General features: G+C 64.1%; 52 protein-coding genes and 1 pseudogene (1 of these 53 running past the window's edge). 44 read left to right on the forward strand and 9 right to left on the reverse strand.

Features of this window, described 5'->3' with window-relative positions:
- From Q358_RS0110860 to Q358_RS17225, 9 genes are all read left to right on the forward strand, one after another.
- Positions 1–341 (forward strand): ISAs1 family transposase (locus Q358_RS0110860; RefSeq protein ID WP_156940894.1); only part of this gene is annotated, 341 nt, incomplete at its 5' end.
- Between the two features lie 8 nt (positions 342–349).
- Positions 350–646, forward strand: a complete 297-nt coding sequence (locus Q358_RS17220; protein ID WP_051530325.1) for a PIN domain-containing protein — start codon at positions 350–352, stop codon at positions 644–646.
- A gap of 156 nt (positions 647–802) precedes the next feature.
- The gene (gene galE, locus Q358_RS0110870) at positions 803–1,828 is read left to right on the forward strand and encodes a UDP-glucose 4-epimerase GalE (RefSeq protein ID WP_027962050.1); all 1,026 of its coding nucleotides are present in this window, start codon (positions 803–805) and stop codon (positions 1,826–1,828) included.
- A gap of 29 nt (positions 1,829–1,857) precedes the next feature.
- Positions 1,858–2,190 (forward strand): hypothetical protein, encoded by a 333-nt coding sequence (locus Q358_RS18595; protein ID WP_156940895.1) that lies wholly within the window; start codon positions 1,858–1,860, stop codon positions 2,188–2,190.
- Between the two features lie 93 nt (positions 2,191–2,283).
- Positions 2,284–3,324: an NAD-dependent epimerase/dehydratase family protein gene (locus Q358_RS0110875; protein WP_027962051.1), complete on the forward strand. Its 1,041-nt coding sequence runs from the start codon at positions 2,284–2,286 to the stop codon at positions 3,322–3,324.
- A gap of 133 nt (positions 3,325–3,457) precedes the next feature.
- Positions 3,458–4,735, forward strand: coding sequence for a Vi polysaccharide biosynthesis UDP-N-acetylglucosamine C-6 dehydrogenase TviB (gene tviB, locus Q358_RS0110880; RefSeq protein ID WP_169735516.1), 1,278 nt, complete (start codon positions 3,458–3,460; stop codon positions 4,733–4,735).
- 199 nt (positions 4,736–4,934) lie between these two features.
- The gene (locus Q358_RS19055) at positions 4,935–5,693 is read left to right on the forward strand and encodes an ElyC/SanA/YdcF family protein (RefSeq protein ID WP_027962053.1); all 759 of its coding nucleotides are present in this window, start codon (positions 4,935–4,937) and stop codon (positions 5,691–5,693) included.
- 281 nt (positions 5,694–5,974) lie between these two features.
- Positions 5,975–6,724, forward strand: coding sequence for a glucosamine-6-phosphate deaminase (gene nagB / locus Q358_RS0110890; RefSeq protein ID WP_027962054.1), 750 nt, complete (start codon positions 5,975–5,977; stop codon positions 6,722–6,724).
- Between the two features lie 67 nt (positions 6,725–6,791).
- Positions 6,792–7,376, forward strand: coding sequence for a plasmid pRiA4b ORF-3 family protein (locus tag Q358_RS17225; RefSeq protein ID WP_043488149.1), 585 nt, complete (start codon positions 6,792–6,794; stop codon positions 7,374–7,376).
- 85 nt (positions 7,377–7,461) lie between these two features.
- Here the strand turns inward: Q358_RS17225 and Q358_RS17230 are convergent, their stop codons facing one another.
- Entirely contained in the window at positions 7,462–8,094 is a 633-nt protein-coding gene (locus Q358_RS17230) for a transposase (RefSeq protein ID WP_043488162.1), read from the reverse strand.
- Between the two features lie 527 nt (positions 8,095–8,621).
- On the opposite strand from Q358_RS17230, the gene Q358_RS17235 reads away from it, so the two are divergent.
- From Q358_RS17235 to Q358_RS18940, 15 genes and pseudogenes are all read left to right on the forward strand, one after another.
- On the forward strand, positions 8,622–10,685 hold the full coding sequence (locus Q358_RS17235; RefSeq protein ID WP_084286524.1) for a polysaccharide biosynthesis protein: 2,064 nt from the start codon (positions 8,622–8,624) through the stop codon (positions 10,683–10,685).
- A gap of 242 nt (positions 10,686–10,927) precedes the next feature.
- Positions 10,928–12,250: a lipopolysaccharide biosynthesis protein gene (locus Q358_RS17240; RefSeq protein WP_169735517.1), complete on the forward strand. Its 1,323-nt coding sequence runs from the start codon at positions 10,928–10,930 to the stop codon at positions 12,248–12,250.
- Entirely contained in the window at positions 12,240–13,319 is a 1,080-nt protein-coding gene (locus tag Q358_RS0110915) for a polysaccharide pyruvyl transferase family protein (protein WP_027962055.1), read from the forward strand. Before Q358_RS17240 ends, Q358_RS0110915 begins: the two co-directional genes overlap by 11 nt.
- A gap of 8 nt (positions 13,320–13,327) precedes the next feature.
- Entirely contained in the window at positions 13,328–15,508 is a 2,181-nt protein-coding gene (locus Q358_RS17970; RefSeq protein WP_051530327.1) for a glycosyltransferase, read from the forward strand.
- A gap of 12 nt (positions 15,509–15,520) precedes the next feature.
- A complete protein-coding gene (asnB, locus tag Q358_RS0110925; protein WP_027962056.1) occupies positions 15,521–17,467 on the forward strand; it encodes an asparagine synthase (glutamine-hydrolyzing) in 1,947 nt (648 codons plus the stop codon).
- Between the two features lie 83 nt (positions 17,468–17,550).
- Complete coding sequence (locus Q358_RS0110930; protein ID WP_027962057.1) at positions 17,551–18,615, forward strand: EpsG family protein; 1,065 nt, start codon at positions 17,551–17,553, stop codon at positions 18,613–18,615.
- Positions 18,612–19,508 carry a glycosyltransferase family 2 protein gene (locus Q358_RS18245; protein WP_084286528.1) on the forward strand — a complete coding sequence of 299 codons (897 nt, stop codon included), beginning with the start codon at positions 18,612–18,614 and terminating at the stop codon, positions 19,506–19,508. The genes Q358_RS0110930 and Q358_RS18245 overlap by 4 nt, the downstream gene beginning before the upstream one ends.
- A gap of 44 nt (positions 19,509–19,552) precedes the next feature.
- The gene (locus Q358_RS0110945; RefSeq protein WP_027962060.1) at positions 19,553–20,677 is read left to right on the forward strand and encodes a glycosyltransferase; all 1,125 of its coding nucleotides are present in this window, start codon (positions 19,553–19,555) and stop codon (positions 20,675–20,677) included.
- A gap of 171 nt (positions 20,678–20,848) precedes the next feature.
- Complete coding sequence (locus Q358_RS0110950; RefSeq protein WP_027962061.1) at positions 20,849–22,051, forward strand: DegT/DnrJ/EryC1/StrS family aminotransferase; 1,203 nt, start codon at positions 20,849–20,851, stop codon at positions 22,049–22,051.
- Between the two features lie 175 nt (positions 22,052–22,226).
- A complete protein-coding gene (locus tag Q358_RS0110955; protein ID WP_084286529.1) occupies positions 22,227–23,018 on the forward strand; it encodes a phytanoyl-CoA dioxygenase family protein in 792 nt (263 codons plus the stop codon).
- Between the two features lie 45 nt (positions 23,019–23,063).
- Entirely contained in the window at positions 23,064–23,702 is a 639-nt protein-coding gene (purN, locus tag Q358_RS17250; RefSeq protein WP_051530328.1) for a phosphoribosylglycinamide formyltransferase, read from the forward strand.
- Positions 23,696–24,310 carry a sugar transferase gene (locus Q358_RS17255; protein WP_051530329.1) on the forward strand — a complete coding sequence of 205 codons (615 nt, stop codon included), beginning with the start codon at positions 23,696–23,698 and terminating at the stop codon, positions 24,308–24,310. Before purN ends, Q358_RS17255 begins: the two co-directional genes overlap by 7 nt.
- Positions 24,270–25,556 (forward strand): type III PLP-dependent enzyme domain-containing protein, encoded by a 1,287-nt coding sequence (locus Q358_RS0110970; RefSeq protein WP_027962063.1) that lies wholly within the window; start codon positions 24,270–24,272, stop codon positions 25,554–25,556. Before Q358_RS17255 ends, Q358_RS0110970 begins: the two co-directional genes overlap by 41 nt.
- Positions 25,537–26,565 carry an ATP-grasp domain-containing protein gene (locus Q358_RS0110975; protein ID WP_027962064.1) on the forward strand — a complete coding sequence of 343 codons (1,029 nt, stop codon included), beginning with the start codon at positions 25,537–25,539 and terminating at the stop codon, positions 26,563–26,565. Before Q358_RS0110970 ends, Q358_RS0110975 begins: the two co-directional genes overlap by 20 nt.
- Positions 26,566–27,104: 539 nt before the next feature.
- Positions 27,105–27,563 (forward strand): annotated as a pseudogene (locus Q358_RS18940) (O-antigen ligase family protein); the annotation flags it as partial.
- A gap of 321 nt (positions 27,564–27,884) precedes the next feature.
- Here Q358_RS18940 and Q358_RS18250 read toward each other — a convergent pair.
- From Q358_RS18250 to leuS, 6 genes are all read right to left on the reverse strand, one after another.
- Positions 27,885–28,313, reverse strand: coding sequence for a DUF488 domain-containing protein (locus Q358_RS18250; protein ID WP_425402551.1), 429 nt, complete (start codon positions 28,311–28,313; stop codon positions 27,885–27,887).
- Complete coding sequence (locus Q358_RS0110985) at positions 28,310–29,281, reverse strand: PA2778 family cysteine peptidase (protein WP_051530332.1); 972 nt, start codon at positions 29,279–29,281, stop codon at positions 28,310–28,312. Before Q358_RS0110985 ends, Q358_RS18250 begins: the two co-directional genes overlap by 4 nt.
- A gap of 26 nt (positions 29,282–29,307) precedes the next feature.
- On the reverse strand, positions 29,308–29,700 hold the full coding sequence (locus Q358_RS0110990; RefSeq protein ID WP_027962066.1) for a PA2779 family protein: 393 nt from the start codon (positions 29,698–29,700) through the stop codon (positions 29,308–29,310).
- Between the two features lie 204 nt (positions 29,701–29,904).
- Positions 29,905–30,963 carry a DNA polymerase III subunit delta gene (holA, locus tag Q358_RS0110995; protein WP_027962067.1) on the reverse strand — a complete coding sequence of 353 codons (1,059 nt, stop codon included), beginning with the start codon at positions 30,961–30,963 and terminating at the stop codon, positions 29,905–29,907.
- A 252-nt stretch (positions 30,964–31,215) separates the two neighbouring features.
- Positions 31,216–31,695 (reverse strand): LPS-assembly lipoprotein LptE, encoded by a 480-nt coding sequence (locus tag Q358_RS0111000; protein WP_027962068.1) that lies wholly within the window; start codon positions 31,693–31,695, stop codon positions 31,216–31,218.
- 12 nt (positions 31,696–31,707) lie between these two features.
- Positions 31,708–34,302 carry a leucine--tRNA ligase gene (gene leuS / locus Q358_RS0111005; protein ID WP_027962069.1) on the reverse strand — a complete coding sequence of 865 codons (2,595 nt, stop codon included), beginning with the start codon at positions 34,300–34,302 and terminating at the stop codon, positions 31,708–31,710.
- Between the two features lie 215 nt (positions 34,303–34,517).
- On the opposite strand from leuS, the gene Q358_RS0111010 reads away from it, so the two are divergent.
- Positions 34,518–35,033, forward strand: a complete 516-nt coding sequence (locus Q358_RS0111010; protein ID WP_027962070.1) for a zinc ribbon-containing protein — start codon at positions 34,518–34,520, stop codon at positions 35,031–35,033.
- Between the two features lie 6 nt (positions 35,034–35,039).
- Here Q358_RS0111010 and Q358_RS0111015 read toward each other — a convergent pair whose 3' ends face one another.
- Both Q358_RS0111015 and Q358_RS17265 read right to left on the reverse strand, forming a co-directional pair.
- Positions 35,040–36,356 (reverse strand): hypothetical protein, encoded by a 1,317-nt coding sequence (locus Q358_RS0111015; RefSeq protein ID WP_027962071.1) that lies wholly within the window; start codon positions 36,354–36,356, stop codon positions 35,040–35,042.
- Positions 36,349–37,263 carry a LysR family transcriptional regulator gene (locus tag Q358_RS17265; RefSeq protein ID WP_043488152.1) on the reverse strand — a complete coding sequence of 305 codons (915 nt, stop codon included), beginning with the start codon at positions 37,261–37,263 and terminating at the stop codon, positions 36,349–36,351. Before Q358_RS17265 ends, Q358_RS0111015 begins: the two co-directional genes overlap by 8 nt.
- A gap of 552 nt (positions 37,264–37,815) precedes the next feature.
- Between Q358_RS17265 and leuC the strand changes: the two genes are divergently transcribed.
- The 19 genes from leuC to mobA form a co-directional block, all read left to right on the forward strand.
- Positions 37,816–39,279: a 3-isopropylmalate dehydratase large subunit gene (leuC, locus tag Q358_RS0111030; RefSeq protein ID WP_027962073.1), complete on the forward strand. Its 1,464-nt coding sequence runs from the start codon at positions 37,816–37,818 to the stop codon at positions 39,277–39,279.
- A gap of 3 nt (positions 39,280–39,282) precedes the next feature.
- Entirely contained in the window at positions 39,283–39,930 is a 648-nt protein-coding gene (gene leuD / locus Q358_RS0111035; RefSeq protein ID WP_027962074.1) for a 3-isopropylmalate dehydratase small subunit, read from the forward strand.
- A gap of 174 nt (positions 39,931–40,104) precedes the next feature.
- The gene (gene leuB / locus Q358_RS0111040; protein WP_027962075.1) at positions 40,105–41,184 is read left to right on the forward strand and encodes a 3-isopropylmalate dehydrogenase; all 1,080 of its coding nucleotides are present in this window, start codon (positions 40,105–40,107) and stop codon (positions 41,182–41,184) included.
- A gap of 89 nt (positions 41,185–41,273) precedes the next feature.
- On the forward strand, positions 41,274–42,386 hold the full coding sequence (asd, locus tag Q358_RS0111045; RefSeq protein ID WP_027962076.1) for an aspartate-semialdehyde dehydrogenase: 1,113 nt from the start codon (positions 41,274–41,276) through the stop codon (positions 42,384–42,386).
- Positions 42,387–42,559: 173 nt separating this feature from the next.
- Entirely contained in the window at positions 42,560–43,480 is a 921-nt protein-coding gene (gene truA, locus Q358_RS17270) for a tRNA pseudouridine(38-40) synthase TruA (protein ID WP_043488154.1), read from the forward strand.
- A complete protein-coding gene (locus Q358_RS0111055; protein ID WP_027962077.1) occupies positions 43,477–44,106 on the forward strand; it encodes a phosphoribosylanthranilate isomerase in 630 nt (209 codons plus the stop codon). The genes truA and Q358_RS0111055 overlap by 4 nt, the downstream gene beginning before the upstream one ends.
- A gap of 67 nt (positions 44,107–44,173) precedes the next feature.
- Positions 44,174–45,412 (forward strand): tryptophan synthase subunit beta, encoded by a 1,239-nt coding sequence (gene trpB / locus Q358_RS0111060; protein ID WP_043488157.1) that lies wholly within the window; start codon positions 44,174–44,176, stop codon positions 45,410–45,412.
- A gap of 15 nt (positions 45,413–45,427) precedes the next feature.
- On the forward strand, positions 45,428–46,240 hold the full coding sequence (trpA, locus tag Q358_RS0111065) for a tryptophan synthase subunit alpha (protein ID WP_027962079.1): 813 nt from the start codon (positions 45,428–45,430) through the stop codon (positions 46,238–46,240).
- 71 nt (positions 46,241–46,311) lie between these two features.
- The gene (gene accD / locus Q358_RS0111070) at positions 46,312–47,391 is read left to right on the forward strand and encodes an acetyl-CoA carboxylase, carboxyltransferase subunit beta (protein ID WP_027962080.1); all 1,080 of its coding nucleotides are present in this window, start codon (positions 46,312–46,314) and stop codon (positions 47,389–47,391) included.
- Positions 47,375–48,748 (forward strand): bifunctional tetrahydrofolate synthase/dihydrofolate synthase, encoded by a 1,374-nt coding sequence (gene folC / locus Q358_RS17275; protein ID WP_245598312.1) that lies wholly within the window; start codon positions 47,375–47,377, stop codon positions 48,746–48,748. Before accD ends, folC begins: the two co-directional genes overlap by 17 nt.
- A complete protein-coding gene (locus Q358_RS0111080; protein WP_027962081.1) occupies positions 48,745–49,443 on the forward strand; it encodes an SPOR domain-containing protein in 699 nt (232 codons plus the stop codon). The genes folC and Q358_RS0111080 overlap by 4 nt, the downstream gene beginning before the upstream one ends.
- 1 nt (position 49,444) lies before the next feature.
- Positions 49,445–49,978 (forward strand): CvpA family protein, encoded by a 534-nt coding sequence (locus Q358_RS0111085; protein WP_027962082.1) that lies wholly within the window; start codon positions 49,445–49,447, stop codon positions 49,976–49,978.
- Positions 49,979–50,145: 167 nt separating this feature from the next.
- The gene (gene purF, locus Q358_RS0111090; RefSeq protein ID WP_027962083.1) at positions 50,146–51,666 is read left to right on the forward strand and encodes an amidophosphoribosyltransferase; all 1,521 of its coding nucleotides are present in this window, start codon (positions 50,146–50,148) and stop codon (positions 51,664–51,666) included.
- A gap of 10 nt (positions 51,667–51,676) precedes the next feature.
- The gene (locus tag Q358_RS0111095) at positions 51,677–52,873 is read left to right on the forward strand and encodes an O-succinylhomoserine sulfhydrylase (RefSeq protein ID WP_027962084.1); all 1,197 of its coding nucleotides are present in this window, start codon (positions 51,677–51,679) and stop codon (positions 52,871–52,873) included.
- Between the two features lie 92 nt (positions 52,874–52,965).
- Positions 52,966–53,517, forward strand: a complete 552-nt coding sequence (locus tag Q358_RS0111100) for a cytochrome b (RefSeq protein ID WP_027962085.1) — start codon at positions 52,966–52,968, stop codon at positions 53,515–53,517.
- A 64-nt stretch (positions 53,518–53,581) separates the two neighbouring features.
- Entirely contained in the window at positions 53,582–54,166 is a 585-nt protein-coding gene (locus tag Q358_RS0111105; RefSeq protein ID WP_027962086.1) for a YceI family protein, read from the forward strand.
- A gap of 520 nt (positions 54,167–54,686) precedes the next feature.
- The gene (ltrA, locus tag Q358_RS0111110) at positions 54,687–56,075 is read left to right on the forward strand and encodes a group II intron reverse transcriptase/maturase (RefSeq protein WP_084286534.1); all 1,389 of its coding nucleotides are present in this window, start codon (positions 54,687–54,689) and stop codon (positions 56,073–56,075) included.
- Between the two features lie 184 nt (positions 56,076–56,259).
- Positions 56,260–57,537 (forward strand): MATE family efflux transporter, encoded by a 1,278-nt coding sequence (locus Q358_RS0111115; protein ID WP_051530335.1) that lies wholly within the window; start codon positions 56,260–56,262, stop codon positions 57,535–57,537.
- Positions 57,538–57,637: 100 nt separating this feature from the next.
- Positions 57,638–57,671 carry the start of a molybdenum cofactor guanylyltransferase MobA gene (mobA, locus tag Q358_RS0111120; RefSeq protein ID WP_027962089.1) on the forward strand. 572 nt of this gene lie beyond the right edge of the window, so 34 of the gene's 606 nt are visible here — the first part of the coding sequence; it begins with the start codon at positions 57,638–57,640; its stop codon lies beyond the right edge, outside the window.

Here is a 57,671-nt window from a genome sequence, read left to right on the forward strand (position 1 = left end):
TAGGGGTGGTGATCAGTTTTCGCCAAGAGGGTGATGAAGCCCCTGAAGAGCCGATGATCCGCTACTACATCAGTTCAGCCGAGTTGACCGCCAAAAAGCTCGCTGAAGCAGCTCGACAGCACTGGCATATTGAGGCCAAGCTCCACTGGTCTTTGGACGTGGCGCTTCGTGAGGATGCCTGCAAAATCCACCGCGGACAGGCGGCGGAAAATCTCGCCAGGGTCCGACATATTGCGCTGAATTACCTGAAAGGAGAGAAATCTTTCAAGGGCGGAATTCGGCGGAAACAGAAGAAAGCGGCATTGGTTGAGACATATCTTGCTGACATTCTCGCGGTCTGAAAGTTTTCATGCGTTTTCCCTGCTTCAATGACCGACTGGCCTTGGCGCTGGCCAAGCAGGAGTCTTGTCCACTGCTTACCGGAGACCAAAACCTACGACTGCTTGCGGTTCGAGAGCAGGCAGGGGTGCGCGGTACGATCTGGATCCTCACTGAGCTGGTTGAGTTCGGGCAGGTGAGCAAAGAAGCCGCGCATGCGGCACTGGTAATGATGAAGCAGCGTGATCGACGCTTGCCCTGGGACAAGGCGCGCAAGTACATCGACGATGCGACATTTGGCATCAAGAAGCGCACCGATACCTCTTGATCTATGGCAATTCAGCTGGTCTGGTGCCGCGCTTCATCACTGGTCCGTTATCCACCATTGGGCCAATATCACCGGGCAGCTGAATATGCTGGTGGTGGCCAAGGAAGAGGGCAGTGTGGACGGGGAAACCGCTTATCGATACACAGGGAGAGGTCAATGACAACCGTGCTTATCACCGGCGGCGCCGGCTATATCGGCTCCCATACCGTGCTGGCCCTGCTGGAAGCGGGGCATGAAGTGGTGGTGCTGGATAACCTCTGCAACGCCTCCCGGGAGTCGCTGCGCCGGGTGGAGCGACTGAGCGGGCGCACGCCGGCCTTCGTGCAGGGCGATATTCGCGACCGCGCCCTGCTGGATCGCCTGTTCCACGAGCATGCGGTAAGCGCGGTGATTCACTTCGCCGGGCTCAAGTCCGTGGGGGAGAGCGTGGCGCAGCCGCTCGCCTACTACGAGAACAACGTCGCCGGCACCCTGACCCTGTGCCAGGCCATGCAGGCCGCCGGGGTCACGCGGCTGGTCTTCAGCTCGTCGGCCACCGTGTATGGCGATGGCCACCCCATGCCGCTGCATGAGGGGCTGCCCACCGGGCAGCCCACCAACCCCTACGGTCGCTCCAAGCTGATGGTGGAGGAGCTGCTTGGCGATCTCGCCGCCTCGGACGCGAGCTGGTCCATCGGCCTGCTGCGCTACTTCAACCCCGTGGGGGCGCATCCGAGCGGGGAGATCGGGGAAGACCCCCGGGGCATTCCCAACAACCTGCTGCCCTATGTGGCCCAGGTCGCCGTGGGGCGCCGTGAGCGGCTGGCCGTCTACGGCGACGACTACGCCACCCCGGATGGCACCGGCGTGCGCGATTACATTCATGTGATGGATCTCGCCGCGGGGCATCTCTGTGCCCTGAATGCCCTGGGGGAGCGTGAGGGCGTGCATATCTGGAACCTGGGCACCGGCCAGGGCCACTCGGTGCTCGAGGTGGTCAGGGCCTTCGAGCGGGCCTCGGGGCGGGCGGTGCCTTTCCGCATCGAGCCCCGCCGGGCCGGCGACGTGGCCGCCTGCTGGGCCGATGCGGCGCTCGCCGAGCGTGAGCTGGGGTGGAAGGCGGAGCGCGGCTTGGAAGAGATGATGGCCGATACCTGGCGCTGGCAGCGGCAGAATCCCCAGGGGTATTCTCAAGATGATTAAATATCATAGAATTCGTGAAGGTAAACAGCATGCATGAAATTTGTATTATTTTATTCGGCGTTCTGAATGTCGTTATCCTGTTTTATGTTAGAGAAAAGTTTAAAAATTTTGAGGATGTATGGCTTGTGCCACTCATCATTCTTTTTATTTATTTTTTTCTTAACGTTTTTTTGCACGAAAGTGTTGACTTGTTGAACAGTTTTGGAACGCCGGAATATCGAAAGTACTTATCAGATACGTTAGTTGAGCCTATGATTGTTGTTTGGTCTGTAATCTTAGGGGCAGTGTTTTTTTCTAAAAGACATGATGAAAGAAAAAATCAGTATTCATACAATGTTAAGATAATTGAAAAAAAGCAATGAGATTTAGTTCTTCAGTTATTTATTGCCTTGCTTGATTGTTCTTATTATAAATTAAGGATTCTCTCCTTTTTTGGGATATTTATCAGGAAGCCTATGACCCGTTACGAAACGCTCCAGGCCGAGCTTGCGGCCGCGCCGCGCAGCTGGCTGGTGACCGGCTGCGCCGGCTTTATCGGCAGCAACCTGCTGGAAACCCTGCTCCGGCTCGACCAGCGGGTGGTGGGGCTGGATAACTTCGCCACCGGCTTTCAGGCCAACCTGGATGAGGTGCGCTCGCTGGTCGGCGCCGAGCAGTGGGCGCGCTTCACCTTTATCGAGGGCGATATTTGCGATCTCGAGACTTGCCGCGAGGCGATGCTGGTCGATGAGCAACCGGTGGACCATGTGCTGCACCAGGCGGCACTGGGCTCGGTGCCGCGCTCCATCGCCGACCCGATCGCTACCAATGCGGCCAATATCACCGGGCACCTGAACATGCTGGTGGCGGCCAAGGATGCCGGAGTGCAGAGCTTCGTGTATGCCGCCTCCAGCTCCACCTACGGCGACCATCCGGCGCTGCCCAAGGTGGAGGAGCGCATCGGCAAGCCGCTCTCACCCTATGCGGTGACCAAGGTGGTCAACGAGATGTATGCCGACGTCTTCGCCGGTACCTACGGCTTCAAGGCCACGGGGCTGCGCTACTTCAACGTGTTCGGCCGGCGCCAGAACCCCAATGGCGCCTATGCGGCGGTGATTCCCAAGTGGGCCGGGGCCATGCTCACCGACGAGACGCTGTATATCAACGGCGACGGCGAGACCAGCCGCGACTTCTGCTATATCGACAATGCGGTGCAGGCCAACCTGCTGGCGGCCACCGCCGATGAGGCGGCCCAGGGCGAGGTCTACAACGTGGCGGTAAGCGGGCGTACCACCCTCAATCAGCTGTTCGAATACCTGCGCGAGGCCCTGGCCGAGCAGGGCGTGACCTACGCCCAGGACCCCACCTACCGCGACTTTCGCCCCGGCGATGTGCGCCACTCCCAGGCCGATATCGGCAAGGCGGCCCGGCTGCTGGGCTACGACCCCAGCCACACCATCGTCGAGGGCATCAGTGAGGCGATGCCGTGGTATCTCGACCACTTCCACAACGCCTGATCGGGGACAGTCCCACTCGTTATTATCCGAAGCCTGGCGTTCTGCCGGGCTTCGCTGTTTTCGGGGGTGCCCTTGCCCTGGGCAACCCCTGTATTCTTATCCGATTAACAGCAATCGCAGTCAGGGATCTTCAATGGTGAACATGGACAATGTGCGTCTGGGCGTGATCGGCCTGGGTTATGTGGGCCTGCCGCTGGCGGTGGAGTTCGGCAAGGTGCTGCCCACCGTGGGCTTCGATATCAATGCCAGGCGCATCGGTGAGCTGCGCGACGGGGTGGATCATACCCTGGAGGTGGAGCCGGAACTGCTGGCCGAGGCGAGCCAGCTGAGTTTCGAGAGTGACATCGAGGCGCTCAGGGCGTGCAACGTGTATATCGTCACCGTGCCGACGCCCATCGATGACAACCGCAGCCCGGACCTGACCCCCCTGATCAAGGCCAGCGAGACCCTGGGCCGGGTGGTGAGCCAGGGCGATGTGGTGATCTATGAGTCCACCGTCTACCCGGGTGCCACCGAGGAGGCGTGTATCCCGGTGGTGGAGCGGGTCTCGGGCCTTGTCTACAACCGCGACTTCTTCGCCGGTTACAGCCCCGAGCGCATCAACCCGGGCGACAAGGAGCACCGGGTCACCACCATCATGAAGGTGACCTCGGGCTCGACGCCGGAGGTGGCGGAGTTCGTCGATGCGCTCTATCGCCGGGTGATCACCGCCGGTACCCACCTGGCCAGCTCCATCGCCGTGGCCGAGGCGGCCAAGGTGATCGAGAATACCCAGCGCGACGTCAATATCGCCCTGGTCAACGAGCTGGCAGTGATCTTCAATCGCCTGGGGATCGATACCGAGGAGGTGTTACAGGCCGCCGGCACCAAGTGGAACTTCCTGCCGTTTCGCCCGGGGCTGGTGGGTGGCCACTGCATCGGCGTGGACCCCTACTACCTGACCCACAAGGCCCAGCAGGTGGGTTACCACCCGGAGATGATCCTGGCTGGGCGGCGGCTCAACGATGGCATGGGGGCCTATGTGGCCAGCCAGCTGATCAAGCAGATGATCAAGCGGCGCATCCACGTGGAAGGCGCCCGAGTGCTGGTGATGGGCCTCACCTTCAAGGAGAACTGCCCGGACCTGCGCAACACCCGGGTGGTGGATATCATCGCTGAGCTCGCTGACTACAACATCGCGGTCGACGTCCATGACCCCCAGGTCAACAAGGACGAGGCCGAGGCGGAATACGGCATCCGCCCGGTGAATGCACCGGACACCGGCGCCTACGACGCCATGATCCTCGCCGTCGCCCATCGCGAGTTCAAGGCGCTTGGCGCCGACGGCATCCGCGCCTGGGGCAAGCCCCAGCACGTGCTCTACGACCTCAAGTACGCCCTCGACAAGGACAGCGTCGATCTGCGGCTGTAGTACGGGGACATGTAGCACGGGGACCGTCCCCCAACCCCGGGGACAGTCCCCGTTGCAGATGGGGACGGTCCCCGTAGCCACTGCGGTGGTGTGATAGGATAAGACCCCTCTAGAGGGTGGGGCCTGACCCAGAGTTGACTTCGAAGCCGCCGTCTCGCCAATGCGAGGCGGCGGCTTTTGCGTTGTTAGGAGAGCGTATATGTACGACCTGCTGAAGGTGCTGGTGGCCAACCTGCTGATGCCACTGCCGGTGAGTCTGGGGTTGGGTGCCCTGGGGCTACTCCTGCTGCGCTGGCGACGGCTGGGGGGTGTGGTCATTGCCGTGGGGCTTGGGATATTGCTGTTGGCGAGTTGGCCGCCGGTGGCGGATCGTCTGCTGGCGCCGCTGGAGAGCCGCCATTCGGCGCTGGGTATGCTGCCCGAAGACCCTGACCTGGCGGCGGTGGTGGTGCTGGGGGGCGGCTGGGAGCCTGATTCGCCGCGCTCGACGGTGGGGCGCCTGAGTGATAGCTCGGCGCTTCGGCTGGTGGAGGGCATTCGCCTCTGGCGCCAGCGGCCCGAGCTACCACTGATCGTTACCGGGGCCAGTCGCGATCCCGAGGTCGCGCCGGTCGCCCTGGGGTATGCCGCCGCGGCGGTGGATCTCGGGGTGCCGGCGGCCCGGCTGGTGGTGCTCGATTCCCCCACGGATACCGGCCGGGAGGCACGCGCCGTGAGTGACGCATTGGGGGAGGGGAGTCGCGTGGTGGTGGTCACCTCGGCCTCGCATATGCCCCGCGCCATGTATCACTTTCGGCAGGCAGGGTTGGAGCCGCTGGCGGCCCCCACCCACTACCTTGCCCGCCATCAGCGCACCGGACAGTTACAGGAGTGGGTACCCTCGGCCAGCGAACTGCGCAAGACCGAGCGCGCGCTCTACGAAACCCTGGGCCTGCTGGCGGTGGGCTGGGAGCACTGAGCCCCGGGGACAGTCCCCCAAGCCCATAACGCTTCTACACATGTCGCAAGGGCATTGACGCGGGCTGAGTGCAGAAGGGTGGCTGAATTCGTCAGAATCCTGTGCAAGAATTGGGGCGTCTGCATGGGCTCCTCGGCATATTGTTTGTTTGGCGATTAACAACATGCCTGCCCATGCAGACTTTTTTCAATCCTAATGTACTGATTTCCTTCTTCTATTCGTGGGGAGGCCTCAGGGACAGTCCCTTTTAGTCCCCTTTAACTCAACAAGAATCATGGCCTATGTACAAGATATTCGAAACGGTAGATGAGGTGTCCCGGTACACCGCTCAGCGGCTGCTGGATACGATCCTGGCCAAGCCCGAGGCGGTGCTGGGTCTGGCCACGGGCGGGACCATGGAGCCGGTGTATGCCCAATTGGTGGGGATGCTGGAACAGTCCGCCGTGGATCTATCACGGTTGACGACCTTCAACCTGGACGAGTATATCGGCCTTTCGGCGTCGCATGCGCAGAGCTACCGCTACTACATGGGTCAGCACCTGTTCGACAGGCTGAGTCTGCCCCGGGAGAGTGTGCATCTGCCCGATGGCAACGCCGAGGATGTCGACGCGGCCTGTCGGGCCTATTCCACGGCCATTCAGGCCGCAGGCGGGCTCGACCTGCAGCTGCTGGGTATCGGCTCGAATGGCCATATCGGCTTTAACGAACCCCATACCGATTTCAGTTGTCGCACCCATGTCATCGCGCTTTCCGAGCAGACGCGGCGCGATAATGGCCGCTTCTTCAGCGACCAGAGCGAGGTGCCCACCCATGCGCTGACGCTCGGCATCCAGGACATCCTGGAGGCCGAGGAGATCATGCTGGTGGCCACGGGCTCCAAGAAAGCCGCCATCATGGCCGAGCTATATCATGGCGGCGTGGATGAGGCCTTGCCCGCCTCGGCGCTGAAGCAGCACCACAATGTGACGATCGTGATGGATAGCCAAGCGGCGGCGCTGCTGCCGCGGCAGGAAGAGGGCGGCGCCGCGTAAGGGGAGGGTCCCCCTTCGGGGCGGTGTCGCGATACCCTGGCAGCGAACTTCCTGATGGAGAGACCGCATGGCCGATATTCGCCTGCGCATCGAGCTGCTCAATACCGACCCGCTGGTCTGGCGCCGCGTGGTAGTGCCGGAGCAGATCAACTTGCACCGCCTCCACGAACTCATCCAGGACGTGATGATTTGGGGCGATTGTCATCTCTACGAGTTCGAGTGCAACGGCCGCTACTACGGCGAATCCGACGAGTGGGGCGACGGCGCCATCGCCCTGGCACGTAATGCCAAGCTCAAGGCGGTTGCGACGCGTGCCAAGGATAATGTCTTCCACTATCTCTACGACTTTGGCGATGACTGGAAGCATCGCATCGTGATCGAGGCGACGGGGCTGGAGGAGACCAACCCCTGCCCGCAGTTTATCGATGGCGCCATGGCCTGCCCGCCGGAGGATATCGGCGGAACGATCGGCTATGCAGCGCTGAAGGCGGCCGCCGCCGGCAAGAAGGATAAGCTCGGCCAGGAGCTGTTGGAGATGGTGGGTGACGAGTTCGACCCCAAGGCGCTGGATAAGGAGGAGCTCGCCGAGATGCTCGAGCCCTTTCAGGCGGGCTTCCGACGCTTGGGGGAAGCGCCCGGCGAGCCACGCTAGGCGGGACAGTCCCCCAACCCCGGGGACAGTCCCCCAACCTCGGGGACAGTCCCCTTTTAACCCCCGGGGACAGTCCCCGTCCCTATCAGAGTCGTTGCCGCCAGGCCTCGCTGCCGAAGAGCCGGCCGCTACGAGTCTGTTGGCGTATATCCTCGAGGGTGGTGTCGTGGAGGGGGCTTTCGAACAGCTGTCGATAGTGGTGCTGGCGCTGTTCGGGGTGGTGGGCGCTGTCCAGATAGAGCGTGTGGGGTGTGATCACCGGGTCGTCTCGGCCAAGGGCGTTGGCGGCGTAGCTCGACCAGCGGTACTCCTCGGGTCGCTGGACCATGCCGGCCCGCACCGGGTTCAGTTCGATATAGCGGTAGCAGGCGAAGAGGTAGGCTTCTTCGCCCACCAGGCAGGAGTGGTAGCGACCCTGAAAGAGTCTGCCGCTACGCTCATGGCGCTTGTTGAAGTACTGCACATAGCGTTGCCCGAGGCGCTTCATCATCTCGCTGATGTCGTGAGGGTCCTGGCGGGGCGAGGCGAGTAGGTGCACATGGTTGGTCATCAACACATAGGCGTGTATATCCACCCGGTGCAGCTGGCGCGCCTCGTCGAGCAGTTCCAGATAGCGCTCGGCATCGCTGTGAAAGCGAAAGCAGATCCCGCGGTTATTGCCGCGTTGCACCAGATGCATCGGTGTGTTCGGCAGGAGTAGCCGCGCTCTGCGAGGCATGATCGCTCCCCTCCCATGACGAGCGGTGGTTCAAATCAGTGTAGCCGAGCCCCTCCCTTTCGGGGACAGTCCCCCAACCCCGGGGACAGTCCCCTTTTGACTCCCTTTTGACTCTCGGGGACAGTCCCCTTTTGACTCTGTCGGCATATGGAGACAGAAAAATCGTTGAATCTGTGGCGAGGTCGTTTCACGACTTCGTCAACGTTGCGGCGTTGATGGTCAGGCTGGCGTGAGGGCACTAAAGGAGGGTGATAATACTGCATTAAAATCAGCGGATTGACGGTAATCTGGTCATGGCTTGCCGAGTGGCCGTGCGCATGGTGATACACGGTGAAAGGGGCGTCATGCGCTCATTCAAAGGTGTATTTTATCTGCGACACTGATGTTTTCTTTTACTACAGTGAGTAACAGTAAAGTAAATGCCCTGTGCTGACCGGGTAGATCTTGGCGTAGACACCCTGCTTTATTGCATATGCGTCAAGGTGTGAGTCATCCAGTGGGTCCGATAGGGCCAAGAAGGTTTCTCCATGCCGTCAGTGTTGTCAAAGCTGTTCGGGTTGTCTCGCCCCACCAAGCGGACCCTGGAGGTGGTGGGAGACACTGTTCTCATTATCGCCAGCTTCCTGGGGGCAATGTGGCTGAGGCTCGATAGCGTCGATTTTCTCGGCCGGCCTGGCGTCTGGCTGGCGCTGCCGGTAGTGGTACCCATCAGCGTCGCCCTGTTCGCATGGCTTGGCTTCTACCGAACGATCATTCGTCACCTGGGCCTGGAAACCATCCAGACAATTTTGATCGGTGTGGTGGCCTCCTCCGGAGTACTCGGCGTGACGGTTTGGTGGTTCGGTCTCCCGATTCCCGGTTCGGTCCCCGTGCTCTATGCCATGCTGACACTGCTCACGGTCGGTGGTGCCCGGTTCGGGCTGTATTATTGCTATCTGCGTCAGCAACAGCTGCACAAGAAGCGCGTACTGATCTACGGTGCCGGGGCGGCCGGTCGCCAGCTGGTCATGTCGCTTCGCCATGGTCGCGAATACGAGCCCGTTGCCTTCCTGGACTTCGCCCCCCGTCTCCAGGGGAGTCATGTCCAGGGGCTCAAGGTCTACCCGCCGGAAGCGTGTAGCCGCCTCATAGAGGCCTACGGTGTCGAGATGTTTCTCCTGGCCATTCCCGGGGCCACGCGTGCGCGGCGCCAGGAAATCATCGAGTCCGTCGAGACGCTGAAGATTCCGGTCCAGACCGTTCCCGACATCGCCGATGTGGTATCGGGCAAGGCTAAGGTAACCGAGTTACAGGACGTGGCGATCGAAGACCTGCTGGGCCGGGACCCCATTCCGCCCGATTCGTCGCTGATGGGCGCCGATATCACCGACAAGGTGGTCATGGTCACGGGGGCCGGCGGTTCCATCGGTAGTGAGCTCAGCCGCCAGATTCTCAGGCAGCACCCGCGCCAGCTTCTGCTGGTGGATGTGTCGGAATATTCGCTCTACCTCATAGAGCAGGATATTACACAGTTGAAGCTGAAAGAGGGGCAAGAGGTCTCGTGCCTTCCCATTCTTGCCTCGGTGCGTGATGGCGAGCGCCTCGAGGCGCTCATGCGGATGTTTGGTGTCGACACGATCTATCATGCCGCGGCGTACAAGCATGTGCCCCTGGTGGAGCAGAACATGGCCGAGGGCATTCGCAACAATGTCTTCGGCACACTGGCCATGGCCAAGGCCGCCGTGTCGGCGGGGGTCGGAAGGGTGGTGTTGATCTCCACGGACAAGGCCGTGCGACCGACCAACATGATGGGAGCCACCAAGCGCATGGCCGAACTGGTCTGCCAGGCTCTCGCCCGGCGGCAGTCTGCTACCTGTTTCTCGATGGTGCGATTCGGCAATGTGCTGGATTCTTCCGGCTCCGTCGTTCCCTTGTTTCGCCAGCAGATCGAAACGGGAGGGCCCATTACCGTGACCCACCCTGATGTCACCCGCTACTTCATGACCATCCCCGAAGCGGCCCAGCTGGTGATCCAGGCGGGCGCCATGTCCCAGGGTGGCGATGTGTTCATCCTGGATATGGGGCAGCCGATCAAGATCGTGGATCTGGCCCATCGCATGATTCGCCTGAGCGGGTTGCAGCCCTACTACCTCGATGCCGGCGCCTCGAATGACGATGCGGTGCTCGCCACGCCATCCGCCACTCCCGGCAGGAAAGGCGATATCGCCATAAAGTTCACCGGCCTGCGCCCCGGAGAGAAGCTCTATGAAGAGCTGCTGATCGCCGAGGCCGTAGAGTATACGGCCCACCCACGGATCATGACGGCCAACGAGACAATGCTCGAGTGGGACGCGCTACAGGCGTCGCTTCAGGCACTCGATGGGGCCTGCCAGCGCCAGGATATGGATCGGGTCCGCGAGATTCTCTTTTCCGTTCCGGTCGGCTACGTCCCCGAGCACGAGGTGGTAGATATCGGTTGGGTGCAGCGGGCGCCTCGCGCCAAGACCTCGGACCAGGCGACGACCACCGAATCGCCGGTGGCCATCGAATTGCTCCAGGGCACGGCCGAAGCGTCTCCCGCCTGGAAGGGCGTGCAGGCACCGGGAAGCTGACGGCCGCCTGCGCTCGGTGCTGGCCTGGAGTGGAGAGGGCGCCGCCGATCTGCCGCAAGGCTAGCAGGAACGAATAACTATCGCCGGCTGGTGAGGTCCGCTTTTCGGACTAACGGCGACAAGATGACTGACAGGCCTCGAGGATGCGCCAACACCTCGTGGCGGTAGCGTGGGAGAGACATAAAACGACCGATGCGCTTCATTTATCTGGGCCCTGCTTGGGTCAAGGGCGCCGCGACGCCATGAGCAGTGCCGTACTGCAGCGGATGCGTGACCGCACCCGGGCGTTTGGCAATAGCCACTTCGTGCGCAATGTCATCACGGTGGCAACGGGTATCGCGGCGGCGCAGGCGATATCGCTGATCTTTGCCCCCTTCCTCACCCGGTTGTATGGCCCTGAAGCCTTCGGGGCCCTGGCTGCCTTTACGGCAGTGGTCAATATCATCACCCCCTTGGCCACGCTGGGCTATGCCAACGCCATCGTCATGCCCGCCACGGAGGAGGGGGCGACGGCGGTTGCGCGCCTGTCTCTGGTATCTGCCGCCATCGTGGCGCCCATGGTGCTTCTCGCCGTGACTCTCTTCGAGGGGCAGCTGGCCAGCTGGACCGGGCTGGCATCGACGCCAGGCTTGCTGTACCTGATCCCGCTCTACCTCGTGATGGCGGCGCTACTGTCGGTCGCCGACCAGACGGCCATCCGCGAGGGGCTGTTCAAGGCGAAAGCGGTCGCCTATGTCGGCAGCACGCTGCTGGTGAATATCGGTAAGCTCGCCAGCGGCTTTCTGGCACCCTCGGGACTGGTTCTTATCCTGTTCCTGATGGTGGTCAAGACGCTTAACTTTCTGCTGTTATTGGCACGCGTACCAAAGCAAGGGGCCTTCGAAGCAAGGCGCTGGTTTGGTGCTGACGGTATTCGCCATGCCGCTTCTGAGCAGCGTGACTTCCTGATATATCGGATGCCGCAGAGCATCATCAATGCCGTTTCATTCGGTTTTCCCGTGCTGGCCCTGTCGGCTCTTTTTGGTGCTTCAGTAGCGGGGCAGTACTCGATAGCCACTCTGGTGCTCGGTGGTCCCATCATGCTGCTTGGGCAGTCGGTACTGGAGGTGTTCTTTCCTCGGATTACCGAGGTGGTGAGGAAGCATCCAGGAGGTGCCGTGACGCATATCCGGCAAGCAACGCTTGGCATGTTGCTGATCGGTGCGGTTCCTTTTGGAATCATCGTCTTGTGGGGTGATGTGATCTTCCCCCTGGTATTCGGAGAGGAGTGGTTGCGTGCAGGTGAGTACTCCAGATGGATTGCCCTGTGGATGGCCAGCGTGCTGGCGACCCGGCCTGCCGTGGCGGCGATGCCGGCGCTGCGACTTCAGCGCGAACTCCTTGTCTATGAAGTTATTATCACCTTCGCTCGAATCGTTTCACTGCTGGCTGCCGCCAGGCTGGGAGGCGATCTTATGGCCATCGCGGTATTTTCGCTCGTCAATGTGGTGGGGTATGGCGCCCTGTTCCTGGTTGTCCATCGGCGGGCGTCAGACATCAGGCTAGAACAACAACATGCTGGCTGAGATCAAGGCGAGGATCCCGGTCCCCTTAAAGGTGGCCGCAAGAAGAGTGTTGTGTACCGAATACATGAACCTTCCCGATGCGCCCCGAATCTTCGTGTTTCTTGCCGCCGACTACGGCAATATTGGCGATCTGGCGATCTCTGCCGCACAGCAGGGATTCCTGGCTCGGCTCGTACCCGGCCATCGAATCGTGCCGGTTCCCATCAGCAGGACCCGTGAGGTGATCCACTCTCTACGCCGACAGGTGAGACCAGATGATCTGGTGATGACGGTGGGCGGCGGCAACATGGGCTCGCTCTATCCGGATATCGAGGCGTTGCGGCAACTGGTCATCCGCTCGTTTCCCGATAACCGGATCGTCTGTTTTCCGCAAACGCTTGACTGGGACGATAGCCAGGCATCGCGGAAAACCTTGACGCGTATTGTGCGCACCTATTCCCGCCACCCGGATATCCATGTGTTTGCGCGTGAGTCCGTTACCCGTGCCAAGCTGGAAGCGATGTTTGCCGGGCATGCGAACGTGACGGTTGGCTACTCGCCAGACATCGTACTGAGTGCATCCGCCGCTGATCTCGGTGTGAGTGTAGGCTGTCAGCACTCCGGCATCCTGTTGTGTATGCGCGACGATCGCGAGCGTGCCCTCGACGCTAAACAGCGTGAGCGGGTGGCGGCTGCCCTGGACGGCACAGGGTTGGCGGTGGAGACCACCGATACCCATGTCGGCGGCTCGCGTCTCGATGAAGCGCGTTGTGCGCAGTTACTGGCCGACAAGCTTGGTCAGTTTGGCGCGTCCAGGCTTGTCGTTACCGATCGCCTGCACGGCATGATCCTGGCGGTGGTGGCTGGCACGCCCTGTCTGGTGTTGCCCAACGCCAACCACAAGATTCGTCAGACCTGGCTCGACTGGCTCGTCGACCAGCCAGGGATAACGTTCCTGGCGCCGGATGAGTTCGAGACGCTGCCGGCAGCCATCGAGGCGTTGCTCGCTGGTGAGCGGCCTGAGCCGGGCCGCTCACCGGTCGATCCCAGCCGCTACGACGCCCTGCGACAGGCCCTGGTTCTATCATGAGGGATGCCATGCGACCCCTGGTGAGTGTGATCGTTCCTGTCTACAACGTGGCGGACTACCTCGACGGCTGCCTGGACTCGATCCGCGGCCAGAGTTACCAGCGGCTCGAGATCCTCATGGTCGAGGACTGCTCGACCGATGACTCGCTCTCCCTGCTGGAGCGACACCTGGCCGATCCCCGTGTGCGCCTGCTCAGGCACGCGCGAAACGCGGGCCTTTCCGCGGCACGCAACACCGGTATCGAAGCGGCCACCGGCGACTTCGTGCTGTTTGTCGACTCCGACGACGCCATCGCCCCGGCACTCGTCGAGTCCTGCCTCACTCATGCCCAGGCGTCCGGTGCCGATGTCGTGGTGTTCGATTTTGTGCCCTTCGAGGATGGCGAGTCGCCGCCCGAGATCGGCAGAGTTGTAGATACCTCGGGGGCTCAGCCTCTGACGGCAGTGCAGTACTTCACGCTGCCCCACTTTGCGTGGTTGAAGTTCATTCGCGCCGAGCTGCTGAATGATCCCCGCTTGCGCTTCCCCATCGGGCTCTACTATGAGGATTGGCCGTTTCATTGGCAGCTGGGGTTCGTCTCCGGCTCCATCCAGATGCTCCCCGGGCAGTGGTACCACTATCGCCAACGTGGCGGCTCCATCACCGCCTCGCAGGGTCGCAAGCTGCTGGATCAGTTCAAGGTTCAGCGGCTGGTGCTGGACATGGTGCGCCAGCAGGGCGGCAGGGAGGCAGTAGCGGTGCTGTACCAGAAGGTGCATGGCACCTTCTGGACGGTATTGATACGGGTGGAAAATCGCCTGCTACCCGAGGCCATAACGGCCGCGCGGCGGCTACGGGGTGAGCTGCTGGGCGTTGTCACCGTGCCACCGCGAGAGGGGCGGGCGGCGCTGATGGCGCTCCTGCTTGCCTTGCCAACCCCCCTCTCCGGCGCGGGGTTGCGGCTGATCCGTTCGCTAAAGGCGATGGCGACAGCGCCTTTTCATTGGGCAGCAGTGAAGGGCAAGGGGGCCGAAAGCATGAAGCACCAGGCTGTTGTGCATCCACCGCGTGTCTTGCATATCGTCGGCCGAATGGATCGCGCAGGCGCCGAGACCATGCTGATGAACTACTATCGAGCGATCGACCGAAACCGCCTGCAACTGGATTTCCTGGTCTATACCACGGAGACGGGTGACTATGATGCGGAGATCAGGTCGCTGGGGGGCGAGATCATCCAGATAGCGGGGGATGCCGGCTGGCTCAGGCGGACCATCGCCATGACGCGGATCTTTCGCCAGGGCAGGTGGCGTGCCGTTCACGCCCACACCAACTTCAGCAATATATTTCCGCTGTTTGCCGCACTCCTGGCCAGGATCCCTATCCGGATTTCACATGCGCACGTTACCGATGTCGACTCTTCCTCGATGACGCAACGCCTCTATCAGGCTGTGGCACCGGTCGTGTTGCGCCTATTCGCCACGCACAAGGTGGCCTGTGGCGAAAGGGCGGCTGCGCTTCTCTATCGACCCGGTGATAACGTCACGATCCTTCCCAATGCAATCGAGAGTTCTCTTTACTTTCAGGAGCGTGGCGAGGCCTCACAAGCGCTCAGGGATGACCTCCAGATTGGCGCAGAGACCCGTATCGTGCTGCAGGTCGCGCGTCTGGATAAGGTGAAGAACCAGCGGTTTATTATCGAGGTTGCCAGGCAGCTCAAAGAGCAGTGCCACGATTTTGTGGTCCTGTTGGTCGGGCGGGGGGAAATGGAGGGTCAGCTCAGGGAAGCGATCGCACGGCACCAGCTGAACGAACATGTGAAACTTCTGGGCGTCAGGGACGATATTCCGCAACTGCTCAATGCCGCCGATATTTTCGTGCTGCCCTCCTTTGTCGAGGGGTTTCCGGTGGTGCTGGTCGAGGCACAGGCGGCCGGCGTGCCCTGCCTCGTTTCTGACCGCGTTTCCACCGAGGTGGATCTGGGCATGGGGCTGGTCTCCTTTCATGCGGTGCCCGATACACTCGCTTCGGCGGATGCGGCACGCCTGGCAGGGGCGTGGGCGGATGCGCTGATAGCCAGTCGCGATGACGATAAACCTTCGGCGGTGGAACGCCGGGCGATCCTCGAGTCGACCGGGTACTGCGCATCCGGCGCCATGGATCGACTGGCCAGCCTCTATCGAATCAAGGCGTCCTGCCATGCCATCGACTAGGGAGAAGCGCCAATGTGTGGCATAGCCGGAGCCTTCTCTGCCACCTCCCGAGCGTTGCCGGCGGCCGTGTTCAGGATGTCGGAGCAGATCCGGCACCGAGGACCCGATGATGATGGGCTATGGAGCGATGGTGAAGCCGGCATCGCCCTTGGGCACCGGCGGCTTGCGGTGCAGGACCCGACGGCGGCCGGAAAGCAGCCGATGGTGTCACCCTGCGGTCGCTGGGTCATCGTCTTCAACGGTGAGATCTATAACCACCATGCGATCAGGCGGGATATCGAGCGCGCAACCGGCGGCTGCTGGAGCGGGCATTCCGACACCGAGACCCTCGTCAGTGCCATTGCGCTTTGGGGATTTGATCAGACCCTGTCCAGGCTGGTGGGAATGTTTGCGGTTGCCGCCTGGGATCGGTCGAGTCGGTCGCTGTGGCTGGCACGCGATCGAATGGGCGAGAAACCTCTCTACTACGGTTGGATTGATGGCGACTTCGTATTTGCCTCGGAACTGAGGGCGATTCTTGCATACTCTGGCGGGGCTGGCCTCTCGGTCTCCAGGTCGTCGCTCTTGCTGCTGACATCGCTCAACTATATTCCGGCGCCATGGTCCATCTACCGCGAAATCGGCAAGTTGATGCCGGGGACCTACCTGCATCTGAAGGCACCAACCGATCAATCGGCCCAGGCGACACCCTACTGGACGTTTCCCCTGGCGACTCACTCAGGGTGTCACCTCGACCCATCCAGTAGCGGCGGGCTGGATGCTTGTCTCGGGCAGGTGGACGCGGCACTGCGACGTTCGGTGAAGAGTCAGATGCTGTCGGATGTCCCGCTCGGGGCGCTCCTGTCCGGCGGCATCGACTCCTCCCTGGTTGTCGCGCTGATGCAGAGCGAGTCGAGCGAGCGAATCAAGACCTTCACGATCGGGTTCGACGAGTCTTCCGCGGATGAGTCCCGACACGCACGGCAGATCGCCCAGCATCTGGGGACGGATCATCATGAGATGATCCTTACGCCAACCGATGCCCTGGGCGTTATCCCCAGGCTACCCGGCCTGCTCGACGAGCCGATGGCGGACTCCTCGCAGATCCCGACGATGTGCGTGATGGAACTGGCGCGCCGGCATGTCACGGTGGCGCTGAGTGGCGATGGTGCCGACGAACTCTTCGGTGGCTACGGCCGCTACCGGCGTATTCCAAAGGCATGGGGCCGAATGCGCATGACGCCTCGCTGGATCCGAGCATCGCTCAACGCCCTGGTGCAGCCTGACACCCTGGATCATATCGCGGCGCTTGGCGGCAACCGCGGGCGCGACTTGTTGCGGAAATCACGCTACTACCTGCCCCGCATGGCCGGTGCATATTCGGCCAGGGATCTTTATGTCGGGATGCTGATGCAGTGGATCGATGCCCCCGTCGTCAAGGGGTTGGGGCAGGATCCTCGCGACAGCGTCTATCAGGTGCTGAGTCGAGCAGAATCAACCGACCTGGTGCCCTTTATGATGGAAGCGGATGCCCTGACCTACCTGCCGGATGATGTGATGGTCAAGGTGGATCGCTCCGCCATGGCCTGCTCGCTGGAAACTCGTGCCCCTTTCTTGAGCCAGGAGGTCGTGGAGCTCTCTTCCAGGCTTCCACTCTCCTGCAAGCTGGATCAAAACAGGGGCAAGGCGATCCTTCACGAGTGTCTGGCGAAACACCTGCCGCGTGAAATGTTTGAACGCCCGAAACAGGGATTCAGCGTGCCGCTGGATGCCTGGTTGCGCGGACCCCTGCGCGAGTGGGCGGAAGAGCTGCTGGACCCGAAGCGAATTCAGCGAGAGGGCTACTTCGACCCTGTCGTCGTGGAGCGCGCCTGGCGGGCCCATCAGGAGGGGCGCCGCAACCATGGGCACCAGCTGTGGTCCGTGCTCATGTTCCAGGGCTGGCTCGCGCAACACCCGGCAATGGATGCATCACCCTAGCAATATGATCGTCTTATTAAGCCGTGATGCACTTATTGCCTGAGTTCAGGCCATTGAGGCCGCCGTCCCAAGGCTGGTTGATCATGACCCCTTATCTTGCACTGCTGTTTTGCGCTGCTACTGTCGGTACGCTTGGCCGGCATTATGGCGGTGATGGTGTAAAGCGTCTGAATCTGCTGTTTGTCGGCTGCTTGCTGATTTTCTTTGCAGGCTTCCGTCATCGTGAAGTGGGAACGGATACGGGTACCTATATCAGCTGGCTGACAAGAGTCACTTCCTTCGAGGAGGCGCTGGCGTTTCAGGCAGAGATTGGTTACAACTTTTTGATTTGGTTCAGCTCGTCTTTTTCAGATAGCTATGCCTTGTTGCTTGTTGTCATCGGGGTGCTGGTCGTGGGGTGCTACCTGACAACGATTGCGACCCTCGTTAAAAATTACGAATTTGCGATCTTTGTTTTCATAAGCCTGGGAGTTTACACTTTTTTCTTTAACGCGGCACGCCAGGGAATTGCCGTGGCGTTGTGTTTTGCTGCACTGCCCTGGTTGCTTAAGCGTGAAGCCATACCCTATTTCTTATTGGTTGCGGTTGCTGTCCTGTTTCACAAGACGGCCATTATAGCGGCACCCCTCTATTTTATTGCAAGACCCAATGTTGGCTTGAAGGATATCCTTGTGGTTGTGCTGGGAACGGCGATAGTGGCCGCTTCCATTTCCAGCCTTGCACAACTTGTCGCGTCCTTTCTGGACGACCGGTTCGCGAGCTATGGAGAGGAAGGAAGCGGTGGAGGGCGTGTGCAAGTGGCCTTTCTAGCCGTTCAAGGTATGCTGTTACTCTTGTTCAAGGGACAGGTGAAGGAGCATCGAGACTGGTACAATAGATTGTTGAATATTTATCTGTTGGGACTGATCCCCGCCTTCGCTTCTATCGTTGCAAGTGTCAACCCCTCCGGGGTTTTAAGACTGACCGCATACTTTTCTCATGCCAGCATTGTTCTCTGGCCCATGGTGCTTGTCAGCTATGGGAGAGTGAGAAACAGGATGATATTCCTGCTTGGATTCTTGATTTGTGCGGTTGTCTATTATGTATTGACGACATCAAGCTTTAGCGGACTTTATCCCTACCGATTGAACTCGAGTCTTTTTTTATGAGCCAAACTCTTCCGCCAGTATCCATTGGGATTCCTTTCTTCAATGCCGAAGAGACGCTGCTGGATGCCGTTCGTTCGGTGTTTTCCCAAACGCATGGCGACTGGGAGCTCATACTGCTGGATGATGGTTCTACCGATAACTCTCTTGAGTTGGCGAGAAGCATAAGGGATCCCAGGGTAAGGGTGTATTCAGATGGCGAGAATCGCCGCCTGGCAGCCCGCCTCAATCAAATGGCGGACCTGGTGACCCACGACCATGTTGCAAGAATGGATGCCGATGACCTGATATCTCCCGATAGAATAAGGCAGCAACTGGAGTTTTTGCAGGCCAGGCCAGAGTGTGATCTGGTCTCTACCGGTGTCTGTTCCTTGACCAATAGCAATGAGCCGATTGGCATCCGACTGCCCCCTGAACATGGCAGCATAGCTCCAAGACCTCTCTTGTTATCAAACTCTGGAATCGTACATGCGTCGCTACTGGGAAGGCGCTCCTGGTTTGTACGTAACCGCTACAGTGAGAAGATACGCACGGGTCAAGATGCCAATCTCTGGATTCGAGCGTATTCAAACAATGACCTTAAAGTGGGTTTTATCAACAAGCCTCTCTATTATTATCGGGAGGATGGGAATGTCGTTTCCTCCAAGTTGAATGCCGCTTATCGAGAAGGCTTGCGGACCATCGTCAGAGACGCGCGGCCCAACTTTTCGACTGCGGACAGATTCCATGCCTTTTCCATTACCCTGGCAAAGTTGATGGTGACCCAATCGCTCTCCCTGTTCGACGCTCTGGAGCTGCTTCGGAAACGCAGAAATCGAACCCCGTTGTCACAAGAAGAAAAGGATTTCTTCACAGAAGAGATAGCGCATGTAAAGAGCACCAGGCTACCTGTATGAAGAACTGGGCGCGGTAATCTGACAAGCTGCCAAAGGGTAATCGGATGAAACGGATCGCTTTCATTGTCTCCACACCGACCACGGCAGACGGCTTTCTGCGCGGGCACATTGCGGCTCTGGCCGAGCACTATCATGTGGATTTGATCGCCAATTTCCCCGATGACTACCAGGCTTCGCTTCAGGTGACGTGCCAGGTTTATGCGCCGATTCAGCGTAACATTCATCCTTGGCATGATCTGGTGGCTTTGGTGGTGCTTATTAGAATCCTTGCCGGCAGGCACTATGATGCAGTGCACTCGATTACCCCAAAAGCGGGCCTGCTGGCAATGGCGGCTGCCTGGCTAACTCGCATACCGGTGCGCTTGCATACGTTTACAGGCCAGGTGTGGGCAACACGTCAAGGCTTTTCGCGCTGGCTGCTTCGTACACTGGATAAGCTGGTTCATGGATTTTCAACCTACTCCTTGGTCGATAGTCACTCTCAGCGCGATTTTCTTCTGAAAGAAAAAGTGATCAAGTCAGAGAAGTCGTTGGTACTGCTCAATGGCTCGATCTCCGGTGTTGATATTGAGAGATTCAGGCCGGACTCTTGCAAAAGAGACACTGTAAGGTCACGGCATGGCATCGCGGCCAGTGATTTTGTGTTCCTTTTCCTGGGTCGAATCAATGCCGAAAAAGGCGTCCCGGAACTGCTTTCAGCCTTTCGGTCGGTGTCCAGTGTTTACCCGACGGCAAGACTGATGATTGTGGGTAGGGATGAGGCGGGCATGTTTACCGATGGCGCGACCGAGATGGAGTTTACCGGGAAACTTGTCCGAGTCGATTACACCCGCGAGCCGGAAGCCTATTTCAATGCCGCCGACGTGTTTTGCCTGCCCAGCCATAGGGAGGGCTTCGGCTCGGTGTTGATTGAAGCCGCGGCCTGCGGTGTTACCAGTATTGCCTCGAATATCTATGGTATTTCGGATGCGGTGGTCGATGGCGAAACAGGGCTTCTGCATATTCCAGGATCCGAGGAGGCCTTGACCGAGAAGATGTTGATGATGATTTCTCAGCCGGGCCTGAGAAGCGATCTGGCAAGACGTGCCATGAGTCGTGCCCGAGAACAGTTTCCGGCCTCCACATTGGAGAAGGCACTAGTTGAGTTTTACAAATCCAGGCTTTATTGAGAATGTTGAATTTGTTCAAAGACGCTCCTCGACGGCAGGTGAAAGATAAGGTTGACGGGAAAATAGTGCCGGTTTTCGCTCGATGGTGATGCTGTTCGTGGCTGGCATTCCGGCGCGTACTGTCGCGCGACAAATGGCCCTTGAGCTTAATGGTTTAAAGACGGTGGCTGAATGCTGAATGGTCCCTTCTCTCCCTGGCCCTCCTTCACTGAGGAAGAGGCCGATGCGGTGCAGCGCGTTCTGCTCTCCAACAGGGTCAACTACTGGACCGGCCAGGAGGGCCGCGAGTTCGAGCGTGAATTTGCTGCCTTCGTTGGTACGCAGTTCGCCATCGCCGTCTCGAATGGCACCACGGCGCTGGATCTCGCCCTGAAGGCGTTGGGTATTGGCGAGGGCGAAGGCCGGGGGCGTGATGAGGTCATCGTGACCTCGCGGACCTTCATGGCCTCGGCTTCCAGCATCGTCACGGCGGGAGCGGTGCCGGTATTCGCCGACGTCGACCGCGACTCCCAGAACATTACCGCGGCGACGGTTCTCGACAAGCTGACGCCAAGCACCCGGGCCATCCTTGTCGTTCACCTGGCGGGTTGGCCCTGTGAAATGGATGCGCTGATGGGGGTGGCGGAGCGGTATGGTCTCCATGTGATCGAGGATTGCGCCCAGGCCCACGGTGCCCGCTACCGCGGCAGGAGCGTGGGCTGCATCGGCCATGTGGGGTGCTGGTCCTTCTGCCAGGACAAGATCATGACCACAGGCGGGGAAGGGGGCATGGTCACCACCAATGACGAGATGCTGTGGCGCAGGATGTGGGCCTACAAGGACCATGGGAAGAGCTGGGAAGCGATCCATGAGCGTGAGCATCCCCCGGGGTTTCGCTGGCTGCATGATAGTTTCGGTACCAACTGGCGGCTGACCGAGATGCAGTCGGCCATCGGCCGCATTCAACTGCAGCGAATGCCCGCATGGTCGGCGGCGCGACGAGCAAATGCCGAGCGTATCTGGCAGGTCGCCAGCGAATGCCCTGGATTGCGGGTGCCGCCAGTGCCCGAACACGTCGAGCATGCGGCCTACAAGTGCTATCTGTTTGTGGAGCCGAAGCAGTTGGCCGCTGGCTGGAACCGTGATCGCATCATCGACGAGATTGTCGCCAGGGGGGTGCCGTGTCTTGCCGGTTCCTGTTCCGAGGTCTACCGGGAGAAGGCCTTCGATGGCACCGGTTGGCGGCCTCGGCGGCCTCTACCGGTGGCCCGGGAGCTCGGGCAGACGAGTCTGATGTTGCTGTGTCATCCCACGCTGACCGATGCCGAGATCGACAGGACGTGTGGGGTGATCAGGCGCGTGATGGGGCTGGCAAGATATCGGCACAGGGCATAGTCTGTATGTTGCAGAAGGGTAACAGAGTGTATCTGTGCGTTCCTGGTTCTCGCCGGTTCTTGCCGGTTACGAGGTCGATAGAAGGAGCGATTCTCATCGGGGATGAAGGTGGGGACGCCCTGGGTGTCGGCGCATGAAGCCGACATGGGTAGGACGGCAGCTGGGGTATTGAGACATGACTATCGAAATGACGATGGCGGAGTATGACCACCAGATGAATGAAGCGGGGTGGGTCATCTTCGAGAAGGCAGTGGGCGATGAGCTAGTCGCAGAGATGAAGGCCGATGTGCTGAAGTGGATAGAGCTCTGTGAGGCGTACCAGGTAAAGCGTGGGTTGAGCGAGTCCGGGGATGGTACGGCGCATCAGACCATCGGCGGCAACGATAGCCTCGACAGGTTCTACCAGATGCACCTGTTTCACGACTATATCGCCCGCTACTTCGACGACAAGCCCTATATCCTCTGCTGTAGTACCCCCACGGCGGGGTATGCGCACAAGCGCAACTATCTACACAATGTGCATCGTGACATCGGCACCTATATACCGGGCTTCAATGCACGGCTCAACATGATCGTGATGCTCGACGACTTTACCGTCGAGAAGGGCGCCACCCAGGTTCTGCCGGGGTCTCACCATCAGGAGCATAAGCCCAGCGATGAGGAGTTCGAGGCCAACTACATGCCGATTATCGGACCAGCCGGCTCTGTGGTGTTCTTCAACTCCTACCTCTGGCACCGGGGGGGCCAAAACACCACGGACGACTCGCGTGTCGCCTTGACCAGTGGTTTCACCCGCCCCTTTATCAAGCCCCAGATGGATTATGCCCGCATGCTGGGGGAGGAGTATGGCCGCCGCATCTCACCGTTGAGCCGACAGGTGCTGGGTTACAACAGCCGGGTGCCGGTCAGCCTGGAGGAGTGGTATCGGCCTGATGCGGAGCGCTTCTATCAGAAGGGGCAGGGCTGACGACTCGCGGCAGGCTGGCTGAACATTTCAGGGGGCATGAATGGCATGACGAAGAATATGGTGGTGTTGGCGTCTTCCGGCGGCAGTGTGCTCGACGAGGCTCTGCGGGTGGAGGCTTGCAGGCAGCACATTGCCCTGGTGGTGTGCGATCGCGAATGTGGCGCCCGGGAAGTCGCCCGACGTCATGGCATTACCGCCGAGGTGCTACCGAGTCGCACCGGCAGGGAGTTCTCGGATGCCCTCCATGACTATTTCCTGGGCAAGCCGGAGGTCGATCTCTTCCTCTCTTCCTACTCTCGGTTACTTTCCGGGCAGTTTCTGGAGCACTATCGGGGACGTATCGTCAACTTCCATCCCGCTATCCTGCCCGCCTGTCCCGGCCTGGACGGCTTCGGCGATACGCTGAAGGCCGGCGGCAAGTTTATCGGCGCCACCGCCCACTTCGTGGACGAGGGCATGGATACCGGCAAGCCGATTCTCCAGGCGGCCAGGCCCCATGACCCCGAGCTCAGCGACGAGGAGAATCGCCAGAGGGTTTTCCTGCAGATGTGTCGCATGTTCGTTCAGATCGTCGCCTGGTTCGCGGCTGGGCGCGTGGACCAACAGGGCCGCGTTGCCGGGGCGCGTTACGAGCTGTCGGAGTTTTCTCCTAATCTCGACGAATGGGTGAGGCTGACATGGTAAAGCGCTCCTTCGATATGGCCATGGCCGCCATCATGCTCCTCCTCTTGAGCCCGGTTCTGTTGTTGGTTGCCTTGCTTATCAAGTTGACCATGAGAGGCGGGGTATTCTTTCGCCAATGGCGACCCGGGAAAGATGAGGTTCCGTTTCAAGTCATCAAGTTCAAGACGATGCGCGATGCGGTGGACGCTCAGGGTGTCCCCCTGCCGGATGAAGAGCGCGTCACTCGTCTCGGGCTATACATACGCCGTGCCAGCTTCGATGAATTGCCCCAGTTGTTCAATATCCTGAAGGGCGAGATGTCTTTCGTGGGGCCCCGGCCGTTGTTGATGGAATATCTCCCTTATTTTATCGGCGATGAACGGCGCCGTCATGAGGTTCGCCCCGGGGTGACCGGGTTGGCCCAGATCAATGGACGCCAGGATATCAGCTGGGAGGCCAAGCTCAGCCTGGATGTGGAGTACGTTGATCGGCACACATTGTGGCTGGATATCAAGATCCTGTTTGCCACCCTGGGGGTCGTCTTCAAGCGTGAGGGCATTCTCTATGCCGCCCCCCAGGGACGACTGGATGACTATCGCAGGCGACTGGGGCTTCGGCATGTGCTCTGATTACACTTTTCTCTCTTCGATATTCCGGCGGGTAGGCGGCGCCTTCTATCTCTTCGATGGGCGGAAGTTCCACGACAACTATGTCGATCTGCGGGATCGGCTGCGCCGCCACTGGCCGGACACCGAGCTGGCCTATGCCATGAAGGCCAACTATATGCCGCCCATCGGCAGGTTGCTGGTCGAGCTGGGTGGCTGGGCCGAGGTGGTATCGGCGTTCGAGTATCGGGTCGCCCGCGCCTCGTTGCCGGGCGAGAGGATTATCTTCAACGGGCCGATCAAGTCCGAGCGGGATCTGCGTGATGCCCTTGGTGCGGGGAGTCAGCTCAATCTGGACTCCTTTCGGGAGATCCAGTTACTGAAGAGGATCGCCCCGGAGTTCGGTCGTATCGAGGTGGGCCTGCGAGTCTGCTTCGACTTCCCCGATCTCGTCAGTCGTTTCGGCTTCGAGGTGGAAGGCGGAGAGCTGGAGGAGGCGCTGGCTGCCCTGGACTCGATCCCCGGTCTGGAGGTCACGGGGCTGCACTGCCATGCCACGCGACGCTCCCTGGGGGTGGCGGATCCCGTGGAGCGCGTCGAGCGCCTCTGTCGGCTGGCCGGTCGACTGCTGCCTCGCTACCCCATCCGCACGATCAATATCGGTGGTGGCCTGCTGGGTGACATGCCTGACTCCCTCAGGGACCAGTTTGCCCATGCGGTACCGAGTCTCGCCGAATATGCCGATGCTATCGGTCGGGCATTCTCGCGCTGTTCCCCGACAACATCCATGCGCTTGATGGTGGAACCCGGCACGTCGATGGTCGCCAACTGCATGTCGCTGGTAGCGCCGGTCGTCGAGACCCGTCGGCGTCGAGGAGCCTGGCAGGCTCTGCTCGATACCAGTATCAACAGCCTCAACCCCACTCGTTCCAGTACCCGGCCCAGCCTCAAGGTGGTGTCATCATCTCCGTCGGAGGCGGGGCGGAGAGCCAGGGAGTATCGTCTGGTGGGCAATACCTGCATGGAAAATGACATTCTCTGCGAAGGCGTTACCGGGCCTCTCGAGGCCGGAGACTTCGTCATCTTCGAGAACCGCGGTGCCTACTCGCTGAACTATACGCCGCCCTTTATCGTGCCTTGCCCGGCGGTGGTGGATGATCAGGGGCGCCTGCTGAAGCGGGCCGATTCTCCCGAGACTATTCTGGCCTCTTATCTATCCCCGGCCCATGTCGGCTCCGAGGAAGACCACCATGAATATCATGTTGACTAGTGCCGGACGACGTAATTATCTGCTGAGCTATTTCCGGGCTTCGTTGGCGGGAAGAGGGCGTGTGCTGGCCGCCGACTGCTCCGATCATGCCGCGGCCCTGCAGGAAGCGGATGAAGCCTTCGTGGTGCCGCCCGTGGATGCCCCCGGCTATGTTGAGGGCCTGCTTGAGTTATGTCTGGCCCAGGGCGTCGGCCTGCTGCTTTCCCTCAATGACCATGAGCTTCCGATCCTTGCCGCCGCCAGGGAGCGGTTTCATGCCCGGGGCGTGCGGGTAGTGGTCTCTCGCCCCGAGGTGGTCTCGCTGGCGGCCGACAAGCTGATGACGGCAAGATTTTTGAAGAAGGCGGGGCTCGGGACACCCATGACCTATGCCACGCTGGAAGAGGCCCTGAGGGGCCTGGAGGGCGGCGAAGTGGTGTTTCCCCTGGTCGTGAAGCCGCGCTGGGGAACGGCCTCTCTGGGGATCGAGGTGGTCGATGATCTCGAGCAGCTCGGGCTGGCCTGGCGTTATGGACAACGGCGCCTGTCGAGGCTGGGCCTGGGCAGCCAATCCCGGGGAGCGGAGGGCCTGATGATCCAGGAGTGCCTGTCGGGACAGGAATATGGGCTGGATATCGTCAATGATTTGAATGGCCGCTACCGGACCACCTTTATCAAGCGCAAGCTCGCCATGCGTGGGGGGGAAACCGACAAGGCCGTCACCGTGACTCGCCCCGACCTCCTCGAGGTAGGCAGGCGGATCGGCGAGGCCCTGGGGCATGTGGGCAATCTCGATTGTGACCTCTTTATGGACGGGGCCGCGTGCCTTGTACTGGAGCTCAACCCTCGCTTCGGGGGCGGTTATCCGTTCAGTGCCGAGGCCGGCGCCGACCTTCCCGGCGCCCTGATGGCCTGGGCGGAAGGGCGCGAGCCCCCGGTGGGCTGGGATGCCCCCCGGGATGGCGTGGCGTCGGCGAAGTGTGATCGCCTCGTGGGGATCCTGCCACGGCATCAGGCGGGTTCTCCCTAGTGGATCAAGAAGAGCCGCCGATGAGTATCCTGGTCGGATGGGGTGTACTCGCATCAGGGGGGTTCGCGCTGCTGCTGCCGGGGGGATTCCAGGTTTTCCTGTGGGTGTTGGGCGCCGGTGTGATCGGCTGTCTGGGGCGACCAGGGCCCGATGTGATTCCCGCGGTGCTGCTTCCTTCCTTGGTGATGAGTCTGTTCGGTGGTACCTGGCTAGCGGTGGCCGCATGGCATGCTGAGCCGTTGGCTACCTGGGGCCTGGTATGGCCGGCACTGCTGGCGGCACCGGTCTTGTGGGTGCTGCACCGGGCGCGGCCTGATCCGGCGTGGTTCTGGGCGGGGCTGACTCTGGGAGCCTCGGGGACCGGGGGCTGGTCGCTCTTACAGGTAGTGGTACAGGACGCAGGCAGGGTAGCGGGACACGATCCGCTGCATGCGATCCTGTTCGGCAATCTGGCGCTGATGCAGGGGCTCTTCTGCCTTGCCGGGATCGCCTGGGGGTGGCGCCAGCCCAGGCGAGTCGTCTGGTGTGGTGTCTTGGCCATGGGGGCGCTACTGGGGTGCCTGACGTCCCTGCTTTCCGGCACGCGCGGTGGCTGGGTGGTGCTGCCGGGGCTGCTGGCCATTTGCTGGATGGCCTATGCCGGTTGGCTCACGCCGCGTCGACGGGTGCAGGTGGTGGCCGCCGCTGTATTGCTGATTGTCGCTGCCGTCGCGATTCCGCAGACAGGCGTTCAGTCGCGGCTGGTGCTGGGCATGGAGCATGCCGATCGATATCTCTCCGGTGAGCGTTCGGTGGCCACGTCGGCTCGCCTGGAATTGTGGCGCGGGGCGCTGATGCTGATCGGCGACCGCCCGCTTCTTGGCTGGGGAGATGCGGGATACTCACAGGGCATGGCCGAGCTCGCGGAGGCGGACAAACTGGATTCGGCGACCGGCCATTACTGGCATGCCCATAGCGACCTGCTCGATGCCTGGGTGCGGCGTGGAACCCTGGGCATGCTGGCGTTGTTGGCCATCTATCTTTTGCCTATCTACCTCTTCCGGACGGGCTTGCGTGCCCGTGACCCGGGAAAACGTGCGCTGGCGACATGCGGGATACTGCTGCCGGTTGGCTTCGCCGGCTTCGGCCTGAGCTATACCTTTATGGTCTATCCGGTCGGAGTGGCCGCCTATACGGGCTGGTTCTGCCTGATCTGGGGGCTGTACCGGGCCTTGCCGGATAACCCCGGGGACAGTCCCCCAACCCACGGGGACAGTCCCCCAACCCGGGGACAGTCCCCCAGCCCCGGGGACAGTCCCCCGACCACCGGGGACAGTCCCCTAGTCGAATTGATGGCGATAGCAGGGCGGCGAGGCGGGCTCCCTGTCCGCCAGATCCTCCTCGCGCAGGGCGAACAGGATGCGTTCCTTGAGAAGCGGCAACGGCGAGGCGTCGATATCGCGCTCGGCGGTGAGCAGCGTAAGCGCTCCTCGGTAACGGACCTGGCGCATCAGGGGCAATAATCGCTCGGGATGGTCGCGCAGCTCGCCGCGGTAGCGAGCGGCGAACACACCCTCGCTGATTTCGCCTAGCTGATACTGGCGGCGCAGTGCCGGGCTGGGCGAGGCATCGCGGTACCAGTCGTCGAGCACGAGCTCCTCGCGGGAGCGGGCCCGGGGCCAGAGTCGATCCACCAGCACGCGGGCACCCTCGTTGGTCTCGGCGGGCTGGGCGAGGCCCTTGATGGCGATGCGATAGCTCAAATTCATTCCTCCTCGGTAAGGCGCTCCAGGGCCTCGCGGCCGTGCTCCTGCCAGGGGCCGGGAAGTGCCGCGGCACGGGTCAGGGCCTCGTGGGCCGCGTCTCTGCGGCCCGCGGCGGCCTGGGCGAGCCCCAGGTTGAGCCAGGCCGGTGCGAGTGTCTCATCCGCCGCCGTGGCATCACCGAAGGCGGTGATGGCTCCCTCAAGGTCGCCGCCGGCATGGCGGGCGTTGCCCAGGCCGAAATGGGCCATGGCGCGTTCGGGATGGCGGCGGGCGAGGGCCTCCCAGGCGGGGAGTGCCGCGGCGCTGCCGTTGACCGACTCGAAGTCGCCGATCGCCTGAAGCGCTGCCTCGGCGCCGATGCTGGCCGGCAGCTTGCCCGGGGGAAGCGCCACGAAGGCCCAGCGATCGCTGCGGGCCCAGGTGGCATCGAAGCGCTTGAAGGACTCCTCGCGCTTCGCCTCCATCCCGCTGTGCAGGATCACGGCCTCGTCCCGTAGATCGTAGCCGATGGCCACGGCGTAGTGCCACACGGGCCAGGCAGGCAGGGAGAGGTTCTGCATGACCACCACCGGATGGCCGGCGTCGAGCTCGGTTAATAGATCCTCGAAGCGGCCGTCGATGACGAAGGGGATGCGCCCGTGGCGGCGAACCGTGGCCAGCATCTCCGGCTGAACGCTACCCTCGCGCCCGGGGGTAAAGACCTGGGGAATCAGGGTGTCGACATCGGTATCGACCCCCTGGTACTGCAGCGCCATGGCCAGGGAGGCCGGCCCACACTGATAGTCGCGCTGGCCATGGAAGGGAACATCGCCGATCAGCATGCGCGGGGCCACCGCGCTGCGAGTGGCGTCATCGAGGCGCGGCGTGGCCGCGCAGCCGGCGAGGAGACAAAGCAGCGCCACCAACGCAAGAACGCCCGCGGGGCGGGCGTTCCTGTGGCTGGCCGGCTGCCGCCGGGGGCAGTCGATCATGCTCTTACCTATCAACCTGTCACCTATCAACGCGTGAAGGGGAAGACGTTGGTCAGGCCGAGGATATCGGTCACCAACAGGATCACGAAGACGGCGAACAGCGCGCCGACCACGCTGGCGCCCGCGGGCATCTGATCGAGGCGATCGGCCATCTGGGCGGCCTCGGCGTCGGAGAGCGCGGCGACGCGCGCCTCGACCTCGGCGGGGTCCACGCCCTGGGCGACCAGCTGTTCGCGCACGTCCTCCCGGGCCAGCACGTCATGAATGCGTTCGCGATCGGACTGGGCACCCTGTGCGGCGAGGGCATCCTGGGTGGTGATCATGCCGCTGGCGGGGGCGGGAGCCGCGACGACCGGCAGGCTGCCCAGCATCAAGGCGGCGATCAGCAGCGGGCTGAGATAGCGGCAGAGTTTCTTCATCATGTGAGTGTTCCTTTTCTTCGTGTGGGCTTCCGGCTCCTGGATGATCCACGCGTCGCGTCCGGCGAGTCTGTGGCGTCACGATGAGTCTCGCCCAGTATAGAATGAAATGGTGTTCGATTTCATGCCCTTGCTGTTTAAGGGCGGGGCTATCGCAGATAGCTATTTTGGTTTCAGTAACCGCGATAGCCCTGTGTTCAAGAGTCAGTTGATACGGTAGGAGGAGGGCAGCTCGGCCAGCAGGCCGCGGCCGCCGGCCAGGGTCAGTGCCAGGTCGTGGAGGCCGTCCTGCAGGGGCAGGGCGGCGGCGCCCTTGATGGAGAGGTCCAGGCGCTGGGCGAACATCAACAGCTTGTGCAGCCGCTTGACCGGCAGCCGAGCGAGTGCCTGCTGATAGGCGGGCCGTCGCTTCTCGAAGATGGACGGCTTCTGCGCCTTGCAGGCGTGCTCGAAGCTCTGGCCCTGGTCGAGGTGCTGGTGCAGGGAGAGCAAAGTGCGCAACTCCCGGGTCAGGGCCCACAGCACGATGGGTGGCTCCACGCCTTCGCCGGCCAGGCCGGCCATGATGCGGGCCACCCGGGAACGCTCGCCCTTGAGGCAGGCGTCCACCAGGGTGAAGACGTCGAAGCGCGCGCTGTCTTCCACCCCGCCGGCGACGTCGCGGGGCGAGACCCGGGCCCCGGCGGGCAGCAGCAGGGCCAGTTTCTGCAGCTCCTGGTCGGCGGCCAGCAGGTTGCCCTCGGTGCGCTCGCCCAGCAGCCGGGCGGCGTCGATGTCGAGATTGAGGCCATGACGGCCGGCGCGGTCGCGCAGCCAGAACCCCAGCCGCGAGGCGTCCACGGGCCATACCGGCACGAAGAGGCCCGCCTTGTCCAGGGCCTGGAACCAGGCGCTCTTCTGCTGGCGGAAGTCGAGCTTGCCCATGGCCAGCAGCAGCATGTTGTCGCTGCCCTTCATCTCGTCGGCATAGGCCCTCAGGGCCTTGGTGCCTTCCTGGCCGAGATTGCTGCCCGACAGGCGCAGCTCGATCAGCTTGGCGCTGGCGAACAGCGACATGCTGGCCGAGGCCTCGTGGAGGCGGCCCCAGGCGAAGTTGCCCTCGACGTGGAGAATCTCGCGCTCTTCGATTCCGCGTTCGCGGGCCGCGGCGCGCACGGCGTCGCAGGCTTCGCCATGCTGCAGCGGTTCCTCGCCGGCCACGATCACCACCGGCGGCAGCTTCCTGGCCAGGGCGTCGGCCAGCTTGTCAGGAAAGACTTTCAACGAGGGTATCCTTTACCAAAGGGGCTGATCCGAGGACAGGCCCCGAAGTGTCGGACCATCGAGGAGGCGCTGTGAACCCCTCCCTGGGCGCTACCGATGCCCTGCTTCGCTCTCGCATCCTGCTCCGCTTGCAGGACCGGTGCTGGCCATCCATGGCCAGCCCGTTCGAAGCAGTGCTTCTCACCCTTGGCATAGGACCTCCTCTTCGACCTGTCCTCGGCGCCCCTTTTCCGGTATCTCAAGTTTTGAAATTTATAATGAGCGCAGGCGTTCGATGAGCTGGCGGGCGGCCTCTTCGCGCAGGGCCTCGCGGGCATCGTCACGGTTTTGCTCACGGCCGAGCAGGTCGCCATCATCCACGCTGTAGCGGCGGCTGACCTCCAGGCGTTGCTGGTCGAGCAGGTAGGCGCCGTCGGCGCGCTGCACCGAGAAGGGGGCAGCGAGTTCCATCACCTCGTCACGCGGCCCCGAATCCAGCACGCCGACGTTGCGCTGGCGAATGTCGGGACGGCCCAGGTTGAGGATCAGCCCGGCGTCGTCATGCACCCGGGTGCCGGCGTCGGTCAGGCGCTGCCTGGCCAGCCTTGCCAGGTCGCTGTCGGGCCCCGCCAGGGCGAGCTCGCTCACCGGTGCCGATGGGGCGTCCAGGCCGCGCAGGCGAAAGCCACAGCCGGTGAGGGCCAGGCCGGCGGTGCCGGCCAGGCCCAGGGTGAGAAAAGTGCGTCGCTGCATGCGTTACTCCCTTTAGCCCACCACGATGTTGACCAGCTTGCCCGGCACCACGATCACCTTGCGGACCGTCTTGCCATCGGTGTGGCGCTGGACATTCTCGGAGGCGAAGGCCGCGGCCTCGGCGGTGGCCTTGTCGGCATCGGCGGGTATCTCGATGCGCGAGCGCAGCTTGCCGTTGACCTGTACCACCAGCTCGATGGTGTCACGGGTCAGGGCGCTTTCATCGAGTGCCGGCCAGCGGGCGTCGATCACCGGTTCCGCATGGCCCAGTGCCGACCACAGCGCATGGCAGGCATGGGGGATGATGGGGGCGAGCAGCAGCACGCAGGCCTCCACGGCCTCGCGCGCCACGGCCAGGTCCCGGGGCGTCGGCGAGGCGTTCTGCTTGTGGAACTGGCCGATGCCGTTGGTCAGCTCCATCACCGCGGCGATGGCGGTGTTGAAGGTGGTGCGCCGGCCGATATCGTCGCCGGCCTTCTTGATGGTCTCGTGGGTCTTGCGCCGCAGTTCGCGCTGGGCGTCGTCGAGGTCGGCCGCGTCCAGCTCGCCGGGCTGGCCCTCCTCCAGGTGTTCGCCGACCAGGCGCCACAGGCGCTTCAGGAAGCGGTGGGCCCCCTCGACGCCGGCATCGGACCATTCCAGGGACTGCTCCGGCGGGGCGGCGAACATCATGAACAGGCGCACGGTGTCGGCGCCGAAGCGCTCGATCATCGACTGGGGGTCGACGCCGTTGTTCTTCGACTTGGACATCTTCTCGATGCCGCCCATCTCCACCGGCTGTCCGTCCTCGAGCAGCACGGCGCTGACCGGGCGGCCCTTGTCGTCGCGCTTGACCTCGACGTCGGCGGGGTTGAACCACAGCTTGGCGCCGTTATCGGCTTCCCGGTAATAGGTCTCGGCGATCACCATGCCCTGGGTCAGCAGGCGCTGGAAGGGCTCGTCGACGTTGACCAGGCCGAAGTCGCGCATCAGCTTGGTGAAGAAGCGCGCGTAGAGCAGGTGCAGGATGGCGTGCTCGATGCCGCCGATGTAGAGGTCGACCGGCAGCCAGTGATTGGCCCGCTCGTCGAGCATCGCCTCGGCGTTGTCGGCGCAGCAGAAGCGCGCGAAGTACCAGGAGGATTCCATGAAGGTGTCGAAGGTGTCGGTCTCGCGCGTCCAGCCGTCGCCCAGGTCGGAGAACGCCGGCATGCGCTTCAGCGGCGAGCCGGTGGCATCCACGGTGACATCCATGGGCAGCGCCACGGGCAGCTCCTCATCGGAGAGCGGCACCGTCTGGCCCTCGGGGCCGTACTTCACGGGAATCGGCGCGCCCCAGTAGCGCTGGCGGGCCACGCCCCAGTCGCGCAGGCGGTAGTTGGTCTTGACCTCACCGCGGCCGAGTTCGGTCAGCCTGGCGGCGATGGCATCGAAGGCGGCCTCGAAGTCCAGGCCGTCGAACTCGCCGGAGTTGATCAGGGTGCCGTGCTCGTCGTGGGCGCCGGCCGAGAGATCCGGCGCCTGGCCGTTCTCGGCGGCGATCACCGGCTCGATGGGAATGCCGTATTTGGTGGCGAACTCCCAGTCGCGCTGGTCATGGGCGGGCACCGCCATGACCGCACCGGTGCCGAACTCCATCAGCACGAAGTTGGCCACATAGACCGGCACCTCGCGGCCGCTGAGCGGGTGCACCGCCAGATGGCCGGTGGGCATGCCCTTCTTCTCGCGAGTGGCGAGCTCGGCCTCGGAGGTGCCGCCCCGGGCGCACTCTTCGCGGAAGGCGGCCAGTTCGGCGTTGGTCTCGGCGGCCTGCCGGGCCAGCGGGTGATCGGCGGCCACCGCCACATAGGTTACCCCCAGCAGGGTATCGGGGCGTGTGGTATAGACCGACAGCGGCTCCCGGGCAGCCCCATCGGCGGACGTGATATCAAACGTCAGCTCCACGCCACGGGACTTGCCGATCCAGTTGCGCTGCATGGTCTTGACCTGCTCGGGCCACTCGATGTGATCGAGGTCTTCCAGCAGCTCTTCGGCATAGTCGGTGATGCGCAGGAACCACAGCGGGATTTCCTTGCGCTCCACCAGGGCGCCGGAGCGCCAGCCGCGCCCGTCGATCACCTGCTCGTTGGCCAGCACCGTCTGATCCACCGGGTCCCAGTTCACCGTGGACATCTTCTTGTAGACCAGCCCCTTTTCCACCAGCTTGGCGAAGAACCACTGCTCCCACCGGTAGTAGTCCAGGTCGCAGGTGGAGAACTCGCGGCTCCAGTCATAGGCAAAGCCCAGGGCCTTGAGCTGCTGGCGCATGTAGTCGATGTTGGCGTAGGTCCATTCCGCCGGGGGGACCTGGTTCTGGATGGCGGCATTTTCGGCCGGCATGCCGAAGGCGTCCCAGCCCATGGGCTGCAGCACGTTCCTGCCCTGCATGCGTTGATAGCGGGAGATCACGTCGCCGATGGTGTAGTTGCGCACATGCCCCATGTGTAGCTTGCCGCTGGGGTAGGGGAACATCGACAGGCAGTAGAACTTCTCGCGGCTGGCGTCCTCTACCGCCTGGAAGCATTGGTTCTTTTCCCAGTACTGCTGGGCGTCGCGTTCGATCTCTTGGGGCTTGTACTGTGCGTCCATCGCGGTCAACGAATACCTTGGCTGTCGGTTCGGCGCGCCGGCGGCGCACGCTCGAATGGCTTGTCCCGCGTCACGTTGCCTGTGCATCCTGATGACAAGGCGTTGAACTGACGGCGGGAAGTCGTCTAAATGGTTGACAGAGGATACCCTAGCACGACGTCGCCCGGCTACGTTGGGACCCGGCGTTTGCCCATTCGCATACCGAGGAGAGCACCATGAGTGAATCACACAAGGAACACGAGGAGCACCGGCTGCGGGAAGGCTATGAACGTATGCTGGATCGGCTGCGGGAGGGGGCCAGCGAGCTGACCTGGGAGAACCTGCAGCAGGACCTGGATGATGCCGTGGCGTTCGAATCCGAACTCGAGGAGTTCACCAAGGACGAGCTCTCGCTGCTGCGCGCCTGGGTGGAGCGCGACCTCAAGGACATGCGGCGCTACCTGAGCGCCGGGGGCGAGGGGGTGGCGACCTGGCTGGGCATCGACCTCTCGGCGCTGTCGCGGCAGGTGAGCGAGTCGCTGCTCTCCATTGCCGATCGCAGCGTGGTGGAGCGCGAGCGCTTCGAGGAGGAGCTCGAGGCGGCCCGCGCCGACTACTGCGAAGGCGAAATGGCAGTCCCCGGCTGGCTGGCCTGTGTGCACTGTGATGCCGAGGTGAACCTGCCGGAGCTCACGCGCATCGAGCCCTGCCACCAATGTGGTCACCGCTTCTTCCGGCGCATCTCTCGGTAGGCCCGGTCACAGCCAGGCATCCAGCAACACGATGCCTGCCACCACCAGCACGGAGAGCGCGGCGCCATAGCCCAGGTTATGGCGCGACAGCCGGGCGCCGCTGATGCCGTAGCGGCCCTGCAGCGACAGGTTGATGCCCGAGAGGGGCCCCACCGCGGTGCCCACCGCCCAGGCGGTGAGGGCGACGAAGGCGAACAGCGTCTGGCGCTCGCCGCCTAGCTCGAGCATCGAGGCGAGCACCGATACGCCGATGATCGGGTGTAGCCCGGCCGCCGCGCTGGCCACGATGGTCAGGAAGCTGGCGATGGCCTGGGGGGCGGCAAAGTGCTCGAACAACCGCCAGTCGCTGCCGGTGGCGGCCATGACGAAGGTCGAGAGCCCCTGGGTCAGCAGCCCCGCACACAGGAAGAGCGAGACCTCGCCGCGCATGGCCGGCAGTCGCCCCAGCGCATGCTGGCGCACCCGCCGCAGGGTCCAGCGAGGGCCGTGGCGAAGATTGATCGCCAGCGCCACGCCGGGCAGCAGGAAGGTGATGATGCTGACGATGGAGAGCCCGGGCGTCAGGCCGAAGTGGAACAGCATCACCAGGCTCGCCATGACCACGGGCAACAGCAGGCTCCTCGGCGACAGCGAGAAGCCCGCCACCCGGCTCAGATCGAAGCGCCGCGACAGGTCGAACAGCGACAGGGAGCCGGCGGCCAGCCCCAGGGGCAGGCCGAAGGCCAGGACGGTGGCATAGTTCATCTGCGGCGCCAGGGTCATCACCACCCCCATGGAGGCGAAGAAGGGCGACCACAGCGCGGCGCTGGAGAGGCCCCGGTTGAGCGCCAGCAGCTGGGGCAGCGAGAGTTCGCCGTGGCGGCGCAGGCGGTCGCCGACCATGAACACCGTGGACAGGTTGAGGATGGCGCCGAGCAGATGCACCCCGAGCCAGGTGCCGGCGGTGCCGCGGGGCCCCGTCACCGCGCTGCCGGGCGGTGGCGAATGCCCCTGGCGGGTGCCGACCAGGCCGATGAAGCTGACGCCGACCAGCATGGCCACCACGTAGCTGTTGCCATCCAGCAGGTGTATCCAGGCGACCTCGGCATCGTAAAACAGCGCGGCCGCCAGCAGCAGGGCGAGGCCGAGCCCGGCCAGGACGACTGCCTGGCGGCGGTTGCTGCGCTTCATGTCCGGCCACAGCAGGCCAACCGCCAGCCAGAAGGCAACGCTGACCGCGGGCAGCATCACGGGAAGCCCGGCCAGGCGCATGACCTGCAGGACCAGGCCGGTGAGTATCAGGCCGCCGGCCAGGACGTGGCGACGCGGGGTCGCATTATTCATCGGCATGCCAGCCGTGTTTCGCCTCGGGTTCACGCGCCGCGTCCAGCTGCTCGAGCATGGCGCGGGTGGCATTGGACAGGGTTCGGTTGCGGTGCACCAGGTAGCCCAGTGGCCGCTGGATCGGCGGATGATCGATGCGTAGTTCGTGGAGCTCGTCGGCTCCGTCGGCCAACAGCCGTTCCGGGAGCAGGCTCCAGCCCAGCCCGATGGCGGTCATCATCTTAAGGGTCTCCAGGTAGTTGGTGGAGAGCGCCACCGGCAGGCGCAGGCCGGCGGCCTCGAAGCGCTCCTCGATCAGGTCGCGGGTAAAGGTCAGGGGGCCGGGCAGCACGGCGTCGAAGTCGCACAGCTCGTCGAGCGCCAGGTGCCGGCGCCGGGCCAGGGGGTGGTCGTGGGCGCAGACGAAGCAGAGGCGATCCACCCACAGCGGCACGACCCTGAGCTGGGCGTCCGGGTGGGGGGCCAGGGTGACCACGGCGATCTCCACGGAGCCGTCCAGCACCCCCTGATACGCCTGTTCGGAGTCGAGGAAGTGCAGGTCCAGGCGCACGTCGGGGTGGGTCCGGGTGTAGGACTTCAGCAGCGGCGGCAGGCGATGCAGGCCGATATGGTGGCTGGTGGCCAGGGTGAGGCGGCCACCCACGGCGCCGGCGAGATTGCCCAGCGCACGCCGGCTGTCGTTGACCATCACCAGGATCTCCCGGGCGCGGGGCAGCAGCACGCGCCCGGCCTCGGTGAGGGTGACGCGCCGGCCGATGCGGTCGAACAATCGCGCATCGGTCTGGGCCTCGAGCACGGCGATGCGCTTGCTGACCGCCGGCTGGGTCAGGTGCAGCTGTTCCGCGGCGCGGGAGAAGCTGCCGCTATCGGCCACGGCGAGGAAGGCCTGCAGACTCTGGGTATCCACGCTACCTCCATCTCGAATTCCATTCAGGAATGCATTACATAAATAACATGAATTGATTTTATGGGCGAGGGGCGGGAGACTGATCCTAAAGCGCCAAGACTCGCGAGAAGGGACGGTCCCCAGCGAGAAGGGACAGTCCCCCAGCGAGAAGAGCGAGAAGGGACTCAGCGAGAAGGGACTGTCCCCGGCAGTGGTGCCGATGCTGACGGCGAGCATAAACACCGACTTGGTGGCTTGGCCGGGGACAGTCCCTATTGGCTAGTGCCACCTATAGAAGCGGCGTCGGGGGCAGACCGTAAAGGAGGTCCTACGCCAAGGGTGAGAAGCATTGCTTCGAACGGGCTGGCCATGGATGGCCAGCACCGGACCTGCAAGCGGAGCAGGATGCGAGAGCGAAGCAGGGCGTCGGTAGCGTACAGGGACGTATTTACAGCGCCTCCTTGGAGGTCTGCCCCCGAGAAAGCCGCGGTGGTGGCGCAAGAAAGCCGCACTGGTGGCGCAGTTTCAAGACCGGACATGATAAGCAGGGCTCCAAAGCCCGGGAGAAACGATATGGCAGGCCAGACACTCTACGACAAGTTGTGGTCGCAGCACCTCGTCAAGGAGCGCGACGACGGCACCGCATTGATCTACATCGACCGTCAGCTGCTCCACGAGGTGACCTCGCCCCAGGCCTTCGAGGGCCTGCGGCTGGCAAATCGCCGGCCGTGGCGCATCGACGCCAACCTGGCGACGCCGGATCACAACGTGCCGACCACCCTCAAGGAACGCGCCGAGGGCAATGCCGGCATCAAGGACCCGGTGTCGCTGATTCAGGTGCAGACCCTCGATGACAACTGCGGCGAGTTCGGCATCGAGGAGTTCAAGATCAACGACCCCCGCCAGGGGATCGTCCACGTGGTGGGGCCGGAGCAGGGTGCCACCCTGCCGGGCATGACCGTGGTCTGCGGGGACTCCCATACCGCCACCCACGGCGCCTTCGGTGCCCTGGCCCACGGTATCGGCACCTCCGAGGTCGAGCACGTGCTCGCCACCCAGTGCCTGCTGGCCCAGAAGATGAAGAACATGCAGGTGCGCGTCGAGGGGGATCTCGGCACCGGCATCACCGCCAAGGACGTGGTGCTGGCCATCATCGGCCGCATCGGCACCGCCGGCGGCACCGGCTATGCCATCGAGTTTGCCGGCAGCGCCATCGAGGGTCTCTCCATGGAGGGGCGCATGACGGTGTGCAACATGGCCATCGAGGCCGGTGCCCGGGTCGGCCTGATCGCCGTCGACGACACCACCATCGACTACCTGCGCGAGCGCCACTATGCCCCGACGGGCGAGCAGTGGGAGGCCGCCGTCGCCGACTGGCGCGACCTCGTCTCGGACCCGGGTGCCGAGTTCGACAAGGTGGTGACCCTGGAGGCCGCCGAGATCGAGCCCCAGGTCAGCTGGGGCACCAGCCCCGAGATGGTCACCGGCATCTCCGGCGAGGTGCCCGACCCGGCGAAGCAGGGCGACGATACCCTGCGCAGCGGCTATACCCGTGCGCTGGAGTACATGGGGCTCGCGCCGCGCCAGAAGATCACCGATATCCGCCTCGACAAGGTGTTTATCGGCTCCTGCACCAACTCGCGCATCGAGGACTTGCGCGAGGCCGCCGAGGTAGCCCGCGGCAAGAAGGTCGCCGACTCCATCAAGCTGGCCATGGTGGTGCCAGGCTCCGGCCTGGTGAAGCGCCAGGCCGAGGTGGAAGGGCTCGACAGGGTCTTCATCGAGGCGGGCTTCGAATGGCGCGAGCCGGGCTGCTCCATGTGCCTGGCGATGAATGCCGACAAGCTGGGTGCCGGCGAGCATTGCGCCTCCACCTCCAACCGCAACTTCGAGGGACGCCAGGGCTACGGCGGGCGTACCCATCTGGTGAGCCCGGCCATGGCCGCCGCCGCCGCCATCGCCGGTCACTTCGTGGATGTCCGTGGATTCGACAACGGTGGCGCCGCCAACGACGACGCCCGGGCGCAGGAGGCCTGAATCATGAACAAGTTCGAACGCACCACCGGCATCGTCGCGCCCCTCGATCGGGCCAACGTCGATACCGACCTGATCATTCCCAAGCAGTTTCTGAAGTCGATCAAGCGCACCGGGTTCGGCGTCAACCTGTTCGACGAGCTGCGCTATCTCGACGAGGGCTATCCCGGCCAGGACTGCTCCCGGCGCCCGCTGAATCCCGACTTCGTGCTGAATCAACCGCGCTATCAAGACGCCAGCGTGCTGCTGGCGCGGCGCAACTTCGGCTGCGGCAGCTCCCGGGAGCACGCCCCCTGGGCGCTGGAAGACTTCGGCTTCCGGGTGGTGATCGCCCCGAGCTTCGCCGATATCTTCTACAACAACGCCTTCAAGAACGGCCTGCTGCTGGTGACCCTGCCCGAGGAGACGGTGGAGCGCCTGTTCCAGGAGGTCGAGGCCAGCGAAGGCTATGCCCTGGACGTGGACCTGGCGAGCCAGCGCATCATCACGCCCTCGGGCGAGATCATCGAGTTCGAAGTGGACGCCTTCCGCAAGCAGTGCCTGCTCGAAGGCCTCGACGATATCGGCATCACCCTGAAGGACGAGGATGCCATTCGCGCCTTCGAGGCGAAGCATCGTGAAGCGCGTCCGTGGCTGTTTCGCGACTCTGCCTAAAAGGGGCCAAAGGGGACAGTCCCCCTCCCGCAGGGGACAGTCCCCCTAACCCCGGGGACAGTCCCCATACTGCCCGGGGACAGTCCCCCTCAGGGAAATCATTTACAGCGCCTCCTCGCAGGGTTTTCGCCGGAACAGCCCCGTCCCGGAGGTGGACCATACAAGGAAACAAAGATGACGCAGAAGATTCTGGTATTGCCCGGCGATGGTATCGGCCCCGAGATCACCGCCCAGGCGAGTCGTGTCCTGGCGGCCTGTCAGGCCCGGGGCCTGGACGTGGAGGTCGAGGAGGGGCTGCTGGGTGGCAGCGCCTATGATGTCCACGGCGAGCCGCTGCCCGCCGAGACCCTGGAGAAGGCCAGGGCCGCCCGGGGCATCCTGCTCGGCGCCGTCGGTGGCCCCCGGTGGGACAAGATCGAGGACCTCGCCAAGCGCCCCGAGAAGGGCCTGCTCGGCGTGCGCAAGGAGCTGGGCCTGTTCGGCAACCTGCGCCCGGCCATCACCTATCCCCAGCTGGCCGAGGCGTCGAGCCTGAAGCCCGAGCTGGTCGCCGGCCTGGATATCATGATCGTGCGCGAACTGACCGGCGGCATCTACTTCGGTCAGCCCCGCGGGGTCGAGGAGCGCGACGGGCAGCGCGTGGGCTTCAACACCTATGTGTATTCCGAGAGCGAGATCGAGCGCATCGGCCGGGTGGCCTTCGAGATGGCCCAGAAGCGCAACAAGACGCTCTGCTCCGTGGACAAGGCCAATGTGCTCGAGGTCACCATCCTGTGGCGCGAGGTGATGGAGCGGCTGGCGCCGGAGTACCCGGACGTCGAGCTCTCCCATATGTACGTCGATAATGCCGCCATGCAGCTGGTGCGCGCGCCCAAGCAGTTCGACGTGGTGGTCACCGGCAACATGTTCGGGGATATCCTTTCCGACGCCGCCGCCATGCTGACCGGTTCCATCGGCATGCTGCCCTCCGCCTCGCTCAACGAGTCCGGCCAGGGCATGTACGAGCCCTGCCACGGCAGCGCCCCGGACATCGCCGGCCAGAATATCGCCAACCCCCTGGCGACCATCCTCTCGGTGGCCATGATGCTGCGCTACTCCCTGGACGCGCCGGCCCTTGCCGAGCGCATCGAGGCCGCCGTGGGCAGGGTGCTGGATGATGGCCTGCGGACCGCGGATATCGCCTCCGACGGCACCCGCACCGTCTCCACCCGCGAGATGGGTGACGCCGTGCTGGCCGCCTTCGAGGCGCTCTGAGATAGCCTGAGCCATTCCCGGGCCCGCCTGCGAGCTGGGCCCGCTTTCTGTATAATGATCCCCACATTCGATTTCTGGAGGACTTCAACATGTTGACAGTCGGTTTTGTCGGTTGGCGCGGCATGGTGGGCTCGGTACTCATGCAGCGCATGGTCGAGGACGGTGATTTCAAGGGCATCGAGCCGGTCTTCTTTACCACCTCCCAGGTCGGCCAGGCCGGTCCGGATGTGGGCGTGGACGTGCCGCCGCTCAAGGATGCCTTCGACCTCGACGCGCTCAAGGCGCTGGATGTGATCGTCACCTGCCAGGGCGGCGATTACACCGAGAAGGTCTATGCCGATCTGCGCCAGGGCGGCTGGAAGGGATACTGGGTCGATGCCGCCAGCACCCTGCGCATGGCGGATGACGCCACCGTCGTGCTGGACCCGGTCAACCGTCACGTCATCGATGCCCAGCTGGCCAGGGGCGCCAAGACCTTCGTCGGCGGCAACTGCACCGTCAGCCTGATGCTGATGGGCCTCGGGGGCCTGTTCGAGGCCGACCTGATCGAGTGGATGACCTCCATGACCTATCAGGCGGCCTCGGGTTCCGGCGCCAAGCACATGCGTGAGCTGCTCAACCAGATGGGCGGCCTGCGCGACAGCGTGTCGGCTGAGCTGGCGGACCCGGGCAGTGCCATCCTCGATATCGATCGCCGGGTGACCGCGGCGATGCGCTCCGGGGACTTCCCCACCGACAACTTCGGTGCGCCCCTGGCCGGCAGCCTGCTGCCCTGGATCGACAGCAAGCTCGACAACGGCCAGAGCCGCGAGGAGTGGAAGGGCTCCGTGGAGACCAACAAGATCCTCGGCCTCCAGGACAATCCCATTCCCATCGATGGGCTCTGCGTGCGTATCGGTGCCATGCGCTCCCACAGCCAGGCCTTCACCATCAAGCTGAAGAAGGACGTGCCCCTGGACGAGATCGAGGACCGTCTCGCCAAGCACAACGACTGGGCCAAGGTCGTGCCCAACGAGAAGGAGGCGACCCTTCGTGACCTGACGCCCTCGGCCGTGACCGGCACCCTGGGTGTACCGGTGGGGCGCCTGCGCAAGCTGGCCATGGGCGGCGAATACCTCTCCGCCTTCAGCGTGGGTGACCAGCTGCTGTGGGGGGCCGCCGAGCCGCTCAAGCGGATGCTGATGATCCTCAAGCAGCAGTGATCGCGTCGCGGCATCGCTAGCGACTTGAAAGCGGGGCGTCTCGAAGGAGGCGCCCCGTTCCTTTAGGGTTTCCTTCCCGCCTCATCATGCGGATAATGGGGACTTTCCGTCAGCGTCGGCGGCTCGTGACCGGGCCCTGGCGCGACTCAGACGACCGGATGCCCGATTACCGCATGACCCTCTTTCAACGCCTCGATGAACGCACCCCCATGACCGGCCGCCTGGCCATGGGCGTGGAGTATGACGGCAGCGCCTACTGCGGCTGGCAGCGCCTCAAGCACTCCGCCTCGGTCCAGGCCTCGCTGGAGGATGCACTGTCGAAGGTGGCGAGCCATAAGGTGACGATCCACGCCAGTGGACGCACCGATTCGGGCGTTCACGCCACGCGCCAGATCCTTCATTTCGATCCGCCGGTGCCACGTTCCCAGAAGGCCTGGGTGTTCGGCGCCAATGCCAACCTGCCCCGCGATGTCGCCGTGCGCTGGGTCACCGAGGTGCCCGACGAGTTTCATTCGCGCTTCATGGCCCTGGCGCGACGCTATCGCTATGTGCTGCTCAATCAGCCGAGCCGGCCGGTACTCGAGCGTGCCAACGTGACCTGGTGCCGGGATTCCCTGGATGCCGATGCCATGCATCGCGCCGCCCAGGTCCTGGTGGGCGAGCATGACTTCTCCAGCTTCCGTGCCGCCGGCTGTCAGTCGCAGACGCCCTGGCGCCACCTGCATTTCATCGAAGTCCATCGCCACGGCCCGCTGGTGGTCATCGATGTGCAGGGCAATGCCTTCCTGCATCACATGATCCGCAATATCGCCGGCGCCCTGATCACGGTGGGGCGGGGCGAGCGGGGCGACGATTACCTGGCCGAGCTGATGGCCCTCAGGGATCGCTCCCTGGCCGATGTGACCGCGCCGGCCAGCGGCCTGCACTTCGTGGATTCCCTCTACGACGAGCGGTGGGGCCTGCCCCGGGAGCCGCTGGGCCCCAATCTCCTGGCGTTTCTGGGGGAGTGGACCGGCGAGCGAGCGCTGCCGGACTGCCCCATGGTGGCGTCTCGCCGCGGTCGGCCAGGGGTCGTCGACCGGGAGGCCACATGAGGCGCCGGACCCGGGTGAAGTTCTGCGGCCTGACCCGCCCGGCGGATGTGGACGCCGCCGTGGCGGCGGGGGTCGACGCCCTGGGCTTCGTGCTCTGGCCCGGCAGCAGGCGCGTCGTGGACGAGGCGCGCCTGGCCGAGCTCGCCGCCCGGGTGCCGGCCTTCGTCACGCGGGTGGGGCTGTTCGTGGATGCCGAGCCGGCGTGGGTGGCCCGCTGCGCCCCTCATCTCGACCTGCTGCAGTACCATGGCAATGAATCCCCCGCGACCTGTGCCGCCGGGCCGGGCCCCTGGATCAAGGCGCTGCGCATGCGCGACGGCCTCGACCTCGCCGCCGCCGCCGACGCCTACCGGGGCGCGCAGGCGCTTCTGCTGGATGCCTACCGGCCGGGCGTGCCGGGGGGCACCGGCGAGACCTTCGACTGGTCGCGGATCCCCGCAAGCCTGAAAAAACCTGTTATCCTCGCCGGAGGCCTGAGCGCGGCCAATGCGGCCGCGGCCATCACGGCGGTCGCGCCCTTCGCGCTGGACGTTTCCGGCGGTATCGAGGCCGCGCCGGGCATCAAGGATGCCTCGCGCATGGCGGCCTTCATGGCCGCGGTGAACGACGGCGATAGCCGTGCCTGATCGGCAGCGCGCCGAACTGCCGACTACCAAGTCCCTGTAACCTTAAGCCCCTGTAACCCAAAGCCCAATGGCGACCTGTGAGGTGTCTTTCGTGAGCAAGTTCAGTGACCTGACCCGACTGCCGGATGCCCGCGGCCACTTCGGCCCCTATGGCGGCCGGTTCGTCTCGGAGACCCTGAGCTTCGCCCTGGACGAGCTGGAGAAGACCTACCTGAGTCTTCGCGATGATCCGGACTTCCAGGCGGAATTCGACTATGACCTGGCCCATTATGTGGGTCGGCCTTCACCGCTCTATCATGCCGAGCGGTGGTCGAAACGGCTCGGCGGGGCACAGATCTGGCTCAAGCGCGAAGACCTCAACCACACCGGCGCCCACAAGGTGAACAACACCATCGGCCAGGCGCTGCTGGCGAAGAAGAGCGGCAAGCCGCGGGTCATCGCCGAGACCGGTGCCGGCCAGCACGGCGTGGCCACCGCCACGGTGGCGGCGAGGCTGGGGCTCGAGTGTGATGTCTACATGGGGGCCGCGGACGTGCAGCGCCAGAAGCTCAACGTCTACCGCATGCGCCTGCTGGGGGCCAATGTCATCCCGGTCACCTCCGGCACGCAAACCCTGAAGGACGCCATGAACGAGGCGCTGCGCGACTGGGTCACCAACGTTGACAACACCTTCTACATCATCGGTACCGTGGCCGGCCCGCATCCCTATCCGATGCTGGTGCGCGACTTCAACGCCGTGGTGGGTCGCGAGGCGCGCCGGCAGTCCTTCGAGGAATTCGGGGCCCTGCCCGACGCGCTGGTCGCCTGCGTGGGCGGTGGGTCCAATGCCATGGGGCTCTTCTATCCCTTCGTGGAGGACGATGATGTCGTCATGTACGGCGTCGAGGCCGGTGGCGACGGCGTCGAGACCGGCCGCCATGCGGCACCGCTCTCCTCGGGGGCGCCGCGCGGCGTGCTCCACGGTAACCGCACCTACCTGATGTCCGATGAGGGCGGCCAGGTGTCCGATACCCATTCCATCTCGGCGGGCCTCGACTACCCGGGGGTGGGTCCCGAGCACGCCCTCTGGAAGGACCTCGGTCGCGTCAACTATGTGGCCGCCAACGACACCCAGGTGCTCGAGGCATTCCGCGAGCTGACCCACGTCGAGGGCATCATGCCGGCCCTGGAGTCCGCCCACGCCCTGGCCTACGCCAAGACGCTGGCACCTACCCTGCGTCCCGATCAGAATATCGTCGTCAACCTCTCCGGGCGCGGTGACAAGGACATCATGACGGTGGCAAACCTCGACGGGATCGAATTCTAGATGACGGCCCAGACCATGAATCGTATCGACCAATGCTTCGCTAATCTCAAGTCCCAGGGTCGCCGTGCGCTGATTCCCTTTATCACCGCCGGCGATCCGGGGCCCGAGTATACCGTGGGCTTCATGCACGCCCTGGTGGAGGCGGGTGCCGACGTCCTCGAGCTGGGGGTGCCGTTCTCCGACCCCATGGCCGACGGCCCGGTGATTCAGAAGGCCTGCGAGCGGGCGCTCAAGCGCGGGGTGCGCCTGTCGCACCTGTTCGAGATGGTGCACGAGTTTCGCCAGACCGATACCGACACGCCGGTGGTGCTGATGGGCTACCTGAACCCCATGGAGCGTATCGGGCTCGAGGCCTTCACCGAGCAGGCCGCGGCGGCCGGCATCGATGGTGTGCTGGCCGTGGACATGCCCCCGGAAGAGGCCGAGGAGCTCGGCCCGCTGCTCGAGTCCCGCGGGCTCGCCTCCATCTTCCTGGTGGCCCCTACCACGTCCGAGGAGCGGGCCGCTACCATATGCGCCCATGGCCAGGGGTATCTCTACTACGTTTCCCTGAAGGGCGTCACCGGTACCGCCACCCTGGATGCGGCGGATGTGTCCGCGCATCTGGCGCCGCTGCGGGGCATGACCGACCTGCCGCTGTGCGTGGGCTTCGGCATCCGTGACGGCGCCTCCGCCGCCGAGGTGGGCAAGGTGGCCGACGGGGTCATCGTCGGCTCGGCGCTGGTCAGTCGCATCGCCGCGAATACCGAGACACCCGAGGCGATTCCCGGCGAGCTCAAGGCGGTGCTGGGCGAGATGCGCCAGGCCCTGGACGCCTTGAGCGATTGAGCCTCGCGAAATGAATCGATCCAGGCGCCCGGGTGAGTCGGGCGCCGACACGAACACGGACCCTTTCTGACATGAGCTGGCTAGACAAGATCGTGCCCTCCATCGGGCGTATCCAGCGGCACGACCGCCGCGCAACCGTCCCCGACGGCCTGTGGCGCAAGTGTCCCAAATGCGAGTCGGTGCTCTATCTTCCCGAACTCGAGAAGCAGCACAGCGTCTGCCCCAAGTGTGATCATCACCTGCGCCTGACCGCCCGCAAGCGGCTGGACTGGTTCCTCGACAGGGGGGAGCGCGAAGAGATCGCCGCCGAGGTCGAGCCCGTCGACCGCCTCAAATTCCGCGACTCCAAGAAGTACAAGGATCGCCTGGTGGCAGCCCAGAAGGCGACCGGCGAGAAGGATGCCCTGGTCGCCATGCGTGGCACCCTGGATGGCTTGCCGGTGATCACCGTGGCCTTCGAGTTTTCCTTCATGGGGGGCTCCATGGGGGCGGTGGTCGGCGAGAAGTTCGTACGCGCCGCGACGCTTGCCCTCGAGGAGAACCTTCCGCTGGTCTGCTTCGCCGCGTCGGGGGGCGCACGCATGCAGGAGGCGCTGTTCTCGCTGATGCAGATGGCCAAGACCTCGGCGGCGCTGGAGAAGCTCAAGGAAGCCGGCGTGCCCTATATCTCGGTGTTGACCGACCCCGTCTTCGGCGGTGTCTCGGCCTCCTTGGCCATGCTGGGCGACCTCAACGTGGCCGAGCCCAATGCCCTGATCGGTTTCGCCGGCCCCCGGGTCATCGAGCAGACGGTGCGCGAGAAGCTGCCGGAAGGCTTCCAGCGCAGCGAGTTCCTCCTCGAGCACGGCACCGTGGACATGATCGTGCACCGTCGCGAGATCCGCGATCGTCTGGGGCGCGTGCTGCGCAAGCTGACCCATCAGCCCGCCATCGGGGAGGCCGAACCGGCCGTGGTCCCGGTGCCTGACCTGGTCGAGGCGGCGGAGCAGGAGGCCGCGCCGGCGGGGGGCGAGCCCACCGTCGCCGAGCCCACCACGGCCGAGCCTGCCGCCGAATCACCCGCCAGCGGGCCCGAGGACGCCGAGCCAGATGCCGGTGCCGAGGACGAGGCCGCAGCGGGCGACGACGCCCCCGATGACGAGCGGCGCTGAGCGCGCCATGAGCGAGTCGCCGCTGCCTACCACGTTGGACGCCTGGCTGGCGCGTCTCGAGGCCGCCCATCCCGTGGGAATCGATCTTGGCCTGGCGCGCGTGGCCGAGGTCGCCCGACGCCTGGCGCTATTCGCCCGGCCCCTGGCCGGGCGGGTGATCAGCGTGGCCGGCACCAATGGCAAGGGGTCCACGGTGGCCATGCTGGAGGCGCTGGCGCATGCCCATGGCCTGACCACGGCGACCTACACCTCGCCGCATCTGGTTCGCTACAACGAGCGGCTGCGCCTCGACGGCGAGGAAGCCGACGACGCGACGCTGATCGATGGCTTCCGGGCGGTGGATCGCGCGCGCCAGGCCGGCGAGCCCATCAGCCTGACCTACTTCGAGGTGGGCACCCTGGCCGCGTTCTGGGCCATCTCCCGTCGCCCCCGTGATCTCGCCATTCTCGAGGTAGGCCTCGGCGGGCGCCTCGACGCGGTGAATATCATCGACCCCGATGTGGCGGTGGTGACCACCGTGGCCCAGGACCATGCCGCCTTTCTGGGCACCGACCTGGCGCAGATCGGCCGCGAGAAGGCCGGCATCATGCGCCCCGGCCGCCCCGCGGTACTGGGCAGTCGAACGCTGCCGGCGAGTGTTCGCGAGGTGGCCGATAGCCTCGGCGCCCGCGTTCATGCGCTGGGCGAGGCGTTTATTCGCGAGGATCGGGATCAGGGGTGGCGCTGGAGGGGGGGCTCTCCGGGGTCCGACCCCAAGGAGGACGAGGCCGCGGTTATCCTGGGCGACCTGCCGGATCCCGGCTTGCCGCTGGATAACGCCGCCACCGCGCTCCAGGCGTTGTCCCTGTCCGGCGTGACCCTCGATATCGACGCCTGCCGCCGGGCGCTGGCCCGTGTCCGGCTGCCCGGACGCATGCAGTGGCGGGGCCAGTGGTGCCTGGATGTCGGCCATAATCCCCATGCGGCCGCGTATCTGGCGGGCCGGTTGCGGGACCGGCCCTGTCGGGGGCGCACCCTGGCGCTGCTGGCGATGCAGGGTGACAAGGATGCCGATGGCGTGATCGCCGCGCTGGCGCCGGCGGTGGATGGCTGGGTGACCGCGGGGCTCGAGGGCGAGCGTGGGCGCAGCGCCGAGGACCTGGGCCGGCGCCTCGACGGACGGGGTGAGCATGTCCTGCACCGCGCCGCATCGCCCGCCGCCGCGGCCGACTGGCTGGCCCCGCGGCTGGGCGCCGAGGACCGAGTACTGGTGTGTGGCTCCTTCCTCACGGTAGGAGCGGTATTGCAGTGGCTGGCGGGCCCCGTCCAATCGGGTCAGACTGATACGGATGCGAGCTCCAGGGAGGTAGCCCCGTGAAGTACGGTATGCGAGAGCGCCTTAGCGGCGCGATTATCCTGATCGCCCTCGCGGTGATCTTCGTCCCTATGCTGTTCGATGAGCCGTCGCCGCGGGAGGATCGTCCCGAGCCCTCGCTGAGCATCGATGCCCCCATCGATGTCGAGCGCCATGATGTGGCCGAACCGACGCCCCCGGCCTCGCTGGCCGGGACGGATTCAGGCGGCGAGGTGCCCGAACCCTCGCCGCAACTCTCATCCGGGGACGCGGCGTCCGGTCAGGGAGCGAGTTCGCCCCAGGCCGACTCGGCCGAGGCGCAAGGCGAGGCGGCAGGGCCGTTGACCGACACCGAGCCTGCCGACCCCATCGCCGACCTGGCACAGGCGGCCGACAAGCGCCTCGCCGAGAGCGAAAGCGAGAACGAGAACGAAAGCGCATCCGCGGCGTCATCCGCCGGTGCCGGTGAAGTGGAGCCCGCCGTCGAGGCAGGCGACTGGGCCGTTCAGGTGGGCAGCTTCGGTGAGCCGGCCAACGTCGAGCGCCTGCTGACACGGCTGCGCGACGAGGGCTTCAGCGCCTATAGTCGCCCCCGGGGCAACGATCTCACCACCGTCTATGTGGGGCCCTTCGGCGGCTCCGAGGCAGGCGAGCGGGCGGTCGCCGAGGTCAAGGCGCGCATCAACCTCCAGGGCCTGCTGGTGCGGGTAAAGGATTGACATGACGCTTACCTGGCTCGACTGGATCTTCGTCGCCCTGCTGGCGGTGACCGGCATCACCGGCCTGCTGCGTGGCCTGGTGCGCGAGGCCCTGGGCCTGGCTGCCTGGATCGTCGCCCTGCTGGCGGCGCGGGTGCTGGCCCAGCCGGTGGCCGACCTGATGGTCGGGATGATCGACAGCGCCGATGGGCGCCTGGTGCTGGCCTTCGTGCTGGTGGTCCTCGGCGTGGTGCTGGTCTGCGGCATCGTCATCCGCCTGCTGCAGGCCGCCGTGGAGTGGGTCGGCATGGGGCTGGTCAACCGCCTGCTGGGTGCCGCCTTCGGGATGGCCAAGGGAGCCGCCATCCTGGTGCTGGTGACCATCGTGATCGGCCTGACGCCACTGGCCAGGCTCGAGGCCTGGCAGGGCGCGGTATTGCGCCCGCATCTCGAGCAGCTGCGGGACTGGGCCGTCAGCCATGTCGAGGCCTGGGATGGCCGGATTCCCGAGCCGCCGGCGTCGCTGGATGCACTGTCTTCGCCCCCCGAGAGTTGATTTTCCCGCGGCGGCCCGCATGGCCCTCCGCGGTTCTGTATAGCAGTTACCCGTCCAGGACTATTGCAGTCACACCCGTCAAGGGGCGCCGGCTTGCCGCCAGACCCGCCTGCAATAGCCTGGTTACCAGTAGTCAAGGCAAGTCCAGGAAAGCGAGGTAAGGTGGAATGTGCGGTATTGTGGGCCTGATGGCCAAGCAGGCGGTGAACCAGGGCATCTATGACGCCCTGACGGTGCTACAGCATCGCGGACAGGACGCCGCCGGCATGATGACCTGGCATGAGGGCCGCTTTTTGCTGCGCAAGAGCAATGGACTGGTGCGCGACGTCTTCCATACCCGCCATATGGCACGCCTCCAGGGGCGTCTGGGCATCGGCCATGTTCGCTATCCCACGGCCGGGTCCTCCAGCGAGGCGGAATCCCAGCCGTTCTACGTCAACTCCCCCTACGGTATCGCGCTTGCCCACAACGGCAATCTGACGAATTCCGACCAGCTCAAGCAGGAGCTGTTCTCTTCCGATCTGCGCCATATCAATACCAGCTCCGACTCCGAGGTGCTGCTCAATGTCTTCGCCCACGAGCTGGGCAAGCAGGGGCTGCATCTCACCCCCGGCGACGTCTTCGACGCCGTGCGTCGCGTCCATCGTCGCTGCCAGGGAGGCTATGCGGCGGTGGCGGTGATCAACGGGGTGGGGCTGGTGGCCTTCCGCGACCCTCACGGGATTCGCCCGGTGGTGTTCGGCACACGGGACGAGGGCGACGGTCAGGAGGTGATGATCGCCTCCGAGTCGGTGGCCCTGGATGTGGGGGGCTTCGAGCTGCATCGCGACCTGGCGCCGGGCGAGGCGATTTTCGTCGACATGCAGGGCGAGATTCACACCCAGCAGTGTGCGGATGCCCCGCGGCTGACCTCCTGCATCTTCGAGCACGTCTACCTGGCGCGCCCCGACTCCATTCTCGACGGCGCCTATGTCTACGGCACGCGCATGCAGATGGGGCGCAAGCTGGGGGATCGCATCCAGGGCGAGTGGCCGGAGCACGATATCGATGTGGTGATACCGATCCCCGACACCTCGCGGACCTCGGCGCTGGAGCTTGCCCAGCACCTGGGGGTGACCTACCGCGAGGGGTTCATGAAGAATCGCTATATTGGCCGCACCTTCATCATGCCGGGTCAGACCCAGCGCAAGAAGTCGGTGCGCCAGAAACTCAATGCCATCGGTGTGGAATTCAAGGGCAAGAACGTGCTGCTGGTGGATGACTCCATCGTGCGCGGCACCACCTGCAAGCAGATCATCCAGATGGCTCGCGAGGCGGGAGCACGCAAGGTGTATTTTGCCTCGGCCGCGCCGCCGGTGCGCTACCCCAACGTCTATGGCATCGACATGCCGGCGGCAGACGAGCTGATCGCCCATGGGCGCAGCGAGGCCGAAGTGGGGGAGCTGATCGGCGCCGACCGCATCTTCTATCAGGACCTGGATGACTTGAAGGCCGCCTGTCGGGAGGTCAACCCGGCCCTTGAAGCCTTCGACTGCTCGGTGTTCGACGGCAACTACGTGACCGGGGATATCGATGCCGCCTACCTGGCGGCCCTCGAGGCCTCGCGCAGCGACGACGCCAAGGAGCAGAGTGCCGGGGATCACGCCCTGGTAGGCACCCATAACCTTGATGACGATATCGACCACTGAGGCTGACCCCATGCATGACGAATACGAGGCGGCATCGACCTGGGCGCGGGAGACCCAGGCGATCCGCGCCGGCCACCAGCGTACCGGGGAGCAGGAGCACGGCGAGCCCATCTTCCCGACCTCGAGCTTTGTCTATGGCAGCGCCGCCGAGGCCGCGCGCAAGTTCAACGGGGAAGAGCCCGGCAATGTCTACTCGCGCTTCACCAACCCCACGGTACGCACCTTCGAGCACCGCCTGGCGGCGCTCGAGGGGGGCGAGCGCTGTGTGGCGACGAGTTCGGGCATGTCGGCGATCCTCTCCACGGCCCTGGCGCTGCTCTCGGCCGGCGACGAGATCGTGGCCTCGCGCTCGCTGTTCGGTTCCACGGTGAGCCTGTTCGACAAGTATCTGGGCAAGCTGGGTATCACCACCCGCTATGTGGAGCTCTCGGACCTCGAGGCCTGGGAGGCGGCGATCACGCCGGCGACGCGTCTGCTGTTCGCCGAGACGCCCTCCAACCCCCTCTCCGAGGTGGTGGATATCGCCGCGCTGGCCGATATCGCCCATCGTCACGGGGCGCTGCTGGCCATCGACAACTGCTTTCTGACCCCCGCGCTGCAGCGGCCCCTGGAACTGGGCGCCGACCTGGTGATTCACTCCGCCACCAAGTATCTGGATGGCCAGGGCAGGGCGATCGGGGGGGCCGTGGTGGGGCGCAACGCGGAGCTCGAGGAAGTGTTCGGCGTGGTCCGCACCTGCGGTCCCTGCATGAGTCCCTTCAACGCCTGGATCTTCACCAAGGGCCTCGAGACCCTAGAGCTGCGCATGCGCGCCCACTGCCAGAATGCCCAGGCGCTGGCCGAGTGGCTGGCCGCGCACCCCGGGGTGAGTCGCGTGCATTACAGCGGCCTCGCCGGCCATGCGCAGCATGCCCTGGCCGCACGCCAGCAGGACGGTTTCGGCGCGGTGCTGGGGATCGAGGTGGTGGGGGGGCGCGAGGCGGCCTGGTCGGTGATCGATGCGACCCGCCTGCTCTCCATCACCGGCAACCTGGGGGATGTCAAGAGCACCATTACCCATCCTGCCACCACCACCCATGGGCGCCTCTCCGATGCCCAGAAGGCGGCGGCGGGTATCACCGAGGGACTGATTCGTGTGGCGGTGGGGCTCGAGGCCCTGGATGATATTCGCAACGACCTGGCCCGGGGGCTCGACGCCCTGGTCTGACTTTTTCGAATGCAGCATTTGGCTTTATTCAGCGGACTCGTTCGCTGGAGTCGGGTAGGCTAGGTCGCATCGAAATCGAGTCGGGAGGCATCATGTGGCGTAATACCCACGACGGCTGGGGGATGATCAGCATCCTGCTGCACTGGGTCCTGGCGGTTGTCATCATCGGCCTGTTTATTCTGGGCTGGTGGATGACCGGGCTGGGCTACTACGACCCCTGGTATAACCTGGGGCCCTGGTGGCATCGGTCGCTGGGCATGCTGGTGCTCTTCGCGACCCTGTTGCGCCTGGTCTGGCGCCTGATCAATCCCACCCCGGTGGCACTGGGCCACCCGCTCGAGCGCCTGGCGGCGCACCTGGGGCATATCGCACTCTATGGCCTGATGCTGGTAGTGTTGGTCAGCGGTTACCTGATCTCCACCGCCGACGGCAAGGGCATCGCGGTGTTCGGCGCCTTCACGGTGCCGGCGGTGATCAGCGGTCTACCCAATCAGGCCAGCGTGGCCGGTGTGGTGCACTGGTATGCCGCCCTGGTGCTGATGATCCTGTCCGCCGGCCATGGCGCCGCGGCACTCAAACACCATCTTGTCGACCGAAATTCGGTCCTCAAGCGAATGCTCGATCCCCGGGTGAGCCGGCGCTGACCGTTTTCCCGACTGCCTTTCCCCGCTTCGTCATCGAACTGCGTATCCACAGGAGATAACCGACATGCTGAAGAAGACCGCCATTGCCGCCGCCCTGAGCACGACGGCCCTGATGGGCATCGACCAGGCCCAGGCCGCCGACTACACCATCGACAGCGAAGGCCAGCATGCCTTCATCCAGTTCAAGATCAGTCATCTGGGCTTCTCCTATATTCTCGGCAGCTTCGAGACCTTCAGCGGCAGCTTCCAGTACGACCCTGAGAACCTGGAAGCGGCAAGCGCCGAACTCGAGGTTGATGTCGACAGCTTGAATACCAATCACGCCGAGCGTGACAAGCACATCAAGAGCGACGACTTCCTCGACGCCGGCGAGTATCCCACCGCCACCTTCAGCTCCACCGGCTTCGAGCCGACCGGAGACAACGAGGGCGTGCTGAGCGGCGAACTGACCCTGCACGGCGAGACCCAACAGATCGACATGCCGGTCACCCTGCTGGGTGAGGGTGATGACCCCTGGGGTGGCTACCGTGCCGGCTTCGAGGGCAGCACGACCCTGGCGCTTGCCGACTATGGCATCGACCTGGGGGACTTCCCCGAGGTGATGCATGAGCTGGAGCTCTATGTCACCTTCGAGGGCATCCGCCAGTAAGGCAATCTCCCCCCAGTAAACCTGTGAACACCCCCGCCCAGTCGGGGGTGTTCGCGTGTGCGCCAGGCATGGCGCGCAGCGCCTGAGTGGCGCTGTTCCCGAGGGTGGTGCCTCGGGATGACTTGGGGGTGAAAGTCCCCTGTACGCCCGGCAAGGGGAAGTACTAGCCGACGGCAAGGGTGTCTCCCGCGAGGGGGAATCTGAAGGCAGCCCGAGGCAAAACGCTGGCCTGACGAACAGGAAGCGGATATGAGGCGTCATGGCGGGGTGAGATGGCACGCATCATCAAAGCCCGGTACTTGCACGGAACGCCATGATGTAAATCCGACAGGCACAAGCGGGAAGGTCGCGCGTCTTACCCTGGGAGGTCTGGTGGTCTGCCACGGTGCTACCGGCGTCGAGAGGCGACGGGATGGGCCACCAGACGTCAGCAGAGGCCATAGTAAGTGCCGGTTCACCGCGGCACCAAGGGCCGAACATGAAGAACCGCGAGTAGGCGATGACGTCTCGAGGACCGATCATGAAGGCAGAAAGTGGCGCTGATACCGCCACCCACCCAGAGGGGCAGGGGCGGCACCCCGAGTCCCAGCCGGTGGGCGTCGAGACGGTCCCGGCGTCGTCATCGTGGACGAAAGCGGAGCCTGTCCCGCTCATGGAAGCGGTGGTCGCCACCGAGAACATGCAGCAGGCTTACCGTAGGGTGGTGGCCAACAAAGGCGCGCCGGGTGCCGACGGCATGACGGTGGCCCAGTTGGCCGACCACCTGAAGCAACACTGGCCGACGCTGCGCGAGCGGCTGCTGGCTGGTGAGTACCACCCCAGCCCGGTCCGAGCCGTCGAGATTCCCAAGCCCAAGGGCGGGACGCGACAGCTCGGCATCCCCACGGTCAGCGACCGGCTGATTCAGCAGGCGCTGCTGCAGGTGTTGACGCCGCTCTTCGATCCGACGTTCTCGGCGTCGAGTTACGGCTATCGCCCCAAACGCAGCGCCCAGCAGGCCGTCTCGGCGATGAAGACCCATGTCACCGCCGGCCACCGCTGGGTGGTCGACCTCGACTTGAAGGCCTTCTTCGACCGAGTGAACCACGACCTGCTGATGGCGCGGGTCGCGCGCCACGTCCGCGACAAGCGGGTGCTGCGCCTGATCCGTCGCTATCTGGAAGCCGGGATGTTCCAGGACGGTCTGGCCGCGCCACGCCGGCAGGGAACGCCCCAGGGTGGACCACTGAGCCCGCTGCTGGCGAATATCCTGCTGGATGACGCGGACAAGGAACTGGAACGCCGCGGTCACCGCTTCTGCCGCTACGCCGACGACCTGCAAGTGTATGTCAGGAGTCGGCGGGCGGGTGAGCGCGTCATGGCCAGCCTGAGTGATTTTCTCGAGAGCTCGCTCAGGCTGACGGTCAATCGCGACAAGAGTGCGGTGGATCGGCCCTGGAATCGTGGATATCTGGGCTACACGCTGACCCGGCACAGGCGGCCGAAGCTGACGCTGGCCAAGGCCAGCCTGCAGCGCCTGATGCAGCGTGTCCGCGAGATCCTCAAACGCGGCAGGGGACGCCATATTCGTCGCGTCACCAGAGAGCTGGCTCCCGTCCTGCGGGGCTGGGCCAGTTACTTCAGTCTCGTCGACGTGAAGCGCCCGCTGGAAGCGTTGGATGGGTGGATACGTCGCCGGTTACGCGACGTGATCTGGCGGCAATGGAAGCGCCCGCGGACCCGGCGCCGGAAGCTCTTGGCACTGGGACTGGACAACTATCGGGCGTGGAAGTCAGCCGGGAATGGGCGAGGCCCTTGGTGGAATGCCGGTGCTTCGCACATGAATCAGGCCCTGCCACGGAAGTGGTTCGATCGGCGGGGCCTGATCTCGGTACTCGATACGGTAAGAGGGCGTAGCCGTTCTTCGTGAACCGCCGTGGTACGGAACCGTATGCCCGGTGGTGTGGGAGGGCGCCGGGGGCAACCCCGGCCCCTACCCGATTTTTGCCGAGGAGTAGAATGGCCGGCCCCCGTAATGGCCTGGAGTGATCGTGACGCAACACGAAGACAATGGTGTGCCGCTCGGCGCGACCCTGTGGCGCCAGACCTGGCCCATGGCCATCGGCGCGCTGGCGCTGCTGGGATTTCAGCTGGTGGACAGCGCCTTCATTGCCCGCTTGGGCACGCCACAGCTGGCGGCCCAGTCCTTTACCTTCCCATTGAGCTTTCTGATCATCGGCGTTCAGGTGGGCATGGGCATCGCCATCGCCGCCCAGATTTCACGCTCTCTGGGGGCCGGCGATACCGCCCGCGCCCGACGCCTGGGAAGCCTGGTGCTGATCGTGGGGGCCACCGTCATCGGCCTGCTGGCGCTGGCCCTGTGGAAACTGCAGGCGCCGATCTTCGCCCGCCTGGGGGCCGATGCGCCGACCCTCGAGCTGATTCGCGGTTACTGGGCGCCGCAGCTGCTGGCCGCCTGGCTGGGGGCGGCCGTCTATTTCGGCTATAGCCTGTTTCGGGCCCATGGCAATACCCGGCTGCCGGGCTCCATGATGGTGGTGACCAGCCTGGTGAATCTGGTGTTCGACCCCTTGCTGATCTTCGGGATCGGCCCCTGGCAGGGGTTGGGGCTGCCGGGAGCCGCCTGGGCCACGGTGATCGCCTTCGGTTCGGGGGTGGGGGTGCTGGGCTGGTATCTACGCCAGACGGACTGGCTGGCCGGGGAGGGGCTCGCCGAGGAGCTGCGCGCCTCGGCGAAACCCTTCGCCGGCATTGCCGGGCCGGCCATGATCAGCCAGCTGATGCCGCCGCTCGCGGGGATGCTGGCGATTGCGGTGGTGGCCCGGCTGGGTGAGGCACAGGTGGCGGCCTGGGGCCTGGCCAGTCGCCTGGAGCCCCTGTCGCTGATGGTGGTGCTGGCCATGACCATGTCGCTGCCGCCCTGGCTCGGGCGCTGCTATGGCGCCGGAGACTGGGCCCAGATTCACCGCCTGATGCGCCTGGCGCTGCGGGTCATCGTCGTCTGGCAGTTGTGTCTCGGCCTGGTGTTGGCGGCATCCGCGCCCTGGCTGGGGCTCGCCCTGACCGGCAACCCCGAGGTGCGCGGCGACCTGGCACTGCTGATTCGCTTCCTGTTGCCCAGCTATGCGGCCCTCGGGGTGTGCATGATCGTGGTGTCCGCGGGTAATGCCCTGGGCTGGCCGCTGCGGGCCATGCTGATGTCGGGGGTCCGGCTGTTCGTCTTCTATCTGCCCTGTCTGGCGCTGGGCGCCTGGTGGGGCGGTCTTCCCGGCCTGGCGGTCGGGGCCGCCATCGGCAACCTGATGGCGGGGTTCGCCGCCTGGCGCCTGTTGCGACGCATCCTGGCCAGCCCGCGGCGGGCGGCAACCTGAAAAAGTCTTGATACTCGTCAGGACAATGACTTGCGGCGCGTTTCGGCGTGGCACCCGGGGGCCGGCTCAGGCATCATGGACGGACGATAAGGAGGCTTTGATGATCCCGCAACACGACCTTACCGGATTGATTC

It is taken from the genome of Halomonas halodenitrificans DSM 735 (genome assembly GCF_000620045.1).
GTDB classification, from domain to species: domain Bacteria; phylum Pseudomonadota; class Gammaproteobacteria; order Pseudomonadales; family Halomonadaceae; genus Halomonas; species Halomonas halodenitrificans.

Bases quoted from the DNA above. Each gene is read 5' to 3' on its own strand.
- Q358_RS17220 (WP_051530325.1), top strand. From the start codon at position 350: ATGCGTTTTCCCTGCTTCAATGACCGACTGGCCTTGGCGCTGGCCAAG.
- galE (WP_027962050.1), top strand. From the start codon at position 803: ATGACAACCGTGCTTATCACCGGCGGCGCCGGCTATATCGGCTCCCAT.
- Q358_RS18595 (WP_156940895.1), top strand. From the start codon at position 1,858: ATGCATGAAATTTGTATTATTTTATTCGGCGTTCTGAATGTCGTTATC.
- Q358_RS0110875 (WP_027962051.1), top strand. From the start codon at position 2,284: ATGACCCGTTACGAAACGCTCCAGGCCGAGCTTGCGGCCGCGCCGCGC.
- tviB (WP_169735516.1), top strand. From the start codon at position 3,458: ATGGTGAACATGGACAATGTGCGTCTGGGCGTGATCGGCCTGGGTTAT.
- Q358_RS19055 (WP_027962053.1), top strand. From the start codon at position 4,935: ATGTACGACCTGCTGAAGGTGCTGGTGGCCAACCTGCTGATGCCACTG.
- nagB (WP_027962054.1), top strand. From the start codon at position 5,975: ATGTACAAGATATTCGAAACGGTAGATGAGGTGTCCCGGTACACCGCT.
- Q358_RS17225 (WP_043488149.1), top strand. From the start codon at position 6,792: ATGGCCGATATTCGCCTGCGCATCGAGCTGCTCAATACCGACCCGCTG.
- Q358_RS17230 (WP_043488162.1), bottom strand. From the start codon at position 8,094: ATGCCTCGCAGAGCGCGGCTACTCCTGCCGAACACACCGATGCATCTG.
- Q358_RS17235 (WP_084286524.1), top strand. From the start codon at position 8,622: ATGCCGTCAGTGTTGTCAAAGCTGTTCGGGTTGTCTCGCCCCACCAAG.
- Q358_RS17240 (WP_169735517.1), top strand. From the start codon at position 10,928: ATGAGCAGTGCCGTACTGCAGCGGATGCGTGACCGCACCCGGGCGTTT.
- Q358_RS0110915 (WP_027962055.1), top strand. From the start codon at position 12,240: ATGCTGGCTGAGATCAAGGCGAGGATCCCGGTCCCCTTAAAGGTGGCC.
- Q358_RS17970 (WP_051530327.1), top strand. From the start codon at position 13,328: ATGCGACCCCTGGTGAGTGTGATCGTTCCTGTCTACAACGTGGCGGAC.
- asnB (WP_027962056.1), top strand. From the start codon at position 15,521: ATGTGTGGCATAGCCGGAGCCTTCTCTGCCACCTCCCGAGCGTTGCCG.
- Q358_RS0110930 (WP_027962057.1), top strand. From the start codon at position 17,551: ATGACCCCTTATCTTGCACTGCTGTTTTGCGCTGCTACTGTCGGTACG.
- Q358_RS18245 (WP_084286528.1), top strand. From the start codon at position 18,612: ATGAGCCAAACTCTTCCGCCAGTATCCATTGGGATTCCTTTCTTCAAT.
- Q358_RS0110945 (WP_027962060.1), top strand. From the start codon at position 19,553: ATGAAACGGATCGCTTTCATTGTCTCCACACCGACCACGGCAGACGGC.
- Q358_RS0110950 (WP_027962061.1), top strand. From the start codon at position 20,849: ATGCTGAATGGTCCCTTCTCTCCCTGGCCCTCCTTCACTGAGGAAGAG.
- Q358_RS0110955 (WP_084286529.1), top strand. From the start codon at position 22,227: ATGACTATCGAAATGACGATGGCGGAGTATGACCACCAGATGAATGAA.
- purN (WP_051530328.1), top strand. From the start codon at position 23,064: ATGACGAAGAATATGGTGGTGTTGGCGTCTTCCGGCGGCAGTGTGCTC.
- Q358_RS17255 (WP_051530329.1), top strand. From the start codon at position 23,696: ATGGTAAAGCGCTCCTTCGATATGGCCATGGCCGCCATCATGCTCCTC.
- Q358_RS0110970 (WP_027962063.1), top strand. From the start codon at position 24,270: ATGACTATCGCAGGCGACTGGGGCTTCGGCATGTGCTCTGATTACACT.
- Q358_RS0110975 (WP_027962064.1), top strand. From the start codon at position 25,537: ATGAATATCATGTTGACTAGTGCCGGACGACGTAATTATCTGCTGAGC.
- Q358_RS18250 (WP_425402551.1), bottom strand. From the start codon at position 28,313: ATGAATTTGAGCTATCGCATCGCCATCAAGGGCCTCGCCCAGCCCGCC.
- Q358_RS0110985 (WP_051530332.1), bottom strand. From the start codon at position 29,281: ATGATCGACTGCCCCCGGCGGCAGCCGGCCAGCCACAGGAACGCCCGC.
- Q358_RS0110990 (WP_027962066.1), bottom strand. From the start codon at position 29,700: ATGAAGAAACTCTGCCGCTATCTCAGCCCGCTGCTGATCGCCGCCTTG.
- Q358_RS0111000 (WP_027962068.1), bottom strand. From the start codon at position 31,695: ATGCAGCGACGCACTTTTCTCACCCTGGGCCTGGCCGGCACCGCCGGC.
- leuS (WP_027962069.1), bottom strand. From the start codon at position 34,302: ATGGACGCACAGTACAAGCCCCAAGAGATCGAACGCGACGCCCAGCAG.
- Q358_RS0111010 (WP_027962070.1), top strand. From the start codon at position 34,518: ATGAGTGAATCACACAAGGAACACGAGGAGCACCGGCTGCGGGAAGGC.
- Q358_RS0111015 (WP_027962071.1), bottom strand. From the start codon at position 36,356: ATGAATAATGCGACCCCGCGTCGCCACGTCCTGGCCGGCGGCCTGATA.
- leuC (WP_027962073.1), top strand. From the start codon at position 37,816: ATGGCAGGCCAGACACTCTACGACAAGTTGTGGTCGCAGCACCTCGTC.
- leuD (WP_027962074.1), top strand. From the start codon at position 39,283: ATGAACAAGTTCGAACGCACCACCGGCATCGTCGCGCCCCTCGATCGG.
- leuB (WP_027962075.1), top strand. From the start codon at position 40,105: ATGACGCAGAAGATTCTGGTATTGCCCGGCGATGGTATCGGCCCCGAG.
- asd (WP_027962076.1), top strand. From the start codon at position 41,274: ATGTTGACAGTCGGTTTTGTCGGTTGGCGCGGCATGGTGGGCTCGGTA.
- truA (WP_043488154.1), top strand. From the start codon at position 42,560: ATGACCCTCTTTCAACGCCTCGATGAACGCACCCCCATGACCGGCCGC.
- Q358_RS0111055 (WP_027962077.1), top strand. From the start codon at position 43,477: ATGAGGCGCCGGACCCGGGTGAAGTTCTGCGGCCTGACCCGCCCGGCG.
- trpB (WP_043488157.1), top strand. From the start codon at position 44,174: ATGGCGACCTGTGAGGTGTCTTTCGTGAGCAAGTTCAGTGACCTGACC.
- trpA (WP_027962079.1), top strand. From the start codon at position 45,428: ATGAATCGTATCGACCAATGCTTCGCTAATCTCAAGTCCCAGGGTCGC.
- accD (WP_027962080.1), top strand. From the start codon at position 46,312: ATGAGCTGGCTAGACAAGATCGTGCCCTCCATCGGGCGTATCCAGCGG.
- folC (WP_245598312.1), top strand. From the start codon at position 47,375: ATGACGAGCGGCGCTGAGCGCGCCATGAGCGAGTCGCCGCTGCCTACC.
- Q358_RS0111085 (WP_027962082.1), top strand. From the start codon at position 49,445: ATGACGCTTACCTGGCTCGACTGGATCTTCGTCGCCCTGCTGGCGGTG.
- purF (WP_027962083.1), top strand. From the start codon at position 50,146: ATGTGCGGTATTGTGGGCCTGATGGCCAAGCAGGCGGTGAACCAGGGC.
- Q358_RS0111095 (WP_027962084.1), top strand. From the start codon at position 51,677: ATGCATGACGAATACGAGGCGGCATCGACCTGGGCGCGGGAGACCCAG.
- Q358_RS0111100 (WP_027962085.1), top strand. From the start codon at position 52,966: ATGTGGCGTAATACCCACGACGGCTGGGGGATGATCAGCATCCTGCTG.
- Q358_RS0111105 (WP_027962086.1), top strand. From the start codon at position 53,582: ATGCTGAAGAAGACCGCCATTGCCGCCGCCCTGAGCACGACGGCCCTG.
- ltrA (WP_084286534.1), top strand. From the start codon at position 54,687: ATGAAGGCAGAAAGTGGCGCTGATACCGCCACCCACCCAGAGGGGCAG.
- Q358_RS0111115 (WP_051530335.1), top strand. From the start codon at position 56,260: ATGGCCATCGGCGCGCTGGCGCTGCTGGGATTTCAGCTGGTGGACAGC.